Genomic DNA, 57,671 nt, shown 5'->3' on the forward strand with positions numbered 1-57,671 from the left:
TGCTCCAGCAGCAGATTTTCATGGGAATGGCGAGCGGCTTCGACATCCTTACAGCCAAGCTTTGTGGCGCGCGCTGCCGCAAAATGGCTTTGAGCCAATTGCCGGCACGCAGCCTGCAAAAAGCGCCTCCATCAAAGGCTGCCTTTTCGCGGAGCGATGCAGCTCGGCTGCTGACTCTTGCGGCTCTAGCAGGCCGGAGCCGCGTGACCTAAGAGGCGGAATGGTGAGGTGTATCCATGCGACTTGAAGGAAAAAATCTCAGCTGGCGCTACCCTGGCGGCGATTGGTTGTTTCAAGACTTCAGCATCGCGCTTGCCCCTGGTGAAGTGTTAGGACTGATCGGTCCTAGCGGAAGCGGCAAAACATCGCTTGGACGTATATTAGCTGGCTACACAGCTCCGATATCAGGCGAGGTTACCGTCGGAGGCCAAAGCAAGCGTGCGCAAAGCTATGATCCGGTGCAGATGATTTTTCAGCATCCCGAACGCGCGGTTAACCCAAGATGGCGAATGGCTAAGACGCTAACGGAGGGATGGGCTCCTGATGCCGAGCTTCTTGCTGCGCTTGGTTTCCAAGAGGAGTGGCTGGTTCGATATCCGAATGAACTCTCCGGAGGCGAGCTGCAGCGCTGCTGCATTGCAAGAGCGCTGGGTCCAAAGACGAAATTTCTGATCGCGGATGAAATGACGACGATGCTTGACGCGATTACGCAGGCGCAAATTTGGCATACGGTGCTGGATATCGTTCGCTCCCGTCAGATCGGTTTGCTCGTTGTCAGCCATGACCATGCCTTAGTAAGCAAAATTTGCAGCCGCACGGTCCAATTTGGCGAATAAATGGATACGAAATTCCCGTTAATCATGCTTCTCCATAAGTCTGCGCAGCTTCGCTTCCGTTGAAGATTCAGGCGCTGGCGTATACACGCTGCACCGAAGGTCGGTGCTTCCCTGCACTTGGAAGGAAGTGAGATGGAACAGCATTTTACCTACCTTCGCATGCCGAAATTCCAGCAATACATCCGGAGCAGAGCTGACCTGGCTTTGCTCCCACAAATATTGAAACTCCGGATGGCTCCCCTTCATTTCTTCAATAAATCGCTCATACCAATCATCCTGTACATATTGGCCGTAATAAGCGCGAAAGATAGCCAAATACCCGCCCACAAAATGCTCCCAATTGCCGGCAAGCCGCCGGAATTCTTTCCTTGTGAACAACAGCTCAATCATATTTCGCTGTTCAGCGGGAATTTGTTCAAAATCCATAAACACATGAGAAGCCGCTTGATTCCAGCCGACAATCTGGCAGCGGCGATCGGAGATAATCGTTGGACAGAAGCGCAGCTCCTGCAAAATTCGCTGCAAGGAAGGCGTAATCTCGGACTGCTCCTCATTCATTTGGATGGCGCCGTGGCCGGTCTCGAGCGCGAGGGCATATAAATATTTTCGCTCATCATCATTCATTTGCAGCGCGGCCGCGACACAATCGAGAACGGAGGAAGATACTTTTATATCACGTCCCTGCTCAAGCCATGTGTACCAGGTTGGGCTCACGCCGGCAAGCGAAGCGACCTCCTCGCGCCTTAGCCCGGGCGTTCTCCTCCGTGTTCCAGCCGGAAAACCAGCATCCTCCGGCCTGATTTTGGCGCGCTTCGACTTGAGGAAGGAGGACAGCGCTTGTAGTCTCGTTTCTCGGTTGATCATAGAATCCACCCTATTTCAGTATAGTAGTACTGATTATACTATAATAAACTACAACTTGTAATAGGATAACAACTATGACAAACTACACTTCATCAAGGTATTCGTGAAGGAGGATTAACGATGGAAAGAGTCGTTATTACAGGCATGGGCGTTATTTCGCCGCTAGGAAACGATGTGGAGCAATTTTGGAATCGGTTGGTTAAAGGGGAGTCGGGCATTTCAACGATTGACTCCTTTGATACGTCTAGGCATAAAGCTAAAATCGCCGGCCTCGTAAAAGATTTTGACGCGGATGAGCGATTTGGCCGCAAGGAAGCACGCCGGATGGATCGTTTCAGCCAGTTTGCGATAGCGGCTGCGGAACAAGCGCTGGAGGACGCGGCGCTTTCGCTTGATGAAACCGACCGTGAGCGCGTCGGCGTCTATGTTGGATCGGGGATCGGCGGCATTCAGACGCTGCTGGGCCAAGCTGAGGTGCTGCATGAGCGCGGTCCCGATCGGGTTAGCCCGACGCTGGTTCCGATGATGATCGCCAATATGGCTGCCGCGATGATCAGCATCAGGTTCGGCACGCAAGGACCGTCGATGGCACCGGTTACCGCTTGCTCGATAGGAAATACGGCAATTGGCGAAGCTTGGCGCCTTATTCGCTCGGGCAGCGCGGATGTCGTTATCGCTGGCGGCTCGGAGGCCGCTATTACGGATATATCGCTTGCGAGCTTTGGCAACGCGACCTCGATTTCTACGCGCAACGAGGCGCCGGAGCTTGCAAGCCGGCCGTTTGATGCGGGGCGTGACGGATTCGTCATGGCAGAGGGAGCAGGCATTCTCGTGCTTGAATCGTTGTCTCATGCCTTAGCCAGAGGAGCCCGCATTCATGCGGAGGTGATCGGCTACGGAGCTAGCTCCGACGCTTATCATATGGTGGCGACCCATCCGGATGGCATCGGCGCCTATCAAGCGATGAAGCATGCGCTGCGCGAGGCTGGCTTGCAGCCGGAGCAAATTGATCTGATCAGCGCGCATGCGACCAGCACGGAAATCGGCGACCGCTCGGAAACGGCTGCCATCAAAAAACTGTTCGGCGAGCTGGCCTACCGTATTCCAGTAACTGCGAACAAGTCGATGACCGGCCACATGCTGGGCGCTGCAGGCGGCGCGGAAGCGATTGCTCTGGTGAAAAGCATCCAAGAGGGCATCATTCCCCCGACGATTAACCAAGAGGAACCAGATTCGTATTGTGATCTTGATTATGTGCCGAACGAAGCGCGCGAGGCGAATATCGAAATTGGCATGTCCAATTCCTTTGGCTTCGGCGGCCATAATGCCGTTATTATTTTGAAGAAATATACAGCGTAAAATGATTGTAATCGTCCCGGATTTTCATTACAATTGATAATGGTTTTCATTTATTTCTGCCACTGGCAGCGATAAACTATCCGGGAGGGGCGCGGCTGGTATGAGCACGCTTGAGCATGGTCCATTATTACGCGACGTTATTTTTGAAATAGAGCAAGCAGGCAAGAGCATGGAGACACCAAGCTGGGCTGACGGAACGATTCCGCTCGCCCAGCATATTTTGCTATACATCGCAAAGGGCGACGGCAGCCTCAGCATCAACGGGCAATCGAGCCGAATCGAACGTGATTCGCTCCATGTTCTTACGCTCGGCACGACTTTGGATATGCAGCTGTTATCTGATTCCGGCACGGAGCTGTACTGGGTTGCGTTTGATTGGTTTCGTCTATCCGAGCGGTCGGATGCAGGAAGATCCTATGTGCGCGAGACTTCTTTTCCGCTGCAGGGCAAGCTAAAGGTCAGCGGCAAAGAGTTCAAGCGCTATTTTTATTTGCTGGCATCGGATGGGCAGCAGTTAAAAGAGCGGAATCGACTGCTCGGACAACAGTATTTATATGAGTTGCTGGAGGGGCTGCTTCGTCAAGCCGAGCCCGCTGCAAATCATGAAATAGAGGATCGTCTGCGATTAACGATCGATTATATGCAGAGCCATTACCGCGAGGAGATTCGAGTAAACAAGCTGGCTGAGCTGGCGCAGCTGCATCCTTCCTATTACGCGCAAGTATTCAAGCGGTCCATGGCTAAAACCCCCGTATCCTATTTAACTCATCTGCGAATGAACAAAGCAAAAGAGATGCTGCTTATGACCGATATGCCTGTCATTGATATTGCGGCTGATGTAGGTTATGAGGATGAATTTTATTTTAGCCGCCGATTCAAGGAAACGAGCGGTTATTCGCCTACTATTTATACGAAAAAACAAGATTTGAACATCATTTCGCTTTCTTCCCCCTATACGGATCATTTATATACGCTTGGGCTGCGGCCTTGCGCAGCGCAAATGCATCGATTTTTGCCTCTCGTGACGACGGAGCTCACTTTGCCGAAGCATGCAACCGATCCATGGGAGATCAGCAGGCAGGCGTTTAGCGACATGAAGCCCGATTTGATTGTCTGCAAGGACAATGTCCTGTCAAAGGCGAAAGCGCATATAAACGATATCGCCCCGATCGTGCCTATTCCTTGGGCTAGCAAGGATATTTATACGCATCTAAAGGAAATTGCGGAGCTTGTTGATAAAGAGCAGGCGGCAAATAATTGGATGGACAACCATGAGCGGCTGGCGGAACGCGTGCGAAGGAAGGCACAAAAAGCGATTGGGGGTGCAACGGTAACGATATGTGTAGTCCGCAAAAATGATCTTAGAGTGTATGGCACGCGGAACATTGGCCATATCTTTTATCGTTCGCTGCAATTAACGCTGCCGGAGAGAATTAGCAAGGCGCAGGGTGCTCATCCCATTGGCACAGGCTTCAACTGGCTGTCGATTAAGCCGGATGAGATTAAGGAGTTCGAATCGGATTATTTGTTTATTTCTTGCGAGACGGAGGCTGACCGCTTGCGGCTTATGAAGCTCATCCGCGCTAATCCTTATTGGATGAAGCATCCGGCCATTCAGAACAATAAACTGTTTTTTATCGATTGGGAGAAGTGGATCGTGTATGCGCCTCACGGAATAAACCAACAATTAGAAGAGATCGAGCGGCTGCTGAGCAGGATGTAGCAGCCGCCGCCGGCGATCTTGGAATAATCCATGAAACAATCTTGAATTATGTCATGTACGCAAAAAAAGGGTAAGGTATAATAAATTGGTGATAATGATTATCAATATTAAAAGAGTGAAGGGAGGCTTATTTCGTATAGAAGGATATGACAGGGAATAAAACATGGAAAACAACGATATGGTTTGCAGCGGCATTCGCAGCGCTGTTGATGTCTATATTTTGGGCAATATCGAGCGGCGCGAAGGAGCTGAGCCTTGCGACGGTGTGGTCTGCCGTCTTCCATTACGATCCGGCTTTGACGGCCCATCAAATCATGCATGAATATCGGATCCCGCGCGTGCTGGGCGCGGTCATAACCGGCATGGCTTTCGCTGTAGCCGGCGCGCTTATGCAAGGCGTGACGCGAAATCCGATGGCGGATGCCGGCATACTTGGCGTGAACGCGGGGGCGGCGCTTAGCACGCTGTTAATCGTTCTGCTCGGATCGGCAACGCAAGGCGGGCTTCATTCCATTAGGCTGACGATTGCTGGCGCTGTCGTAGCGGCAATCCTTCATTCCTTCAGCAGCGGGATCGCGATCTATTACGATTTGAGCCAAGATCTCGCATTCTGGTATGCTGGCGGCGTTGCAGGGGTGAAGTGGGAGCATTTGAAGGTGCTAGCGCCGCTTGTGTTCCTTGTTATTGCATGGGCAACAACGATGGGCCGCTCCATTAGTTTTTTGTCGCTAGGGGATGAAACGGCTGCAAGTCTTGGCATACATACCGGCACCATAAAAGTTCTTGGCATGGCTGCTGCTGTTATTTTAGCAGGCGCTTCCGTGTCCGCAGCGGGATCAATCGGTTTTGTAGGTTTGGTTGTACCGCATATTGCCCGTCGGTTTATGGGGGTTGATTATCGCAAAATTATTCCTTTCTCCGCCTTGCTGGGGGCGATATTGCTCGTATGGGCTGATTTTGCGTCGCGTATGGTCAATCCGCCGCGGGAGTTTGCGATAGGGGCTATGGTTGCCCTAGTCGGCGTGCCTTTCTTTCTGTATTTGGCCCGCAAAGAAAGGCGGGAGCTTTAAATATGGCTAGCTTGGAACAAAAAAGATCAGCCAGAGCGTTAGTTGCCGCAATTATTTTGCTGGCGCTCGCCATTGCCGTTGTCATCGTGAGCTTGAATACGGGAACGATTCGATTGTCCCCGGCTTCAATCTGGCGAACGCTGCTTGGCGGCGGAACATCCGATGAACAGCTTATTTTATTCGATTACCGCTTGCCTCGCATTGTCATTACGATACTGGCTGGCATCGGCCTTGGCATTTCGGGAGCTGTCATGCAGGGCGTGTCCCGCAACACGCTGGCGGACCCGGGCATTATCGGCATTCATGCCGGCGCGGCCTTTGGATTAATCCTCTTCGTTTCTTTTTTTCGGACGATGGAAGGGCCGGCTGCGCTGCTAATCCCGATGTTCACTTTTGCAGGCGGGGTCGTCATTTCGATTATCATTATTGCACTCGCCTACGATCGATATAAAGGAATCATTCCGATCCGCTTGATATTGGTTGGGATCGCGGTTGAAGCAGGCGTCAGCGCCTTCACGTTATTTCTCTCCTTAAGGCTTGACGAGGATACGTATTCCTTCACCTCCCGGTGGCTTGCCGGAAGCGTCTGGGGGAGAGATTGGATCAATGTATGGGCGCTGCTGCCTTGGATCGTTTTGATCGTGCCGATCATTTATTTCCGTTCACGGTCGCTTGATTTATTCGCCTTAGGCGATGAGACAGCTTCCGGCGTAGGCAGCCAGGTGACGCGGAATCGCTTGTTTTTGCTGGGGTTAGCGGTGGCATTATCCTGTGCAAGCGTGTCGATGGCGGGCGGCATCGGTTTTATCGGGCTCATAGCCCCTCATATTGCGAGGCGGCTCGCAGGGCCGCAGCATCGCCATTTTTTACCGATAGCCGCGCTTGTGGGGCTGCTTATACTAGTGAGCGCGGACACAATAGGCCGCTCTATCTTTCAGCCAAATGCGATTCCAGCTGGGGTCGTCGTTGCGGCGATTGGCGGTCCGTATTTTCTTTATTTGCTCTTACATTCAAAACCTAACACACGGAGGAATCATTAACATGAAAAGAATAGTCGCAACAGTTGTTTTGCTTATGCTAGTAGGGGTGCTAGCCGCTTGCGGACAGTCCTCGAATAATGGCGCTGCCGGCACGAACGCGCCGTCAAATGCCGCAACCGAAGCGCCCGAGTCTTCGGCAGACGTTAAGTCGCATGATCCAAATGCGAAAATTGCTTCGATGTCGATACATATTACGAATAACCTGCTCGCGCTCGGCATAACGCCTGTAGGCTCGGTCGTTGGCGGCGATGTAAAGGACTTTCTTCCGCATGTGGCAGATCGTTTGCAGGGCGCTGCGAAGTTTGGTGTCGTAACGGATCCGGATATGGAAGCGGTACTCGCGCAAAAGCCGGACGTCATCTACATCGATGAGGTTTACTCCGGCAAAGATTTGGCTAAGATCGAGAAGATTGCCCCTACGATCAGCATCGATATGGATCATGGAACATGGCGCGACCATTTGAACCGGATCGCTAAGCATGTGGGCAAGGAGAAGGAAGCGGAAGCTTTTATTAAGGGTTACGAGTCTAAGGCAGAGCGCGTGAAGGCGTTAATTCACGCAGAGCTTGGACAAGACGCAAAAGCAATGGCGATCCGCATGACAGCGAAGGAGCTTCGGGTCATGGGCATGCCGCGTCCGGTCGGACCGATTATGTTTGAGGATCTCGGACTCCAGCCAGCGGCAGGCGTCGAAAAAATCGTCGATGAGCCTTATGCGGTTATTTCACAAGAGGTGCTGCCAGACTTTGACGCGGATGCCATCTTCGTCATTATTAGCAAAGGCACCGAGGCGAAAGCGAAATTCGACGAGCTGGAGAAAAACATCGTTTGGCAAAATTTGAAGGCGGTCAAAAATAAGCATGTGTACGTGCTGGACGGCCAGAAATGGCTGGATTACTCCTCCATCGGCCATAGCATGGCGCTTGATGATGCAGAAAAGCTATTTTCCAAGTAAGCGAATAGGCAGGTTTAGAAGATCGCAGCGGGGGCGGAAGCGCCTTGCTGCGATCTTCTTTTTGTTTCAGCAGAAGTTGAAGCGGGTAAATGGGAAGTAACCTATTTTTGGGGGCGACCGACTGGCACAGTGCTTTCTGCCATCTGTGCCGCTTGGCTGAATATCTCATCTAAAAAGAGAAGAAGGTGAATGCATGGCCAAGCATAATCGTTTTATGAGATGGTGCTTTTCGATCATTTTGGTGCTGATCATCATTTATTTGGGATCGCTTGTTGATTTTATTTTCAAGCCCATTTTGTCGTTATTCAGTATGATCATCGTACCGCTCATGCTTGCAGCATTTTTTTATTATTTGGTTCGTCCGCTCGTGAATGTAATGGAGCGGCACAAGGTGAATCGGACCTTTGCCGTTTTGCTCATTTATTTGGCGTTCGCGGTCATTATGGCCGGTTTTAGCATCGTCGTATGGCCTTCGCTGCGAACACAATTGTTTAATCTGGTCGAAAATGCGCCTACGCTGTTCACCTCGTTAAGCGATCAAGTAGAGGAGCTTCAGCATAATCGCTTTTTATCGACTTTTTTGCCGCAGGATTCGAATCTACTCTCTAAGCTGACCGAGTATTTGAACAAAGGCTTTACGTTGCTCACGGATTATTTATCCGGGCTGTTTGCCTTTTTCTCCAATTTTGCGATCGTGTTAATCACGTTTCCGATTCTGCTGTTTTATATGCTGAAGGAAGGCGGGAAGTTTGGGGAACAAATCGTCAGCTTTATCCCCAAGCGGTTCCGTAAGGACGGGACGGAGGTTATGGCTGAGATCGATCATATGCTAAGCAGCTTTATCGTAGGCCGGGTGATCGTCAATTTGGCGCTTGGCGTATTGATGTACCTTGGTTTTCTAATTATTGATTTGCCATACGCGCTGCTGCTTACCGTCGTGGCGGTCATACTTAATTTTATCCCGTTTATCGGCTCATTCCTGTCCTCGGTGCCTATCGTCATCATCGGATTTATTGAAGCGCCGTCCATTGCGATCTGGTCGATTGTGATCATTACGATCGCTCAGCAAATCCAAGATAATTTGATTGCCCCATATGTGTTTGGCAAGCAGCTTGATATTCATCCGCTGACAACAATTATATTGGTGCTTGTAGGCGGGGATATCGCGGGGATACTTGGCATTTTGCTCATTATACCGGTGTATATGATTTTGAAAATCGTTTATTGCAGGGTGTATGAGCTATTCTTTAAGCAATTATGGGAAAACGCATGATATTTATTTGGCTGAATGGATGCGTGTTCTTCCTTTCTCTGGTATAATGACGTCGACTTAGGCAAATTAACCGAAAGTACGGTGGCAGAAACAATATGAGCATAATCGCTTTGAAAAATAAACGAATCGTCATTGCCGGATCGCGCAAAACAGATGAAATGAGCTTAATCGTAGAAAAACAAGGCGGAATTCCAATCATTCGCTCGCTTCAAGGTTTAACGATGTTTGACGAGGATTTGCTTGCGGAGCCGCTGCGGAATTTCGCAGAGCAGGGCACCGACTGGCTCATTTTGACGACGGGGATGGGATCGGACAGCTTGATTGCCGCAGCTGACAAGCTGGGCATTGGACAGGCTGTTCGGGACCGGATGTCACAAGCGAAAATTGCAACAAGAGGCTACAAAACGTCAGCGTTTCTCAAACGGGCGGGCCTCAAGGCCGTTGTCAGCGATGATGACGGGACGATGAAGGGGCTAATAGACAATTTGTCGGCATATGATTTTCAAGGGCAGCGCGTATGGATTCAGCTGCATGGCGAGCCGGCGCCTGAGCTGGTGCGTTTTCTTGAATCAAAAGGCGCGAAACAGGTAGAGACCGTGCTGCCGTACAAACATGTTCCGCCGAGTGCAGCCACATTGGATACGCTAATGGCGGAGTTGGCTGAAGGATCGGTAGACACCATATGCTTCACGACCGCGGTGCAGGTGCATTATTTGTTTAAGTATGCCGGTGAAACGGATCGCATAGCTTTTCTGTTGGATGTCTTTGAAGGGCGAATCGTTGCAGCAGCAGTCGGAAAAGTAACGCAGGAGGCGCTGAGGGAGTACGGGGTGAAACGGATAGTTGTCCCGGAGCTGGAGAGAATGGGCGCGCTAATTATTGAAATCGGCCGTTATTATGAAAGCGTTGAAGGCAGCAAATGATAGTCGAGTGTTTTAAAAAAAGTGATGATACGCCAAATGCGGCGGAATCATCACTTTTTTTAGTTGCTGCTGCATACGGATTAGAGCATGGCATCCAGATTTTGCAGCGGCCTGAGTAAATTATATTTCATTAAGCTCGCGGCAGCTTCGACATCACGTGCTTCCAACGCTTGAATGATCGCCTCATGATCTTTGCCGGCAGCCTGCGTCTCCCAATTCGGGCGTTTAATAAAAATGTACTTATATCTTCTAATATGCATTTGAAGGGAGGAGCTGAACGTCAATATATACGGGTTGTTTGCGATTTGCAAAATCCTATCATGAAACTTCTCGTCAAACTCCATCGCTTGATAAAACTCTTTTTGGTCAACGCATTCGTCGAAGGAAGCATTGATGGCGCGCAGCTCTTCGATATGCTCCGGCTGGATGTTGGCGGCGGCAAGCTCGGCAGCTAATGCATGAAGGGCAGTTAACGGCCCATATAGCTTGACGATATCCTCCTTCTCCAGCGTCGTCACTCTCGTTTCTTTTCCTGGAAACGTCTGAATGAGACCCTGAACCTCAAGCAGCTGAAAAGCTTCCCTAATCGGCGTGCGGCTCACGCCCAGCGCTTCGGCAAGATCAGTATCGATAAGCTTCTCTCCAGGCTGAAGCGTGCCGTCGATAATCCATTTTTGAAGCTGGGTCAAGGTGCGCTCTTTGGCGGATAGTCTAACCGGGGTGGAATAGTCGGTTGGAATAGGCAACACGAGCCCTCCTTTATTATTTTATTTCATTATTAATTAATTTGGATACAACCAATATATAATATATCGCATAATGAATGACCGACGCAAATGATTAAACGTGCAAAATGAATAGATTGCTTTTATCCGCTTAAGGAAATATAATATGCAATATATCGCATATCACAATACATTATTTTGAGTAAGGAGTAACCTGTATGTCCAGCAACCAAGCCTCTATCGCCACGTCGCCAACCGCTTTACAAACGCTGTTTCCTTTATTGTTTGCCATTAGCTTCGTACATTTGATTAATGATACGATTCAGTCTGTCGTACCGGCCTTATTTCCGATCTTAAAGGATTCGCTATCGCTCAGCTTCGCGCAAATCGGCTTGATCTCATTGATGATCAATGTAACGGCGGCGCTGCTTCAGCCGATCATTGGCATTTTCTCCGATACGCATCCGAAGCCGATGCTGCTGCCGATAGGCATGCTGTTTACGCTGGGCGGGGTTGCGGCACTATCCTACGCGTCACATTTCTGGATGGTCATGGCCGCTGTAATGCTTATTGGGGTCGGCTCGGCCGTCTTCCATCCGATCTCCGCGCGTGTAGCTTATTTAGCAGCAGGAACAAGGAAGGGCACAGGCCAGTCTATTTTTCAATTCGGCGGCAATATTGGACAATCGCTTGCTCCGATCATGACAGCTCTGTTATTCGTCCATACGGGTCAGCAGGGTGTCATCTGGTTTGCGCTATTTGCTACAATCGGAATCGTCATTCAATATAATGTGGCAAAATGGTATGGGTCGCAGCTTGCTCTGGTTCCTAGCAAGAGCACGAAACAGGCGGCCAAGCCAGTGTCTAAGCTAAATGTATCATCGGGTAAAGTCGTATTTGCGCTCACGATTTTAATGATTCTTGTTTTTTCCAAAAACGTGTATATCGCTGCGATCAGCAGCTACTATTCCTTCTATGCAATCGATCATTTTGGATTATCGGTCGGCCATGCGCAAATGGTGCTGTTCGTCTTTCTGGCCGCCAACGTAATTGGTTTGCTGCTCGGGGGCATTTTGGCGGATAAGTTCAGCCGCCGCAGCTTGATCTGGTTTTCCATATTGGGAACGGCTCCGTTTGCCCTGCTGCTCCCTTACGCGAATTTAACGTTTTCCGTCATTTTAATCTTTTTTGCCGGACTCATTTTAGCCTCGGCTTTCTCCGTAATACTGGTTTATGCGAATGAACTGCTGCCAGGCAGAGTAGGACTCGTATCAGGCGTGTTCTTCGGGATGGCGTTTGGACTCGGCGGCATCGGCTCGGCTATCCTTGGCAATCTGGCCGACTCCATGGGCATCGAGTTTGTCATTCGCTGCACTTCGTATTTGCCTCTGCTCGGCATGCTTACGATTTTGCTGCCATCGGATCGGAAGAGTAAGGCTAGCGAGTAGATTAGCACGGGTAAGGCTTGCAAGGCATTCGATACGAGCTGGGAAGCATAGGGTTATGAATATAGTGCTTAGCGCACCTTGTCTCGACCAGTTAGAGGGCGAATTTCTCACTTGGACAATTTCCGCGTTGTCCCCATCCACATACAATAATGGTGTATAGCCCAATCGGTGCTGGAAGGGGAGTAGCGCTGTGAGTAAGCGGACTTTAATGATCGTATCGCTTGTCATTTACGTTTTGCTAGCCATCTTATTCGTGGTTCTGTCTATTATCAACTAAACACATAACAGAGCAAGGGCTGCCCCATGAGTAGAATGTTCTACGTTGGGCAGCCCTTGCTCGTTTTATTTGAATGGCTATAGGCTATTAGCTGAGCTTTTCCTGATTGAGCTTTGTTTTTCGGTACTCCTTAGGCACGACGCCCTTGGTTTCGCGAAAAATGCGGGAAAATGTTTTGTAGGAGCCGTAGCCCACCTCAAGCGCGATTTCGGCGACGCTCATATCGGTTGAGACGAGCAGGCTGCACGCATGCCGCAAGCGCAGGTCATGCAGGAAGTGGACGAAGGTTTGTCCGGTCGTCTGTTTTATGACCTCGCTTATTCGAGATACGCTGAGGGAGAAGCGGCTGGCAAGATCAGAGAGCGCGATCTCATCCTGATAATGGCGATGAATATAATGAATGATCGGCCAAACCGATGCGTTGGATTTGGAGCCAAGCGTTGAAATGACTGCTGATGGAGCGGCTTTCCGGCGATAGCGGTCGAAGCAGGCCAATATTTCCTTTAACCTGACTTGGAGCATCGTCCGGCGCCAAGGCTCTTGACCTTGATATTCATGATACATATCCTCGATTAAATGCTTCATCCTTGCGTTTTCGGCGCCGCTTAGCTGAACGAATGGCGGCAGCATATTTTGGGCGATTAAGTCCATAAGGCCGTTTTCTTGACCCGGCTCTATCAATAAATCCATGCTGAACATGCAATTATAAAGCACTAATGTACTGCCTGGCTCCGTAAAAAGCTCATGCACCTGATAAGGCAGCACGAATGTAAAGGTGCCGGGCAGCATTTGATGCTTGGCATCATTGATCGATTCGGAGCCTCTTCCGTCTACGACATAAGAAAACTCCAAAAAGTCGTGGCGATGCGGGCGAAAGCCATGATAAAGCCGGTTCAAGCTAATATGGAGAGGAGAGGAAGTGTTCATATTTGGATACGTTTTCAAATAATCAGGTATATAAGTCATGAAATAATGGATTCCTCCGAAAATCTGAGACGTTTATCGAAAAACAAGCACGATTTCTGATCCCGTTTATTTTAACATAAATAACGAGATCAAGCGTTAGCGAAAGCAAATGCTTGCGAAGGAAGCTTTGTTATCCAACTCATTAGGAGGAATTTCAGTGGCCGTTGACAATAAAATTAGAATCGGCATTATCGGCGCAGGCAATATCGGTAATGTGCATGCAGGTGAATTTTCAAAGCTGGGCGAAGAGTGCGTCATTACGGCAATTACGGATGCTTATTTGCCGCTTGCTGTAGAGCGCGCGAAGCAATACGGCATCGCAAACGTAGCAAATTCGCCAGAGGAGCTGATTCAGCGCTCTGACATAGATGCGGTTATTATCGGCGTGCCTAACCAGTTCCACGCGCCGCTTGCGCTGCAAGCATTGGCGGCTGGCAAGCATGTCCTGCTCGAGAAGCCGATGGGAATCAACGGCGATGCGGCTCGTCAAATTTTGAAAGCAAGCCAAGCTTCCGATCGCGTTGTCATGGTCGGCCATCAAATGCGCTGGGAATCGGTGCCGATGCAAATTAAAGAGCAAATCGACCGCGGGGAGCTTGGCAAAATATATACGGCAAAAACCGGCTGGTTCCGCCGCAAAGGCATCCCAGGCTGGGGCACATGGTTTACGCAAATGGATCAATCTGGCGGCGGTCCGCTTATCGATATCGGCGTTCATATGCTTGATCTAGCGCTGTACTTGATGGGCAATCCAAAGCCGGTATCCGTTTACGGGGCAACCTATGCCGAGTTTGGTCCAAGCCGCAAAGGCATTGGCACTTGGGGAACGCCGAATTGGAACGGTACTTATGATGTCGAGGATTTGGCAACGGCCTTGATCAAAATGGAAGACGGAAGCACGCTTTCGCTGGAAGTCAGCTGGGCAGTTCATATGGATACGGACAATACGCCGTTCATTCATGTGATGGGTTCGGAAGGCGGCGCCAGCTACCGCGGTGCCGAAGGCAAGCTGCTTACGGAGAAGTTTGACCGTCCGATCGAAACGGTGCTTCGCAAAGCCGACAACGATGAAGGGGAACGCGCGCGTCTAAGCCGCCACTTCCTTGCTTGCATTCGGGAAGGCAAGCAGCCGATTACTTCCGCTTTAACTGGGTTTACGAACAACCTTGTGCTTGATGCGATTTATGAATCATCCCGCACAGGCAACGAAGTGAAGCTGGATTGGGATTTAAACTAAAATAATTGAAGGAACAAGGAGGAAACCGCATGTTAAGAGGACTAACCGGCGCAGGGCTTGGCCGCATAGAAAGTGACGAACGCCTCATTGAGCTTGCTGGGGCAAATGGTTTTCAGGCTGTGGATTTGGATGCGGGATCGCTGATCGAGCGTCATGGGGTAGAGCAGGCACGCGAGCTGCTTGCCAAGAACGGCGTGGTGATTGGCTCGATCGGGCTGCCGGTAGAATGGAGAACGACGGAAGAGGCGTTTCTGGAAGGTTTGGAGAAGCTTGCTGCTTCCGCCGCAGCCGCAGCTGCGCTTGGATGCACGAGCTGCTGCACGTATATTTTGCCTTCCACGGATTTGAAGGCCGCTCGCTTTATGGCATTGGCAACACGCAGATTGCGTACTTGCGCGCAAATTCTTGGCGCATATGGCATACGCCTCGGACTTGAGTTTGTTGGTCCGCATCACTTGCGTACACGCTGGGCGAACCCGTTCATTTGGACGCTTGAGGAGACGCTGGAATGGATCGACGCGATTGGCGAGAGCAACGTAGGGCTGTTGTTTGACGCATACCACTGGTATACGAACGAGTTGACTATTGCCGATATCGAAGCGCTTCGCGCCGATCAAATCGTGCATGTCCATATTAATGACGCGCCAGACGTGCCAGTAGCAGAAGCGCTCGACAATGGCCGGATCTATCCGGGCGAAGGCGTTATTGATCTTGTGGGCTTCCTTCAAGCGCTTGATCGTATCGGCTATAAGGGCGCGGTGTCGCAGGAGATTTTGACCGCTGAGGCTCCATCGCAATCGCCGGAAGAGCTCGTTCAGCGCTCCAAAGCCGGCTTCGATAAAGTATTTGGCGCAGCAGGCCTATAGAACGGAACTTAAAAATGGTTGAGCGCTTGGTAAAGGCAGCTCAGCCATTTTTTTAGTTTGCAGCAGAAATTGCCATAGACGTGTGCTTATCGTGCGACCATGGTGTAACGCATGCGCCATTTCTCCCATGCAACGATTCACAGACAACCTCCCTAAAAACCAACAAAAATAACCATTGCCGCAAGCAAGCGCTAATTTACATATGATTTTGTTTGAAATCTGATGGGTACTGTTCGAGAAGGGGAATCCGTTATGATGGATAATAACCGTTTTTTTAAACAGGAGACCGATAATATGGCAAATAAGGCAGAGCAGATACACCCGCTGCATCTTTGGTATAAGCAGCCGGCTACCAGATGGGAAGAAGCGCTGCCGATCGGCAACGGCCGATTAGGCGGCATGGTATTTGGCGGCGTGAATAAGGAACGGATTCAATTAAATGAAGATACGCTTTGGTCGGGCTTTCCCCGCGATACTAATAATTACGAAGCGCTCCGTTATTTGAAGCGTGCGCGGGAGCTGATTGCGGAGAAGCGGTTTGTAGAGGCTGAGCAGCTCATTGAGGCGAAAATGCTCGGAACTAATACCGAATCGTATCAGCCGATGGGCGATTGGCTTTTAGAGCACCATTTTGCACAACAAAACGATCAGCCTGAAAGTTATATTCGCAAGCTTGACATTGACGCGGGCATCACCATGACAAGCTTCAAGCTCGGACGAACCACGTATACACGCGAGACGTTTGTCAGCGCAGTCGATCAAGTGCTTTGCACAAGATTTGAAGCGGATGGAGACGAGCTTCTGGAGCTTACCGCATCGCTGCAAGCGTCCGTACCGTTCGAGCTTTCCTCACAAGACAACCATTCTATTGTGCTGCACGGACGCTGTCCAAGCCATGTCGCGGACAATTATTTGGGCGATCATCCGAGGGCAGTCCAGTATGAAAGGGACCTTGGCATTACGTTTCAAACGAAGCTTGCTGTGAAGGTGGATGGCGGCGAGGCCAGTGTTAACGGCGACAAGCAATTAATGATTCGCGGCGCTCGTTCCGCTACTTTTCTGCTCAGCGCGGCAACAAGCTTTGAAGGTTTTGATCGTCAGCCAGAAGCGAACGCGGACGTCATTAGCATGCAAAACAATCTCGTGCTGAAAGCGGCACTATCGCTTGGCTATGAAAAGTTGCGCGTGCGCCATGTTGACGATCATCGCCGTTTGTTCCAGCGCGTAGAGATCCAATTAGGGGAAACGCCTAATGCCCATCTGCCTACTGACGAGCGGCTTGAAGCCTATAAAAGAGGCGAGCAAGATCCGCAGCTGGAAGCGTTGTATTTCCAGTATGGCCGGTATTTGCTGATGGCAAGCTCGCGTCCTGGAACGCAGCCGGCTAACCTGCAAGGCATCTGGAATGACCGGGTGCAGCCGCCTTGGAACAGCGATTATACGACAAATATAAATACGCAGATGAACTACTGGCCCGCGGAGCTTGGCAATTTGAGCGAATGCCATGAACCGTTGTTCCAGCTTATTGAGGAGCTAAGCGAGTCAGGCGCGCGAACAGCTGCGATTCATTACAACAGCTCGGGCTGGGCAGCCCACCACAATGTTGATTTGTGGCGCACATCAACCCCAACAGCGGGACATCCAAGCTGGGCGTTTTGGCCGCTTGGCGGCGTATGGCTGACGCAGCATTTGTGGGAGCATTATTTGTATAATCCGAACGAACATTTTTTGCGGGAGAAAGCTTATCCCCTTATGAAAGGGGCAGCGCTCTTTTGCTTGGACTGGCTGCAGGAGAACGAGCAAGGGCTGCTTATGACCTCGCCTTCTACCTCGCCGGAAAATAAATTTCTAACCTCCGAAGGCGAACCGAGCAGCGTAGCGGAATCGTCTGCCATGGATATTACATTAATTGGCGAATTGTTTGTTCACTGCATTGCGGCTGCAAGCCTGCTGAAGCAGGATGAAGCTTTTGCGGAGCGGCTCGCCGCTGCGAGGCTCAAGCTGCCGCCGCTGCAGATTGCACCTAACGGATTATTACAGGAATGGCATGAGCATTTTGAGGAGCATGAGCCGGGTCATCGCCATGTCTCGCACCTATACGGCTTATATCCGGGTACGACGATTAATCAGGAAGAAACGCCGGAGCTCGTTGAAGCAGGGCGGCTATCGCTTGAGAGCCGCATTAAGAACGGCGGCGGACATACGGGGTGGAGCTGTGCTTGGCTCATTAATCTGTATGCGCGGCTGAAGGAGCCAGAGTCCTCCTACCGCTTCATTCATACGCTGCTTGCGCGCTCGACGCATCCGAATTTGTTTGATGATCATCCGCCGTTCCAAATTGACGGCAACTTTGGCGGAGCCGCAGGCATTGCCGAGCTGCTGCTGCAAAGCCATTTGAACAGCATTGAGCTTCTGCCGGCACTTCCGGCTGCGTGGCCGAGCGGCCATATTAAAGGGATTAAGGCAAGAGGCGGCTTTGTCGTTGATATCGAGTGGAAGGACGGAAAGCTGACGAGCGGCCGCATTCTCTCTACGCATGGTTTGCCGTGCAGCCTAAGTTCCAAAGAAGCGATTAACGTTCATACTTCCAAGGGCAAAACAATTGATGCAACTAGGCCATTCCCAACAATCAAAAATGAATGGTACAGCCTAACGACAACAACCAAAGAAGGGGAGTAACCATAATGACGACCAATACACGTTTTCCTTTTGAAAATATAGAGCTTCCGCTAGAAGAGCGGGTAACCGATCTTGTATCTCGCTTTACGCTGGATGAGAAAGTGGAATCGATGGTGCAATATCAGCCGGAAATCGAGAGATTAGGCATAAAACCATATAAGCATGGAACAGAAGCGGCTCATGGCATGGCGTGGCTGGGCGAAGCGACGACGTTCCCGCAGCCGATCGGGCTTGGCTGCACGTGGAATCCCGTGCTGCTGAAGGAAGTGGGCTCGGTCATTGGCGACGAGGCGCGCGTTTACTTTCAGCGCAATCCGGCCATTAACGGTTTGACGTTATGGGCGCCAACGGTCGATATGGAGCGCGATCCGCGCTGGGGCCGGACGGAGGAGGCTTACGGGGAAGATCCGAAGCTGACAGGCGAGCTGACGGCATCGCTCGTGCAGGGCATCCAAGGCGATCACCCGCTTTACTTCAAAGCGGTTGCGACCTTGAAGCATTTTATCGGCAATAACAATGAAATAAATCGCGGCAGCTGCTCGGCGAGCATCGACCCGCGCAACATGAAGGAGTATTATCAAGCTGCGTTTAAGCCGGCGTTCGTGAAGGGCGGCGCGCATTCCATGATGACCTCGTACAACTCGGTCAACGGTACGCCGACGATTTTGCATGAGGATGTAAATAAAGTGGTGAAAGAGGAATGGGGCATGAACGGCTTCATCGTAAGCGATGCAGGCGACTTGCTTGGAATCGTCAATGACCATCACTATTACGACTCCTACAAGGATGCGGTGGCGCATGCGATCAAAGCCGGCATTGACAGCATCACGGATGATAAAGAGAAATCATGCGCCGCGATCCGAGAAGCACTGGCAGAAGGGCTGCTGACGGAGCAGCATTTGGACAAAGCGCTCATCAACACATTCCGCGTGCGCTTCCGGTTGGGCGAGTTTGATCCATCGGGGCAAAATCCTTACGCCAACGTGCCGGAATCGAAGCTGTGCGCGCCTGAGCATGGCGAATTGTCGCTGCAAGCTGCGCGAGAGTCGATCGTGTTGCTGAAAAACGAAGGCAGTATTCTGCCTCTAAACAAAGAAAAGCTAAACAGCGTAGCCGTTATCGGGCCGCTTGCCGATGTCGTATACCGCGACTGGTATTCCGGTTCGCTTCCATACAAAGTGACGCCGCTTGAAGGCGTTAAGAGCAAGCTCGCCGGCAAATCCGTTTCGTACAGCAGCGGCAACGACCGCGTTGTATTGAAATCGGCTGCAAGCGGCAAAGCGCTGCAAGCTTCAACGAACGCTGAAAGCCGCCTGCAGGCCGGCGAATCGGAAGAAGCGGCTGGCGAGACGTTTGAAGTTACCGATTGGGGCTGGGGCAGCTTCACGCTAGAGAGCAAAACCTCCGGCAAGCTGCTTACAAGCGCTGATGATGTCAATATCGCAGCATCGGCAACCGAAGCATTTGGCTGGTATGTGAAGGAAGTTTTCAAGCTTGACGAGCAGCCAGGCAATCAATTTGCGATTCGGACGTGGAACGGCAAGCTGGTATCGGCTCCGAACGGCGGTGCGGATTCCTTGCAAATTACAGAAGCTTCTGAGATTGGGACTAACGAGCTGTTCACGAAGGATGTTATCACGGACGGCATCGCTGAGGCGGTTGCGGCAGCGAAAGCGGCCGAAACGGCAATCGTCTTCGTCGGCAACAATCCGCTCATTAACGGCAAGGAAGAGGTCGATCGCCCAAGCCTTGATTTGGCTGCATCGCAAAACGAGCTAATCAACGCTGTATTCGCGGCTAATCCTAATACGGCCGTAGTCGTCATCGGCAGCTATCCGTTTGCGCTGAACGCGGTTAATGAGAAAATACCGGCGATTGTTTACTTGTCGCATGCGGGGCAAGAGCTCGGCAACGCCATCGCAGACGTGCTCTTTGGCGACTATTCGCCCGCAGGACGCCTTAATATGACCTGGTACAAATCCGAGGAGCAGCTGACAGACCTGATGGACTATGACATTTTGAAGGGCAAAAGAACGTACCTGTACTTTGACGGCGAGCATTTGTACCCGTTCGGTTACGGCCTCAGCTACGGTTCATTCCGTTATGGCCCGCTTGAATTAACAAATAACGCGGCTAACATCGAAGGCAGCGTAACCGCTAAGCTGCAGGTAACGAACGAGTCTGCCGTTATCGCCGATGAGGTCGTGCAATTGTACGTCCGTACGGAAGGATCGCGGGTTGAGCGCCCGCTGAAGAAGCTTGTTGGCTTTACGCGGATCACGTTGCAGCCGGGAGAGACAAAGGATGTGCAAATCATTGTCCCTGCGGAAGAGCTTGCGATTTGGGATGTAACGCGTGGCCGGTTCTGCCTTGAAAGTGCTGCATATACGTTTGCGGCTGGCGGCTCCTCCGATGACGTTAAAGTGTCTGCCACCATCACGATAGTGGGAGAAACGATTCCGCAGCGCAATTTATCGCTGCAAACTCGCGCAGAGAACTATGATGATTATGCGCATGTTTATTTGGACGAGAGCAAAGAGGGGGGCACGGCTGTCCGGCTATCGCAATCCGAAGGCTGGATCGCGTTCAAGGATATCGATTGGTCAAACGGCTCTTCGGTTTTGGAAGCACGCGTCAGCGGCGGGGAACAGGGCGGCTCGTTATCGGTTACGATTGGCAGCCCGGTTCGTTCAGCAATCGGCGCTTGCACCGTCGCGGCGAGCGGCGAGCAGCAATGGCAAACCGTTCGGATTGACTTGTCCGCCATGAAGCCTGAGGGCGATCTGGTTATCGGCTTGACGGGAAGCGTTAAGCTATCCTATTTTCACATTCAATAAGGTTAGCTTTCATTCATACGAATGTACGGAGCTGTTCAAAGCTGCAATACGGGCCTTGGACAGCACCGTTTTTTTGCGCGGCTGCGGTTGCATTTTCCGAAAAACGGCTTTATTGTTTAAACTAGCATAGAACATTGGCAGAGGAGCTAGTTGCAGTGAAGAATGAAATCGAGATTAACTTGTATAAGGATTGGATCGATACCGTGAAGGAAGTATTTCGAGGCTCGGGGCATCCATTGCCGGATTCGATCAGCGACAGGGAGGCAGCGTTTGCCTACTTCTCTCAGACTGCCCAATCGGATGAAGAGGCTGAGCAGCGGCTTGAGGCGAATGAGGAGCGTCTTTCCTCGATGGAGCAAATTATTTTGGAACATTTCGAGACGGTTATTGCTCCGGATATACGCAGCAAGACGGGGTATACAGGCGACCGCTTTACCTTCCAATGGTTGTACAACCAAGGCGAGCATGTCGTCGAAAAACATTCATCGTACCGCATACCGCTCTGATCAGAGCGGTTTTTTGCGCTTGCATGCGGCTCAGCTACTCAAACGTGAAATACCAGAAGATTGCAATCTCATTGCTGCTCTCATCAAGACCTTTGTATAGAAAGGAATCAAAACCGCCGATAACAAATCCACAGCTTTCATAAAATTTGCACGCTCTGACGTTATTGTTTTGCGTTTCTAGCATGATGCCCGGCAAGCCAGCGGACTTCGCCCATTGCTTAGCCTGTTCGATTAATAGGCGGCCAGCGCCAGATCTTCGGGATTGCTTGTCCACCTTGATGTCTTCGATATAGGCGTAATGGTTCCAGTTTTTTTTCAAAATGATTTGGCCGACCGCTTTATTTTCCAGATACGCTAGATATACGATTTGATTCGGGTTAGCGATGTACGCCGAGTAGTCAGAGTCCGTTGTTTCTTCGTTTGGATCACTGGAGTAGCTTTTCTCATAACGGGGAATCTCTTTTACCGTATATCCGATTTTATTATGGTTTGCATGCAAAATGAGGATAGAATCAACGGTAAAGCTATCATCAAAGTCGATCCAATCGTCTTGATTGTCAGCTGTTAATTGTCTGATATGGATATCCATATAGGTCCTCCTAGTTTTAGGCGTTAGTAGCTGTTGACAGCCTTAGCAGCGTATATTCACTTTTAACACATGAAGCCAAGGAAGGGCAATGTCTAATTTCCATATGATAAAATAACGAATAAGTTATGTATGAATGCGCCCATGCCCGCTTTATAATATAGGATGCTTCAGAACTTTGCACAAAAAAGTAAACGCTTTCCCAATGAGGGGAGGGAGCAGATGATATGAAAACTAGGATCAGTTCGATCGCCAACAAGATGAACAATATACGCATAAAAAACAAGCTGATCTTTTCATTTATTCTTGTTGTATTTGTTCCCGTGCTTATCGTTGGCATATTTTTAACGGTCGCTTTTCGCCAAAACGTACTCGACCAGGCAACCCAGCAAATTACGAACAACGTAGAGCGAATCAAGAAACAGACCTTGGACATTATACGGATGCCGATTGAGATTTCGGATAAGCTGCTCGTCGACAGCCGGTTGACCAATGTCGTGAACACACAGTACGATTCGACCTTCGAGGTTGTCAAAGCGTTCTGGGATTACCGCGATTTTCGCGACTATATCCACCTATATAGCGAAGTGTACAACATCCGTTTCTACACGACGAATATGACCATCCTAGATAACTGGGAATTTCTTAAATTGACCGACCCTATTGCACGGGAGCCTTGGTATAAGTCAGCGATAGGGGAGGACGGCATTCATTGGGGTTATATTCGCGACGAAACGAAGAACAACCGGAAATATTTGAGCCTCATTCGAAAAATTACGTTTCCAACCTACCGGACAAGCGGCGTGCTGGTAATCGGGGTTAACCAAGACGAGCTGAACGCGATGATCAGCCAGGAGCCGTTCGATACGATGATCATTGATGATAGCGGCAATATGATTGCCGCCAAAAACCCTGAATGGGTGGGCAAAAACATATCTGAATTAGACTTTGCCAGTAAACTAACGAATAAAGCGAAGGGCACCTACGAGCTTAAATATGACGGCAAGCCATCCAAAATCGTAATCGAGGATCTGCTTCCTGATTCAAGCCGCAATGGGCTCAAAATCGTCTCCGTATTTACGATTGACAGCATCGTAAGCGGGGCCAATCGCATAAGCTTGCTCGGATTCGGCATCATTATGCTAAGTCTGCTTATCGCGTTTGTGTTAATTTATATTTTCTCGGCGATTTTAGCAAAGCGGATGCTCGTCTTGAATAAAGATTTGAACAAGGTCGCAATGGGCGACTTGAATGTCATTTCGAATGTGACAGGCAGTGACGAGATCGGCATATTATCCAAACAATTTAACAATATGGTCGTCAGCATACGCGGCTTAATGGATGAGGTAGCGGAATCGCACAAACAGCAGGCGCAGCTGCAGCTCAGGCAAAAAGAGATTAAGCTCAAGATGATGGCAAGCCAGATCAATCCGCATTTTCTGTTCAATGCGCTGGAGTCGATCCGTATGAAGGCGCATATCAAGGGCGAGACGGAAATCTCTTCAATCGTCCGTATGCTGGGCAAAATGATTCGCCGCAATTTAGAGGTTGGAACGCGTAAAATCGCCCTGAAGGACGAGCTGGAGATGGTACGCTGCTATTTGGAAATCCAAAAGTTCAGATACGGGAATGATCGCTTGGCCTTCCGCCTTGATATCGACGAAGCCGGACAGGAAATTGAAGTTCCGCCGCTCATTATTCAGCCGCTTATCGAGAATGCGGTCGTTCATGGGCTGGAAAATGTGGCAGAGGGCGGCTTCGTTTCGTTAACGACGCAGGTGATTGAACGTGTGCTCCGCATAGAGGTTGTCGATAATGGCGTAGGCATTGGCGAGGACAAAATCGATCAAATTAATGAAGCTCTTCATGATATGGAAGAAGAGGAGGAGTACCGGATCGGGCTGCGCAATGTTCATCAACGGCTAGTCATGATCTATGGCGACAGCTACGGCTTAACGATTAAGAGCGAGCTGGGCCTTGGTACCCAAATTACTTTTGAAATTCCGATAGGGGGTCATCCATTTGCATAAAGTGCTTATTGTCGACGACGAGCCGATGATTCGAGAAGGGCTGCAGACGTTAGTGGATTGGGGCAAATACGGCTTTGCCGTCGTTGGAGCAGCATCGAACGGCCGAGAGGCGGTGGAGAAACATGCGGCGCTTGGTCCTGATTTGATTCTCATCGACATTCGGATGCCTGGCATGGATGGGCTGCAAGCGATAGAGGAAATAAGGAAGACGGACGCAGTTTGCCACTTCTTGATTTTGAGCGGATATGCCGAGTTTGATTATGCGAAGCAAGCGATAGCGCATAATGTAGACGGTTATATCTTAAAGCCTATCGATGAGGATGAGCTGGAGAGCTATGTCGAGCGCATCAGCACCCGTCTCCAAAAACAGTCAGAGCAGCAGCTGAATGCGGAACAATCGACGATGCTTCTGCGCGAGGAGATGCTTCAGCAGCTTGCTGCGGGCAAGCTTGACCCGAATCTATCTAGCACCCAAGAATTGAAAACGCTATTAGGAGCGCCGGCAAAATATTATCAGCTGCTTTTAATCGAGCTTTACAGCAGAGAGCATTCCCTTACGATGAATGCAACGCTTAAGAAGAAGCTTGCGGAAATTGTCGAGCAGAAGCAGCTGGGCTTTGTTTTCTCGGCTGAGCCCTATGTTGGGGTGCTGCTAAAAGATTTTTTGCTGCAAAATGGCTCGCGAGAGCAAATGAAGCAATGGATCGAGGAATGCTGCGGCGCGAGGGTGCGCTTCGCGGCAGCAGCAAGCGATTCGGTTCGCGATCCCGGTGAGCTGCAGAATTGGACGCCTGCCGTACGGGGGTTGCTGAAGCAGCGCTTTATGCTGCAGGGGCAGCAAATTCACTTGGCATCATTGTTTCTTCATGGTAAGCAATCGGAGCAGCCTATCCAAAGCGAAGCGCCTTCGATTGACAGCCTTGCGCAGAAGCTTTATTACATGCTCGATATCGGCAGCAAGGATGGGGTAGACAAGGCGCTGCAAGAGGCTTCCGAGCACATTTGCGCGTATGACATATCGGAGCAATTCGTCAAATCAAGCTGGGCTCAGCTGCTTACAATCGTATTGAACAAAGCGACCGCGTCCAATCCGGGAGTTTCCGTGCAGGAGGATTTGTCGATGGTTACCGCTCTGTATCTTGCGCATCATTATGATGAAATGATCGATCAGCTTCGGAAGCGGCTTTCGGATTTGGCAGCGAAAATAGGCAAGTCGGACAGCTTGTCCGTTATGAAGCAAATGACGGACTTCATTGAACGTCACTACAGCGAGAACATTAAACTGGAGACGCTGGCTGATCTGTTTAATTACAATAGCGGCTACCTCGGCAAAATGTTCAAAAACTATACGGGGGAGCATTTTAATACTTACTTGGATCAGGTGCGCATCCAGCACGCGATCGAGCTTCTGCAAGAGGGGCTGAAGGTGCATCAGGTATCGGAGCGGGTCGGCTATGCGAATGTCGATTACTTCCACAGCAAATTCAAAAAGTATAAGGGTGTTTCTCCTTCCTCTTTCAAGAGCGTGTCTGGCAAGCCGGCCTCTGAATAGAAGAGTAGAAGCGATAAAAAGGATAAAGCTGCATGGAAAAAGGTCGCCCATTTCTTCTGGCTGTTAGAGCCGGCTGATAAATAGGCGTCTTTTTTATGGCAAAATTATTTGTAACCATCGGTTATGAAAGCGCTTGAAAGTGCGTATTTTGATATGATTTTAAGTCTAATTTGTTGGGTGCAAGGTAGTGGCATGCATCGTTTATGATAAGTACAGATAAGAGAGGGTAAGCTACGAGAGACAAACTAGTAGCTTGCAAAGCCGTTTTTGCCGGAAGCAAAAACACGAGGAGGAGCAGCGATGAAACCGCTAACAGAAGGTGCCCTTAAAGCAGGGACCGCAAACAAAAAGAACCGGTTTTGGTTCAAAGTTTTTCAGCAGCGTTACTTGTATATGATGTCATTGCCATTCGTTATCTGGATATTCATATTCAGCTATGTACCTGTATGGGGCTGGTTAACCGCCTTTCAAAACTACAAGCCAAAAAATTCGATTTTGGACCAGAAGTGGGTAGGGCTCGATAATTTCATAGAGTTGTTCCAGGACGAGCGATTTTATATCGTTTTGCGCAACACGCTTGCCATGAGTACGATGGGACTGATCGTCGGCTTCACGGTTCCTGTCATTTTCGCGCTATTATTAAATGAAATGAGAGGGCAGTTCTTCAAACGTTCCGTTCAAACCATTTCGTATTTGCCTCACTTTGTATCTTGGGTAGTCGTTGCCGGATTGGTGACGAAGATGCTTTCGACAGACGGCGGCGCAGTCAACCAATTGCTTATGTACTTAAATATTATCGATTCGCCAATTCAGTTTATGGCTAAGGGCGAATGGTTCTGGGGCATCGTAACCTTATCGGATCTGTGGAAGGAAATGGGCTGGAACTCCATTATCTTCTTAGCGGCTATGGCTGGTATCGATCCCGAGTTATATGAAGCTTCGACGGTAGATGGCGCAGGCCGTTTCCGCAAAATGTGGCACATCACGCTGCCGGGCATACGGACAACCTTTATGGTCCTGTTCATTTTATCCATTGGTCATTTAGTAAGCATTGGCTTTGAAAAACAATTTTTGCTGGGCAATCCTCTCGTATCCGATTTTTCAGAGGTTCTCGATCTGTATGCGCTGAAGTACGGAATTCAAATGAGCCGGTATTCGTATGGTACGGCAATCGGTATATTCAACTCCGTCGTCAGCATCCTGCTCGTGTTTACCGCGAACGGAATCTACAAACGAGTCACCAAAGAATCAATCATATAGGAGGCAGGGCATATGCAAGGTACGGCTAGAAGAGCTACTGGCGATAAAGTATTCGACACATTCATTTATTTATTCATGGCAATCATTGCTATTGTAACGTTATATCCATTCCTTAACGTACTTGCGATTTCGTTTAACGATTCAGTGGACACCGTCAGAGGCGGGTTGACCATATATCCTAGGGAATTTACCTTGAAAAACTACGAGACGATTTTTGGCTTCGACGGCTTGCTGGTCGGCTTTAAAAACTCCGTCATTCGTACGGTAGTAGGTACTGCAATCGGTGTTCTATCGGCTTCCATGATGGCTTACACGTTAAGCCGTCCCGACTTTCAGGCAAGAAGATGGATGTCAGTCGTATTCGCACTGACGATGTATTTCACTGGCGGCCTGATTCCTGGCTTCCTGCTTATGAAAAATCTTGGAATGATCGGAACATTCTCGGTTTACATCATTCCGGCTATTTTGAGCGTTTGGAACGTGTTCGTAGTCCGCTCCTACATTGACGGACTGCCGTACGCGCTTCAAGAATCAGCAAAAATCGACGGAGCGAATGATTGGACGATATTTTGGAAGGTTATCCTTCCCCTCTGCCAGCCCGTGCTTGCGACAATCGCTTTGTTCATTGCGGTAGGCCACTGGAATTCCTGGTTTGACACTTACCTGTTCAACAACAGGAGTCCCGAAAATACGACATTGCAGTACGAGCTGATGAAGGTGCTGCTGTCTACGCAAACGGGAAGCAATTACCGTGACCCGAATGCGCAGCAAGCGATCGCATCGGTTTCACCTGAATCCATTAAGATGGCGATTACGATTGTTGTTACCGTACCTATCCTATTGGTGTATCCTTTCCTTCAGAAGTATTTCGTAAAGGGTATGACGCTTGGAGCAGTAAAAAGCTAATTTTGGTAGTAGCAGGTTTCCTGTTATATACATGATCATCAACGTGCACAAGAAAAAAGGGAGGCTTTCCAGCGATGAAAAGAAAGATGCAAACGGCATTAAGCTTGATGTTAGCACTTGTATTCGTATTCGTAACAGCTTGCGGCAATTCGAATAATGAAAGCGGCACGGGCAGCGGAACGACGAATGAAGCAACGAATTCGACGAACGAAGGCGCAGCGGCTGAACCGATCACCATTCGCGTAGCATCAGGAGACAATAACGCGAACTGGGATGACATGCAATCCGACGTAGGTAAAGCGATTCAAGAAAAAACAGGTATTACGATTAAACAGGAATTTCCTGTTGGCGGCACCGATTCCGATATGTTCGCCCTAATGGTAGCAAGCGACGACTATCCGGACCTTGTTATGCCTAAAGGCAGCGCAGGCAAATTGGTTGATGCTGGCGCAATGATCGACCTTCGTCCTTTGATCGAAGAGCACGCTCCGAACTTGAAGAAGATTTATGGCGAATATTTCAACCGCCTTCGCTGGAGCGAGGATGACGATGCGATTTATATGCTTCCACAAGACGGCGTAGGACAAACGTACTTTGAAGCGGGCGGCGGCTTCCAACTGCAGCATCAAGTGCTTGAAGCAGCCGGTTATCCTGAAATCAAAACCGTACAAGATTACGAAGCGGCAATCAAAGCTTATATCGAGAAAAACCCTAAAACGGCAGACGGCCAGCCGACAATCGGCATGTCGCTTAACGGCGGCGAATGGCAAATCTTGATTTCCGTGACGAATCCTGCTTTCTACGCAACAGGGGCGCCGGATGACGGCGAGTTCTACGTTAACCAAGAAACGCATGAAGCGATCATGCACTATCAACGCCCGGAAGAAAGAGAATATTTCCGCTGGTTGAACCACATGAACGATATCGGCTTGCTTGACAAAGAAAGCTTCGTTCAAAAGTACGACCAATACAAAGCTAAAGTGGCATCTGGTCGGGTTCTGGGCTTAATCGACCAAAACTGGGATTACGCCGATGCGGAAAACGCATTGAAAGCAGAAGGCAAATTCAATGCGACTTACGCTCGTTTCCCTGTTACGTTGAATGACACGTTCCAAGATCACTCATTTCAAGGCACGGGATACCTTTCCGGCTACGGAATAGGGATCACGAAGAATGCCAAAGATCCTGTTCGTCTAATCAAATTCCTTGATTACCTGGCTTCCGATGAAGGCCAAGTACTTGTTAACTGGGGGATTGAAGGCAAGCACTACAACATTGAAGGCGGCAAACGCGTTATTCCTGCCGACGTCCAAGCTCAGAAGTCGAACGACAACAATACATTTAAGAAAACGACAGGTATCGGCAACTACTTGCTGTCGGCTCGTTATGGCGACGGCGTGAAGGATCCATCCGGCAACTATTACACGACGACGTTCCCTGAGCAAATTCAAACGGCGTACTCGGAGCAAGACAAGAAGACGCTTGCAAAATACAACGCAAAAACTTACAGAGATTTGTGGCCTGCTGACGATGCATTCCCAGAGCGCAAATACGGCGCAGCTTGGACGCTTCCGTTCGAAACAGGCTCGCAAGCGAACGTTATTTTCCAAAAAACGCAAGACATTATGAAAAAACGCATTCCTGAAGCGATTCTTGCTAAACCGGCTGACTTTGATAAAATCTATGATGCTTTCCTTAAGGATCTTGAGGATGCAGGCGTAGCTAAATTGAATGCTGAATTTACAAAAATGGTACAAGATCGCGTGGCGCTTTGGTCGAAATAAGTTTAAAATAGGCAGCAATGAAGAGGGCTCATACCATGAGCTCTCTTCCCTCGTTGTCATCAGGTGAAAAACGAAGGGAGAACATTAAAAATTATGATCAATTCTAAACTTCCAAAAATTTGGTACGGCGGCGACTATAACCCAGAGCAGTGGGACGATGAGACAATGAAAGAAGATATTCGCATGTTCAAGCTTGCGGACATTGATGTTGCGACGGTAAATGTGTTTTCATGGGCCCGCATACAGCCAAACGAAGATACGTATGACTTTGAAGAGTTGGACAACATAATAAATAAATTGCATCATGACAAAATTTCGGTTTGCTTAGCTACAAGTACAGGCGCCCATCCGGCATGGATGGCCAAAAGATATCCGGATGTAACCCGCGTCGATTATGAGGGCCGCAAGCGTAAATTTGGCGGTCGCCACAATTCTTGCCCAAGCAGTCCGGCATACCGCAAATATTCGAAGCTGATCGCCGGCAAATTGGCTGAGCGTTATAAGGATCACCCAGCGCTTGTTGCTTGGCATATTTCCAATGAATATGGCGGCTACTGTTATTGCGACAACTGTGCAGACGCCTTTCAGGCGTGGCTGCAACAACGCTACGGTACGATTGAGCAACTAAATAAAGCATGGTATACGAGCTTCTGGGGCCATACGTTTTATGACTGGGATGAAATTGTCCCTCCGAATGCGCTTAGCGAGGAATGGGGCGGCAATCGTACCAACTTCCAAAGCATTTCGCTTGATTACCGCAGATTTCAATCGGATGCGTTGCTGGATTGCTATTTGATTGAACATGATGAAATCCGCAAGCATTCGCCTAACATACAAATTACGACTAACCTAATGGGGACATACCCGGAGCTTGATTATTTTAAATGGGCCAAGCATATGGACGTGGTGTCATGGGACAACTATCCTTCGATTGATACTCCGGTCAGCTATACCGCGATGACACATGCCTTGATGCGCGGCTTGAAGAGCGGCCAGCCCTTCATGCTAATGGAGCAAACGCCAAGCCAGCAAAACTGGCAAGCCTATAACGCGCTGAAGCGTCCAGGCGTCATGCGGCTGTGGAGCTATCAAGCGGTGGCGCACGGCGCCGATACGGTTATGTTCTTCCAGCTGCGCCGCTCGATCGGAGCATGCGAGAAGTACCATGGCGCGGTCATTGAGCATGTAGGCCACGAGCATACGCGCGTTTTCCGCGAATGCGCGGAGCTTGGTCATGAGCTTACCAAGCTGTCGGATAAGCTGCTTGATTCGCGTATTGATGCGCGTGCTGCAATTGTATTTGATTGGGAAAACCGCTGGGCAGTAGAACTGTCGAGCGGCCCAAGCATAGCGCTCAAATATGTGGACGAGGTTCATAAATATTACGACGCGCTGTTTGAACTGAACGTTCAAACCGATATGATCAGCGTGGAAGAAAGTCTTGAGAAGTATGATCTCGTTATAGCTCCGGTTATGTACATGATCAAACCGGGCTTTGCCGAGAAGGTTGAAGCCTTTGTCGCGCGCGGCGGAACGTTCATCACCACCTTCTTCAGCGGCATCGTAAACGAAAGTGATCTTGTCACGACTGGCGGTTACCCAGGCAAGCTTCGCAAAGTGCTCGGCATTTGGGCAGAGGAGATCGATGCCTTGCTGCCTGGCCAGCAAAATCAAATGGTGATGAGAAAAGCAGACGGCGCGTTAAGCGGAACCTATACGTGCAGCCTGCTTTGCGATCTCATTCATTCAGAAGGCGCTGAGGTTGTCGCGGAGTACGGCTCTGATTTCTACAAAGGGATGCCTGCTGTAACGGTCAATAAATTCGGCGAAGGAGAAGCATGGTATATCGCTTCCAGCCCTGACCAGCATTTCCTTCAATCGCTTCTAACGAACATTTGCAAGGAAAATGGGATCGAGCCGCTGTTGGATGCTCCTGCAGGAGTCGAGGTAACCCGCCGGAACAAGGACGGCCAATCGTTTACCTTTATTTTGAACCATAATTCAGAAGCTGCCGAACTGCAGCTTGGCGCACGGCCTCGCAATGAGCTCTTGACCGGCGAGCTTGTAAGCGGGACTTACAACTTGGCAGCGAAAGGCGTCATGATAGTTGAAGAGTAAATGCAAAGCGTTTGCCCACCTTAATCGCACGGGATAGGCTCCTTCACTAGGTGTTTGGCATATACTGTAGATAAATGCCCGGTATGAGGGGAGCAGCGCTTGTGTCCACGAAGCGGCAGCAACGCTATTTAATGAGCATACTTGTGCTTATATTGTACGTTTTACTTGTCCTTTTATTGTTTGCGATATGTTTTTGAATGAAGGATTGCCCGCGACTAGATCATTAGTCCGGGCAATCCTTTTTTTTGCTGGAATATTGCTTCCTGCTATTACAAATAATGAACGAGAAGAAAGCATAACGGTTACGGAGCTTCGAGTACGCGCATAGGGAGAAGCCGTAGCGGAATAGGAGGATGCTGCAGTGGCTGTAAAAAGCAAAAGCAAAAACAATTATAAAAAAATGTCGATGTCGCCAAAGGAATATCAATCCTTCGCCAAAACGATGGAGCCTCCACGGTCGATTCTCGGGAATTGCTTGAAGGCGTTTGTTTTTGGCGGTGCGATATGCGTGGTGGGACAATGTATTCAAGAGCTTTTTGTACACGGAATGGGAATGACCGAGGAAGCGGCAAGCAACCCGACGGTTGCAACGCTTATTCTGATCTCTGTTATTTTAACGAGCTTAGGCGTGTATGACAAAATCGCGCAATGGGCCGGTGCCGGCTCCGCCGTTCCTGTAACAGGATTTGCGAATTCCATGTGCTCGGCTGCCCTAGAGCATCGCAGCGAAGGCCTTGTGCTTGGCGTTGGCGGCAATATGTTCAAGCTGGCAGGCTCCGTTATTGTTTACGGTACGGTGGCGGCTTTCTTCGTCGGTATTGCCCATCTCATACTTGGCACTGGGGGTCAATAATATGCTGCGCGGGAAACAGACATGGTGGTTTGAGAAACGCCCGGTAATTATTGGCGAAGCGACAGTAGTCGGTCCTGACGAGGGTGAAGGGCCGCTGGCAGCTGACTTTGATCTTGTCCATCCCGAGCTTGATATGCAGCAGAAGAGCTGGGAGAAGGCGGAGCGGCTCCTGCTTGAGCAAGCATCTGAATTCGCCATACAAAATGCCGGCATCGAGCGTGACCAGCTTCAATTTTATTTTGGCGGCGACTTAATGAATCAGATTATTAGCAGCAGCTTTGCCGCCCGGTCGCTCGGCGTTCCTTATATCGGTTTGTTCGGTGCATGCTCCACTTCCATGGAGTCGCTGGCGCTCGCTTCGTTTGTGGTCAATTCAGGCGGAGGAAGCCATGTGCTAGCCGGAACATGCAGCCACAACTGTACGGCTGAGAAGCAGTTCCGCTATCCGACGGAATATGGCTCTCAGAAGCCGCCGACTGCGCAATATACGGTAACAGGCGCGGGCGCAGCGATCATAGCCGATAAAGGCGATGGGCCGGTCGTGGAGTGCGCTACGATCGGGAAGGTCATCGATTTGGGCATCACCGATCCCTTTAATATGGGAGCGGCAATGGCGCCGGCAGCGGTCGATACGATCCAAGCCCATTTTAACGATACGGGACGGCAGCCAAAAGATTATGACTTAATCGTAACGGGCGATTTAGCCGGTGTGGGGCATCCGATCGCGAAGAAGCTGCTGATCCAAAATGGCGTGCCGATGGACGATACGGTATTCGGCGATTGTGGCCTCATGGTATATGACGTTGAGAAGCAGAAGGTTCAAGCGGGCGGCAGCGGCTGCGGTTGTTCCGCGGTTGTCACATACGGTCATTTGCTTAAGCGGATCAAGAAAGGCGAATTGAAACGAATATTGGTCGTTGCTACCGGCGCATTGTTATCTCCGCTCTCCTTCCAGCAAGGCGAGAGTATTCCATGCATTGCGCATGCGGTGGCAATAAGTGCAAAAGGGGGGTAAGACGGCATGATTTTTTTGTGGGCGTTTCTGGTTGGCGGAGGAATCTGCGTAATCGGTCAGCTGATGTTTGATGTTCTCAAGCTGACGCCGGCGCATACGATGTCGACGTTAGTCGTCATTGGGGCTATCGTAGACGGCTTCGATTTATATGAGCCATTGGTCAAGTTCGCTGGAGCGGGAGCTACCGTACCGATTACAAGCTTCGGTAATGCGCTCGTTCACGGAGCCTTAACCGAACTGCACGATCAAGGCTGGATCGGGGTAATATCCGGTATTTTCAAAGTAACAAGCGCCGGCATATCGGCGGCCATCATTTTCTCCTTTCTGGCTGCCCTCGTGGTCAGGCCTAAAGGATAGCCATTGCTATATTTTCAAATTGGAGGATCCTGTAGGATCTTCCAATTTTTTTTGTAGCGAAAAAGTTTGTGCACACCAAAGGAAGTACTGTAAAATAGTAGTATTGAGTATGAACTTAGGCGTTATTTTGGGAGGTTATGAAATGGATATTCGTCCTGCAGACATGCAATTATGCGCTACTATTCTTCGAAACTTAGAATCTTGTATCCTTGGCAAACAGGAAGAGATCCAAAGATTGCTCATCGCCGTTATTGCAGGCGGACACGTGTTATTAGAGGATGTGCCGGGCACAGGCAAGACACAATTAGTGAAAGCGCTGGCAAAATCAATCGGCGGCCAATTCCGCCGCATTCAATGCAATCCGGACTTGCTTCCTACCGATATTACTGGCGTTTCCATCTATCATCCCAAGCAAGAAACCTTTTTATTTCGTCCAGGTCCAGTAATGGCTAATATATTGCTCGCCGATGAGATCAACCGTGCGACTACGAAGACGCAGTCCGCTTTGCTTGAGGCGATGGAGGAAGGGCATGTGACGGTTGACGGAGATACGTACGAGCTGCCGCGCCCGTTCGTTCTGCTTGCTACACAAAACCCGATTGAGTTCGAAGGCACGTATACGCTTCCTGAGGCGCAGCTTGACCGATTCATGATGAAGCTGTCACTCGGTTATCCGAGCGAATCCGACGAGCAGCGAATGGTGTTATCTAATGAAGGAATACATCCGTCCGATCGAATTGAGGCGATGATCAACATCAATGATATGATCCATATACAGGATCAAGTGCAGCAGGTTCATATCGATGAGGCTGTCGGAAAATATTTGGTAGGCCTAATAAGAGGAACTAGAGAGCATGGCAGCGTCATGCTTGGTGCTAGCCCCCGAGCGGCACTGGCGCTGGCGCGTGCCGCTAAAGCGAGCGCATACATCCAGCAGCGTCAATTCGTGACGCCTGACGATGTAAAGGAGCTTGCTCCATACGTATTGTCGCATAGACTGCTACTACGAACGGAAGCTAGAATGAACGGGCTGAAAGCGGAGGATATCATCTCGCAGGTGATTCAGTCCACGAAAGTGCCGGTTCGGCTAGAGCGTTAGTCCGATGACAGCGGCTAAATCTACGAAGCTGCGGTGGCAGCTTGTCGCTATTATTTATTTGACCAGTCTTTTTTATTTTTTATTCCAAGGCGGCAAAACCGCGATCATGCTCTTTATGATTTTAAATTTACTGCTCATCTACTTGGTGCTTGGCAGATGGAGCGGCATTAATAAAGTATCGGGCAGCAGAAGCTATACAGCACCGGGCTCGTCCGCCCTTGACCAATCATTATCTGCCGGGAGCTCGCTTGATGTGAATCTGCATGTGAAGATTCCAGGCTTTTATCCGCTTCCTTATGTCATCGTAAGAGATCAGCTGCAGCGTCATAACGGGCAGCGGCTTGCGTTCGAGACCTCCTTTGTTCCGAATTGGAAGCGCGCAGGCCAGGTTGCCTATCAGACGCCGCCCTTGCAGCGCGGGGAGTACCGGTTCACGCATACGCAATGCTTGTCTTATGATGTATTCGGTTTGTTTGAGCATTCGGGCCGGTTTGGAACCGAAACGGTATTTAACGTGTTGCCGCAGACCGTTCCGCTTAGGCAGTGGAATGGGATCCAACGAGGCATACGCGGTCCTTATTCCCATGCCATCGCCTCTCGTTCCGCGAAGGAGACGACGCAAATTAACGGTGTCCGCGAATATTTGTACGGCGACCGCTTATCGCGCGTTCATTGGAATGCGACGGCAAAGACCGGCGAGTGGAAGTCAAAAGCATTTGAGCGCGAATCGCTCCCGCGTACGGTTGTCATTCTCGATCGCCATCCTGACGCCTATGGCGGCGAGCTCGCGACGCGTTTTGAGCTTGCCGTGTCTGCGGCAGCCTCGCTGCTCGAAAATGGCTTGAAGGACGATACCGCGATGGGCTTGCTATCGATAGGCGAGACGATGACGATGATTCCGCCCAAAGCAGGCCTCGATCAACGGAATTTGCTTATGAAGCACTTAACCTTCGTTGATGCGGATGCAGCTCGGCCGCTTTATGCGTCGCTTGCGCGTGCGGATTCCATCCTTGAGTCCGGAAGCTTTGCCGTCGTCGTTACACCTGACGTTGGCGCCGATATCATTCGGAGCATGGAATGGCTTTCCCGGAAAGGCATTACGCCTTGCATGCTTCATATCTCCTCCTCGGTTGATCGGTTAAGCCATAATACTTCTTGGAAGCTTATGATGCGTGAACGCGGATGGCCGGTATTTGAAATTCGTCAGCTGCAGGAGCTCCCAGCCGCTCTGGAAGGGAGTGGAATTGCATGAGGCAAGTATTAAAATCGATCGGCAGCTATATTACGGCTGACTGGTATGAGAAGCTGAGATTTATTTTTATCGCTATTATCCTGACGAATACGATTTCTATATTTGAGGGCTATTGGTGGGACGAGACATACGAAATCGCATATTATACGTTATTTGCAGCTGCCGCCATCGATGTGCTGCTGCCGCTTCGTTTCCGATATTTGAACCTAGTTCTTAAAATATGCACAGCCATTTTTATTACAACCCAATTAGCCAGAATGGATTGGCTTGTTGCGAGCCCGCAGCGCTGGGATGAATGGATCTGGTGGCTGCAAGCGCATGTCGTACAGCTGAACCCTTATATTTGGATAAGCGCCGCGCTGCTTTTGCTGCATATTTTGTTTGGCATTTGGACGACCACACGGATTCGGATGTTCGGGTTTGTTGGGGTAAGCATACTGGTTCTGACCATAGCGGATTCCTTTACGCCAATCTGGCTATGGGATGAGGTAGGGATGGTCGTATTCATTGGGCTGCTATGGCTTGTGGCAAGCCATATGTCGAGGCTGAAGCGGGAGCATCCGAACAGCTGGAAGGAGCTTATTGAATATCCGCTTCAATTAATATTGCCAATTGCGCTCGTACTATCAGTGCTTATGATTGTCGGACTGAACATGCCGTCATTATCTCCGATTTTGCAGGATCCATATACGATCTGGAAGGAATCGAAGGGCGAGAAGGTAGAAGTATTTCTTGGCGATAAAGGGGCAGATTCGGTCACTCCCGGAAGTACGGCAAGCGCGAGTTCCGGCTACAGCAGAAATGATCAAAAACTCGGCGGAGGATTCGAGTACGATTATTCACCGATGATGACGGTTACCACATCGCATCGCAGCTACTGGCGCGGGGAGTCGAAAAACTTCTATACAGGGGAAGGCTGGGTAAACGCGGAAGTTGGGCAATCAGAAAGAGGCGTTACCGGCGTGCAGAAGGGGCAAGTGCTTTCCTCGTTAGACGAGCCGCCCGTGGCGGGAACGTTAGAAATCAATCAAATCGTTACGATGATTCGCAAGGATACGTATCCGGTGTTGTTCGCTGCCGCACCGCTTACGAAGGTGAACTGGATCAACGATGACCAGAAGGAAATTCCGACTGGCTATATTTGGGTGCCTGATACCAATGAGCTGAGGCTGCTGAATTGGTCAATGAAAAACCGTATCTATCCGAAAACCTACTCGGTCACCTCCTCCGTGCCTGTTCTGGACGAGGAGCTGCTCAAAAAAGCTAAAGCTGGATGGACGAATAAAGCTGAAGCGGCAAGCAATCGTTATTATTTGCAAGTGCCGGATACGCTGCCAGATCGCGTAAAGCAGTTAGCGATGGACGTAACTGCTGAGGCAACCAATGATTACGATAAGGCCAAGTTGCTGGAAACTTATTTAAGGCTCAATTATAACTACAACAATAAGCCGGATGAAACGAAACTTACAGGCTCCACATCAGACTTTGTTGACCAGTTCTTGTTTGAGCTAAAGGAAGGTTATTGCGATTATTTCTCCACTTCGATGGCGGTAATGGCGCGAAGCCTTGGTCTCCCTACTAGATGGGTTAAAGGTTTCGCTCCCGGCGCGCTTCCGGCAAGCGACTTCGGTCCACCTACCGAATTCAGGGAGGATGTTAATCCTAGCGGAGCCGGCACCTATACGGTACGCAATTCCGACGCCCATTCTTGGGTAGAAATCTACTTTGAAGGCTTCGGTTGGATTCCCTTTGAAGCGACGGCTGGCTTCTCATTCCCTTATTCGTTCGCAGAAGAAGAGAAGGAAGTTTTGCCTGAGATTGATACGGATACGGAAGCTTCGACTGAATCGGTCCAATCGGCAAGCAAATCGAATGCGCGAATTTGGACATGGAGCGCAGTAGCGCTGCTTGCTGTAGTTGCAGCGGTTTGGCTGTTCGTCAGGCGCACCAAAGTTATTGTTTTCTTCCGCAAGCTCCGTCATGGCAGTTACACCTCCAATGACCGAATTGTACTGGAGACGCAGAAGCTGCTTCGCGTTTGCAAGAAACGCGGCATGGAGCGCGAGGATCATGAAACGCTGCGGGAGGCCGTTATGCGTTGGTCCCAAAGCCAGAAGCGGCTGCGCGATGACTTTAAAACGGTGCTAGACCGTTTTGAACAAGCTAAGTATAGCCCGATCATGGCAACGAACGAGGAAGCTGATCGTTTTGTACTGAAGGTGAAATCATTAATTGATCAGCTCAGGTAACATTATTCGCCATAATTTGAACAAATACCGCGCGCCAGTGAAATTGGCAGCGGTATTTTTTTGCAACAAATTTGGTTTGTATGGTATAGTTTCGTAAGATAGCAGGCAGAAAGCAGAGGGATCTCCAATATGTTTGAACGGCTGTTGCCGCATATGCGCGTTAATACAGTGTATGAAATTAACTTAGATGAGCTGCATGCAAGAGGCGTTCGCGGCATCATTACGGATCTGGATAATACGCTCGTCGGTGCGAAGGAGGCGCTAGCAACGCCTGAGCTTGTGCAGTGGCTTGATTACGTGCGCTCACGGGGCTTTCAGGTCGTTATCGTCTCTAATAATAATGAAACACGTGTCGGTAAATTTGCTTCGCCGCTGAATATTCCATATATTCATGCCGCGCGCAAGCCAGCAGGGAAATCGTTCCGGAGAGCGCTTGGCGTACTTGGGCTGGCTGCTGAGCATGCGGTCGTTATCGGCGACCAAATGCTGACGGACGTGCTTGGCGGCAATCGAATGGGACTGTACACCATTCTTGTAACGCCGATTGCTCCCTTAGACGAAGGGATCATGACACGAGTGAATCGCCGGATTGAACGGTTTGCATTAGTGCGTTTGAGGAAAAAAGGGTTATGGTATGAGGGGGAAACAAAGTAATGGAACAACAACTAAGTCAGACATCTGGCTCATGTGCGGGCTGCGGCGTGGCGCTGCAGACAAAAAGTGTTGAATTGCCAGGATACTTGCCGGAAGCGGCTAATGGACGCGATCCGGTTATTTGCCAGAGATGCTTCCGTATTCGAAATTATAATGAAGCGTCATCCGTTGCGGTTGATCAGGATGACTTCTTAAAATTGCTTGGCAGCATTGGAAATACGGACAGCCTTGTCGTGCATATTGTCGATTTGTACGATTTTGAAGGAAGCTTGATCTCAGGCTTGCAGCGCTTTGTCGGCAACAATCCGGTGCTGCTTGTCGTGAACAAAATTGATCTGCTGCCGAAAGCGATGAATGTGAATCGGCTTCGGAACTGGGTACAGAAGCAAGCGAAGGAAGAAGGGCTGCGGACGGTCGATGTCGTCCTTTGCAGTGCGAAGCGCAATATGGGCTTTGAGCGTGTCATTGAAGCGCTTGAGCAATATCGGAACGGCCGCGATGTTTATGTGGTCGGCGCAACGAATGTCGGCAAGTCCACGTTAATTAACCGACTCATTCGCGATTACAGCGATATGGAACGTGAACTTACGACGTCCCGCTACCCGGGAACGACGCTGGATGCTGTTCATATTCCGCTGGAGGATGGCAAAGCCATTATCGATACGCCGGGCATCGTCTATTCATCGCGTATGACGGAAGTTGTGCCGCGCAGCTTTCTTGGCTCTCTATTGCCGGACAAGCCGATTAAGCCGCTTGTCTATCAATTAAACTCGGGCCAGACGCTGTTCATTGGCAGCCTAGTGCGTTTCGATTTCGTCGAAGGCGACCGCCAATCGTTTACGTTCTACGTATCGAATGCGCTTAACATGCACCGTACGAAGCTGGAGCGCGCCGATGAGCTTTATTCGGATCACCGAGGCCAATTGCTTGGCGGACCTAGCCTCGAGGAGCTCGAGACGATTCCGGCATGGACAAGGCATTCGCTTCGCGTGAAGCGCGGCTTGAACAAGGATGTATTTATTTCCGGTCTTGGCTGGATTCAAGTGAACGGTACCGGCGGAGCGGTTATTGATATTTATGCGCCGAAGGGCGTTAAAGTTATGCTTCGCGACTCGATGATCTAAAGACATGGCCTTGGAAGGGGAATTCACTGTGACGAATATGAGCGCAGGAAACCGGATTGATAGCAATACCGTTTTGTATGGGGTAATCGGCGATCCGATTCGGCATTCAAAATCACCGATCATGATGAACCGTGCCTTTCGGGAAACGGGAATTAATGGCGTTTATAACGCTTTTCACGTGACGAGCGATCGTATACAGGATTTTGCAGCAGGCGTGAGGGCGATGGGCATTCGCGGCGTTAATGTCACGATCCCTCACAAGCTGGACATCATGTCCGTATTGGATGAGATTGACGCTGGAGCACGGGCGATAGGCGCAGTCAATACGATCGTAAATGAAGCAGGACGGCTTATCGGTTATAATACGGATGGAATCGGGTACGTGCGCTCTCTTAAGGAAGAAGCGGAGAGCGACCTTGCCGGCAAGCGTATCGTCGTAATTGGAGCAGGCGGAGCAGCACGCGGAATTGTGTATGCCTTGACGGGCGAGCAGCCTTCTCGAATCACGATCGCTAATCGTTCTGTAGATCGCGCGCGCGAGCTGGCAGCGTTGTTTCAAGACCAATCGGAAATCGAGGCGATCTCGAATGAGGAGCTGCAAGCCGCTTGCGGGCAAGCGGATATCGTCATAAACACGACATCCGTAGGGATGTTCCCGAAAACGGATGAGTCTCCGATTGATGCAAGCTGGCTGAAGCCGGGTGCGGTTGCAAGCGATTTAATATACAATCCTTTAAAAACAACCTTTTTACAGCAAGCTGAGCTGCGGGGCTGCCGTATTCACGGCGGTTTAGGGATGTTCATTTATCAAGGCGCATATGCCTTCGAATATTGGACGGGCCAGCCTGCCCCGGTCGCAGCGATGCGGGAAACCGTACTGGCTGCATTGCAAAGCTCATAAGACATTCATAATGGCAACAAGCAGACGAATTATTGAGATGAAAGAAGGAACATATACATGCTTACAGGTAAACAAAAACGTTATTTAAGATCACTCGCTCACCATTTGACGCCTATTTTCCAGGTTGGCAAAGGCGGCACCAACGATCACCTCGTTCGTCACATCGAAGAGGCTATCGAATCACGGGAGCTCATTAAAGTGTCCGTGCTTAACAATTGCCTAGACGATCCAAGGGAAATCGGCGCAGAGGTTGCAGCAGCAGCCGGCGCGGAGCTGGTTCAAGTGATCGGCAAGACGATTGTCCTTTACAAGGAATCGAAGGACAACAAACAAATCGAGCTTCCTAGCGCCGCCCGCAAATAATGATAACCATCAAAAGCTGGGAAAATGGGCATACTATATTGCGCAGGAGCTGCTAGTTAGCCTTATTGTGCTTGATGTCAGGAGGAGTTCGATAAGTGAGTAAGATTGGTATTATGGGCGGAACCTTCGATCCCATCCATATCGGTCATTTGATCGCAGCAGAAATGGCGCGCGAGCAATGTGATCTGCATGAGGTATGGTTCATTCCGTCTTACGGTCCTCCGCTCAAAGCGAATGAACCGGGCGTTAGCGGACAGCGGCGTTACGAGATGGTTTGCGGGGCAATTGAAAGCAATGCTTCCTTCCGCGCGTTTGATATTGAATTGCAACGCGGCGGAGTAAGCTATTCCTACGATACGGTGATGGAGCTTCAGAAGCTCTATCCTAACGATTCATTTTCCTACATTATCGGGTCGGACCGGATTAATGATCTCCCGCAATGGTATCGGATTGAGCAGCTCGCTGCACAAATCACCTTTATCGGATTAGAGCGTCCGGACGAGCCCGTTGATATTGCGGCGCTGCCGCTTTTTTTGCAGGAGCGGATACAGCTGATTCATATGCCGGGCATCGATATTTCGTCCACCGCGATTAGAAGCAGGGCGAATGCCGGGCAATCCGTCCAGTATTTAGTGCCGGATTCGGTGAATAGCTACATGAGGAGGTACAATTTGTATGAATCGTGAGCAAATGATCGACAAGGTGAAAGCTGAAATGCCGGAGCGGAGATGGCTTCACACGCAGGGAGTCATGGAAACGTCGGTTATCCTGGCTAGCAGATTTGGGGAGGACCCGGTACGCGCTGAGCTGGCTGCCATTTTGCATGATGTGGCTAAGTATTGGAAGGTAGAGCGCATGGAGCAGGTCATTCGTGACCAAGCCCTGCCATCCATCCTGCTGCAATATGATAAAGAGTTGTGGCACGCGCCTGTTGGAGCTTGGGTTGCCGAGCATGAATATGGCGTCACCGATGCCGAGGTGCTTGATGCGATCCGGTACCATACGTCTGGTCGGCGCGGAATGTCGAAGCTCGAAAAAATCGTATGTCTGGCTGATTATATGGAGCCTGGGCGGGATTTTCCGGGCGTGTCGAACATTCGAGAGTTAAGCGAGCAGGATTTGAATCAAGCTTTGGTAGCAGGCTTTAATTCTACTATTTCCTTCTTATTAGAAAAAGGAAAACGTATATTTCCGCTAACGATAGAAGCGCGAAACGGTTTATTGGAATAATATAGAAAATAACAGGAGGCTGAGCTATGGCGGTACATTCGGATGAGTTGCTACAAATCACGGTCGCGGCAGCAGAAGACAAAAAAGCGGTACGGGTAGTTGCTTTGAACTTGAAGGAAATTTCATTGGTGGCGGATTATTTCGTAATCTGCAGCGGTAACTCGGATACACAGGTGCAAGCCATTGCAACCGAGATCCGCAAGCAAGCTGAGAAAAACGGCACTCGCATTCGCGGCATTGAAGGTATGGATTCGGCAAGATGGGTACTAATCGATCTAGGCGATGTTATCGTACACGTCTTCCATCGCGATGAGCGTGAATACTATAACATTGAGCGTCTATGGTCGGATGCGAAGGTTGTGGAGTTCGCATGAGTTTTGTAGCGGGCACTACACAAACCTTAAGGGTGGCACGTGAAGTGTCGCCCTACGGTTATTTCCTCAGCGACGGAGAATCGGATGTGCTGATGCACTATACCGAGCTCGTCGGCTCCAAGCCAAAAATCGGCGACCAAGTGGAAGCCTTTTTGTTCTATGATTCGGAGGACCGTTTGGCGGCAACGATGAAGAAGCCGCTCCTTCAATTAGGCGAGCTTGCTCGGCTGCAGGTAGCGGACGTTCATCCGAGATTGGGATGTTTTCTGGAAATGGGCTTAGGCAGACAATTGCTGCTGCCGCTTTCGGAGCTTCCTGAGAGCATTGAATACAGGCCGCTTCCGGGCGACGAAGTGTTTGTTGTGATGAAACATGACAAAATCGGGCGGCTGGTCGCTAAGATCGCTTTTGAAGAAGAGCTTTCGGAGCTTGTATTCCCTGCACCGGAGAGCTGGAACAACCAATGGGTCGAAGGCTGGGTAACGAAGACGCTGCAGCTAGGCTCATTCGTCATCATCGACGGCGGCGTTGTTGGGTTTGGCGTATATGGGCTTATTCCAAGCGCTGAGCGGATTAGACCGCTGCGGTTGGGAGAGCGCGTAAGCGCACGCGTAACGTTCATACGGGAAGATGGAAGAGCTAATCTCTCGATGGCGCAGCGCAAGGAAGTTGGAAGAATAGAGGACGCCGATCGTATTCTAGCCTTTATTAAGGAAAGACCAGGCGGCGGGATGCCATACTCTGATCAAACAGATGCCGACATTATTAAACAAAAATTCGGGATTAGCAAAGGTGCGTTCAAGCGCGCGTTAGGCAAGCTGATGCGAGAAAGGCTAGTCACTCAGAAAGGCAGCTGGACGTATTTGGCTGTTGAACCGACTGCGGAAGCAGCTGGCCAAACGGCTGAGACACAGTCCTCCAGTTCCGGTTCTGAAGGAGCTGATGAGCAATGACACGCTCTTACGGGCAGTTCGCGACAGTCTACGACCAGCTAATGGAGGACATGCCCTACGCGGAATGGTTGGGCTTTGCAAGAGCGGCTTGGTCGCGTTACGGCATGCCTTCCACGGTTGTAGACCTAGGCTGCGGTACTGGGAGCATATCTATACCGCTAGCCCGTTCAGGCTTTCAAGTATACGGCATTGACCTGTCTTCAGACATGCTTACCGTTGCCCGCAGCAAGTGGGATGAGACGCCTCAGCAGGTCACAAGACCGCGTCCAGGCTCTATCCGGTGGCTTAATCAGGACATGCGCGAATGGGAGCTCCAGGAGCCAATGGATACGGTCATTTCGTTTTGCGATTGCTTGAACTACTTGACGGAGGAAGCGGATATCGAGGCTGCCTTCCGTGCTACATTCGCTGGCTTGCGCAGCGGCGGAACCTTCCTCTTCGACATGCATCCGCCAAAGCAGCTCATTCGTTATGCGGAGGAGCAGCCCTTTGTGCTTGATGAACGCGATGTCGCATATATATGGACATGCGATTTTGAGGAGGAGCGCTGCGAGATCGAGCATCATTTAACGATTTTCTCGCGTGATCGCGACTCAAAGTTCAATCGTTTTGAGGAATCGCATGTGCAGCGTGCATACGATCCGGACTGGATCGAGTCCGCTTTGCGCCGCGCAGGCTTTCAAACGGTCGATCGCTACGCCGATTTCGAGCTGCTTCCGGCAACGAGCGAGTCAGAGCGTCTGTTCTTCGCAGCTGTCAAATAGCTACAGGAATAGCGAAGGGTGTCACATAAGGTCTGTTACGACTTTATGGGACAACCCTTTTTTGATTTGGGTGGCTTGAGTTGCAGGCATGGATGATGGACTTATTGGGTGGAATCGTGGTGTGAGTAAGGTTGATAGCGACCTTTGCTCATGTTTATGCTGCTCGGGGGACTACATCTTGTGGTCGCATGGATTGCGAATGCGGGCTTGGCGGAGCATGGCCGCCAGCTTCTATATGTTGTATTCGGGTCGAATGCTGTCGAAAAATGAGTTGATTGCATTTTTTTATCAGCGGAGCTTAGGTGAACGAGAAGTGCTATTGGTTATCTAGGGATAGATGGTTGCATATCGCTAGATCTTGTGTTTCGCTACCTTATCTATTCGCGAAGGGCATCCTTTAACCGGCTGTTCATTCCTGCTTCAGCAGACGCTTTGCGGATGGAATCAAGCCTCATGTTTTTGATGGTTTGAGCCATTTGCTCCTGTTCATTTTCTAACTTTTCGATGTAAATTAGCAGCTCCGGCACCGAATATCCGGCATCTTTGAACAGTTTTTCGATCGATTCTCGCATTTGTTCTGCGGTTGTTTTAACGTTCATCTGGGCCTCCAAAATATCAATAAAATGTCACTATCCCATCATATCCTCATCTGGTAAAATAGTCGAGTGCGTCAAAAAAATAGATTAATATTTTCTCCATAATTTTCATTGACTACTCCTATATATTGATGTAGAATCAAAAACACAAACTACATATTGATGTAGATGAGTGCCTTTAATGATTAGCCCTTGGTAAATCATGAACAAGCGCAGCTGACGAAAATGCTAGTCAGAAGCGCTTTTTAATTGCTTATTTTCAGTAGGGGAGCGAACGTGTTATGCTAGTCGTCTATGATTCCAAAACAGGCAATGTCAAGCGTTTCATCAAAAAATTGAATATGCGGGCAGTGCCGATCGATGAGAAGGAAGAAGTGGACGAGCCGTTCGTGCTGGTCACGTACACAACTGGGTTCGGACAAGTTCCGGAGAAGGTCACTTCGTTTCTGGAAACCAACTCCGAAATGCTCCGCGGCGTTTCTGCCAGCGGCAACCGCAACTGGGGTGCCGGGTTCGCAAAGAGCGCGGATACGATCTCACAAAAGTACGATGTTCCCGTGATTTTGAAGTTTGAGCTATCAGGTACGAATCAAGATACGCAACATTTTGTCGAAAGGGTGCGAACCATTGAAGCATATTGAACTGAATAACGAGTTGATGCAGCGCGGTGCAGACGGATTTTACCAGCTGGATAAAGATAAAGAGGCTGTTGCCGCATTTATGGAAGAAGTAGAAGAGAAGAGCGTGAAGTTCGACTCCCTTCGTCACAAGCTAGACTATTTAATCGAGAACGACTATTACGATAATGTATTTGAAAAATATACGTATGAGCAGGTTGAGGCTGTATTTACGCTAACGGCGAACAGCGGCTTCGAATTCCAATCGTATATGGCAGCATCAAAGTTCTACAAAGACTATGCAATGAAAACAAACAACAAAGCGCAGTACTTGGAGCAATACTCCGATCGTGTATCTATCGTTGCTTTGCACCTAGGCGAAGGAGATGCAGCTAGAGCGCTCCGTATAGCCGAAGCGATGATCGACCAACGCTTGCAGCCTGCTACACCAACCTTCCTGAACGCGGGCAAGAGCCGCCGCGGCGAAATGGTTTCTTGCTTCCTGCTCGAAATGGACGACTCTCTTAACTCCATTAACTACGTGCTGGGCACATGTATGCAGCTTTCCAAAATCGGCGGAGGCGTTGCGGTCAACCTGTCGAAGCTTCGTGGACGCGGCGAGCCTATCAAAGGCGTTGAAGGCGCAGCGAAGGGCATTATGCCTGTACTGAAGCTGATGGAGGATGCTTTCTCCTATGCGGATCAAATGGGTCAACGCAAAGGTTCGGGCGCTGGCTATTACAATATTTTCGGCTGGGATATTATTGAATTCCTTGATTGCAAAAAAATTAATGCTGACGAGAAGGCGCGTATTAAAACGTTGTCCATCGGCCTTATTATTCCTAATAAATTTTATGAGCTTGCTGCACAAAACAAGCCGCTTTTCGTATTTGGCCCACATTCCGTACAAAAAGCTTACGGCAAACATCTCGACGACATGGATATGGACGAAATGTACGAGGAATTGCTTGCTAACGAGCTAGTAACGAAGAAAAAAGTAATGAACGCACGCGACATGCTGACAAAAATCGCCTCGATTCAGCTAGAATCCGGCTACCCATATATTATGAACAAATCCAATGCCAACAGCATTCATGCTTTGAAGGATATTGGCTCTATTAAAATGTCCAACCTGTGCACGGAAATATTCCAGCTGCAGGAGACTTCGGAAATTAAAGATTACGGCTTCGACGATGTTATTCAACGCGATATTAGCTGCAACCTTGCCTCACTTAACATTGTTAACGTGATGGAGCACAAGAAAGTGAAGGAATCGGTTCACGTTGGAATCGAAGCCTTGACGACGGTCAGCGATTTGTCCAATATCGACAATGCTCCAGGCGTTCGCAAAGCGAATGAAGAGCTTCACTCTGTCGGTCTTGGCGCGATGAACCTGAACGGCTACCTAGCTAAAAACAAAATCGCTTACGAAAGCGAAGAAGCGAAAGATTTTGCCGGCGTATTCTTTATGATGATGAACTACTACTCCATCGAGCAAAGCATGGAGATCGCCAAAGAGCGCGGCATTACATTTAAAGATTTTGAACGCTCCGAATATGCAAAAGGCACTTATTTCACTCGTTATGTAGAGAACGATTTCCGTCCAAAAACTGCAAGAGTGAAAGAATTGTTCGAAGGCATGGAAATTCCATCGCCTGAGGATTGGGCAGAGCTGCAAGCGAAAGTGCAAAAGCACGGCCTATACCATGCATACCGTCTGGCTATTGCGCCAACACAAAGCATTTCGTACATTCAAAATGCAACGTCAAGCGTTATGCCGATCGTAGAGCACATCGAAACGCGTACTTACGCGAACTCGACAACGTATTACCCAATGCCGTACTTGTCGCAAGACAACTACTTCTATTACAAATCGGCATACAACATCGATCAGTTCAAGCTGATTGATCTAATTGCAGAAATTCAGCAGCACGTTGACCAAGGCATTTCATCCGTACTGCACGTAAACAGTAATGTAACCACTCGCGAGCTGGCGCGTTTCTACGTCTATGCTGCGCAAAAAGGGCTTAAATCGCTCTATTACACAAGAACGAAGCGGCTTTCTGTTGAGGAATGCACGAGCTGCGCAGTTTAAGATCAATTTTAATCGATGCTTACGTAGCAAAGAAGGAGCTCACCAAATGAAAGCAGTAAACTGGAACCGCCCGGATGACGATTTCACACTAACATTCTGGCAGCAAAACGTCATGCAATTTTGGACGGATGAAGAGATTCCGTTATCGGATGACAAAATGGATTGGATGGAAATGACCGACGCGGAGCGCACGCTATACAAAAACGTGCTCGGCGGTCTGACCTTGCTTGATACGATTCAAGGCGGCATCGGCATGCCGAAGATTTTGGAGCATGTTGATGGCTTGCAGCGTAAAGCAGTTCTGTCGTTTATGTCCATGATGGAGCAAATTCATGCCAAATCGTACAGCAGTATTTTCACAACGCTCGCATCTGGGGAAGAGATCGACGAAATTTTCCAATGGGTAGAGCAAAATGAGCAGCTGCAAAAGAAAGCAAATCTCATTTCTTCATGGTATTCGAACATTACGGGACCAAAAGAGCTGTACAAAGCGATGGCAGCTTCCGTATTTCTAGAAAGCTACTTGTTCTACAGCGGCTTCTTCTACCCGCTTTACTTGGCAGGCCAAGGCAAAATGACAAGCAGCGGCGAAATTATCGATTTGATTTTGCGCGACGAAAGCATCCATGGTCTATACGTTGGCGTGCTGGCGCAAGAGCTGTTCCAAACATTTAGCCCCGAGGAGCAAGCACAGCTTCAAATCGAGTTGTATGCTTTGCTGAACGAGCTTTACGAGAACGAGATCGTGTATACAGAGCACCTGTATGCTCCGCTTGGATTAGCTGAGGAAGTGAATGTGTACGTCCGCTACAATGCGAACAAAGCGCTTATGAACCTTGGCATGGAGCCTCATTTCCCTGAGGAGCCGGTTAACCCGATCGTGTTCAACGGTATAAGCACACATACGAAGCAGCATGATTTCTTCTCCAAAAAAGGGAATGGCTACGTACGTACGATTCACGTTGAGCCTTTGAACGACGATGATTTTGTCTTCAACTTTTAATAAAACTTAATCGTTTTTCCATATATGAATCGCTCTTTATTCGGCCTTATGGCTGATGGAGAGCGATTTTAATTTTTTTTATATGAAAACGATTGACACTATATATATTCAATGTTAATATTTCCCTCTCAAATCTTGCACGGAGGTAACAAAAGTGATAACAGTTCATGGGTTAAGCAAATCGTATCAAGTAGCCAAGCGCTCGTCTGGCGTCAAGCAGGCAGTAAAGGCATTGTTTAAAAGGGATTATAAAGTTGTGGAAGCGCTTAACGATATTTCTTTCTCGATTGAGCCCGGCGAGATTGTAGGTTACATCGGGCCTAACGGCGCCGGCAAATCTACGACTATTAAAGTCATGAGCGGCATTCTCGTTCCAGACAGCGGCCTCTGCACGGTAATGGGATACACGCCGTGGAAGGACCGGGTTGCGTATGTGAAAAACATCGGCGTTGTTTTTGGCCAGCGATCGCAGCTATGGTGGGATGTGCCCGTTATCGATTCGTTTGATCTGCTTCGGGATATTTACAAGGTGCCAGAACAGGAATACAGAGAGACGCTAGCTTTGCTCACGGAAACGCTGGAGCTGCAGGAAATTATCCAAATGCCCGTCAGGCAGCTTAGTCTAGGGCAGCGGATGCGCTGCGAAATTGCGGCCTCGCTGCTGCACAGCCCAAGCGTCCTGTTTCTGGATGAGCCAACGATTGGCCTCGATGCGGTATCCAAAATCGCGGTACGCCGATTTATTCGCACCATTAATGAGGAGAAGGGCGTTACCATTATTTTGACCACGCATGATATGAATGACATTGAGGCGCTGGCGAATCGGATCATTCTGATCGGCAAAGGGAAGCTGCTTTATGACGGAAGCTTGAGCGCAATTCGCAATCAATTCGGCACAAAGAAGACGATTACCGTCTTGTACAACCATCAATCGGTTCCGCTTCAGGTACCGGGCGCGGTTATTGAATCATGGTCCCCCGAGCGGGCCGTGCTAAGCGTCGACACGGCTGAGGTCGTGATTTCGGAACTGTTGATTGGCCTATCCGCACAAGTGGATCTCCTTGATGTTACGATTGATACGCTGCCTATCGAAGATATGATCGTACAATTGTACAAGGAGCACCAAATATAATGAAGGCGTATGTATCAGTTTTTAAGCTGCGGCTCACAAACGGATTGCAATACCGCACGGCCGCGCTTGCGGGGATCGCTACTCAGTTTTTTTGGGGTTTTATTATCATAATGGTGTTCGAAGCGTTTTATAGCGGAGCGACTACACAGCCGCCCATTACATTAAGCCAGCTCATTACCTACGTGTGGCTGCAGCAAGCTTTCCTGGCTTTTATTATGCTGTGGTTTCGCGACAATGAGCTGTTCCAGCTTATTACAACGGGCAATATCGCGTATGAGCTTTGCAGGCCAAGCGGCATTTATGGGTTATGGTATGCCAAGCTGCTCGCGCAAAGGCTGGCGAGCGCGCTTTTGAGAAGCATGCCTATTTTAGTCGTTGCCTTTTGTTTGCCGCAGCCTTACAAAATGCCGGCACCTTCAGACCCGCTTGCTTTATTGTTGTTTATAATTGCACTCGTTCTCGGACTATTAATGATCGTCTCGCTCTCCATGCTGATGTACATCTCGGTCTTTGTGACGTTATCCCCAGCAGGCTCGCTGCTTATGTTCGGCGTCATCGGCGAATTTTTGGCCGGCATGGTCATACCTGTCCCGCTTATGCCCTCATGGCTGCAAAATATCGTCTACGTGCTTCCGTTCCGCTGGACCGCTGATTTTCCGTTTCGCGTCTATTCCGGGCACATACCGAAGGATGAAGCGCTGATCGGCATCGCCATTCAGCTGATTTGGTTCATCGTACTGGTAGGGCTAGGCAGACTGGCGATGGCAAAAGCATTACGCAGAGTCGTCATAAATGGAGGGTAACGGAAATGAAATTGTACGGAAAATATATGTTGATTTTATTTAAGTCGCAGATGCAGTATCGCACTTCGTTTTGGCTGCTCTCGATCGGACAATTTCTTGTGCCGTTTTCGATATTTGCGGGCTTGTACTTCATGTTCGAGCGGTTCGGGCAAATCAAGGGCTGGGATTTCCAAGAGGTAGCGCTCTGCTTCTCTATCATTCATATGGCTTTTGCGATTAGCGAATGCTTTGCGCGGGGCTTTGATTCGTTCTCCAGCTTGGTGGCAGGCGGCGACTTTGACCGCGTGCTGGTGCGCCCGCGCAGTACCGTATTGCAAGTGCTAGGCTCGAAATTCGAGTTTACCCGCGTCGGCAGGCTGCTGCAAAGCGCGGTGGTGCTCACTTGGGCGATTAGCCAGCTTGCAGTGGATTGGTCGCTGCTTAAGATCATCACTCTCTTTTTTATGATCGCGAGCGGCGTATTTATTTTTACCGGCATCTTTATGCTGGCTGCGACGATGTGCTTCTGGACGATTCAAGGGCTTGAAATCGCTAATATTTTTACAGACGGCGGCAGGGAAATGGCCCAGTATCCGCTTAACATTTATCAAAAATGGGTGACGCGCTTTTTTACGTTCATTATCCCGTTTGGATGCGTCAACTACTTGCCTTTGCTTTATTTGCTCGATAAAACGACAGGCAATGATTTGCCGTACATTTTGGCGCCTATGGCGGGCATCGTATTTATTTTGCCGTGCCTGCTCGTATGGCGCATCGGCGTTCGTCATTACCGCTCTACGGGGTCCTAGCGCCACAGAAATGAATAAGCAACTCCAGCAGGGATAAGAAAGGCGTTGTTGAATATGATCATAGATGACAGCAAAGGGGGAAAGTCGCTTTGAAATCGATAGCGATACGAGAGCTTGCAGAGAAATTTTCATTAGAAGTGCTGGCGGGAGAGGATCAGCTGGATCGGCAAATTGCAAAAGCGAGGGCATATCGCCCAGGGCTTGAGTTTGTCGGGTATTTTGAATTTTTTCCGCAGGAGCATGTCCAAATATTAGGCAGAAAAGAAATTACTTATTTGCATACGTTAAGTGAAGAGGAACGAAATCATCATATTGGAAATATCGTCAAATATCATCCGCCATGTTTTGTCGTTACCGCAGGTCAAGACGGACTGAAATATTTGAAAAAATATTGCGACCAAGAGGGCATTCCTTTGCTTCGCACAAAGATACCAACAGCTCAGTTTCTAGGGATGCTGGATGCGTATCTGCTCAACTCGCTTGCACCGGAAATTTCGATCCACGGCATCTGCCTGAACGTGTCGGGCATTGGCATTTTGCTGCGCGGCAAATCAGGCATCGGCAAAAGCGAAACCGCGCATACGTTAATTGGGCGCGGCTCTAGACTGGTAGCGGATGATATCGTCGTATTAAAAAAGCTGAGCTCGCAAACGCTGCTAGGAACGCACAACGGGAAAACAAAGGAGTTTCTAGCGCTGCGGAGCATTGGGCTTATTAACGTCGTCAGGCTTTATGGCAGGCAAGCCTTTCAAGACGAGACGCGTATCGTGCTGGATATCGAGCTGACCAGATGGCGGGACAATGAGCTAAACAATGATTTGGAGCTTGTGCCAAAAACGACTGAATATATGGGCGTACAAATTCCGCACATTGAGATTCAGGTGCAGCCGGGAAGAGATATTGCGGGTTTGATCGAGGCGGCGGCAAACAACTGGTACCTTAGACAGCAGGGCTACAGCGCAGTGGAAGAGTTTATGAAGCGTTTGGAAATGGAGTAGCCTTCGTTTTGCAGCCTGTTTATTCCTTACTTGAATGGAATAAAGGCGAAACGACATTCCATTTGCTAGTAAAGCATGATACACTAAGGGCAGAGAAAGCTCATCCTAGCGCACAAGTCCTGACAGATTCGAAGGAGGAAACCGCGTGGAAAACTGCTCAATCGTCACCAAACCTGCGCTCCATTTGGCAGGCATTAGCTATTGCGGCCCCTATTCATCCTTTCCGGATGAAGCCATCCGGCTGCAAACCGAGTTTTTGACACGCAAACATGAGTTAAATGACGCTGCCAAATCTACGGTGCTGTATAGTCCCTATTTTGGAAATGAAGTATTTGCGACGTACTTTGCTTGTTATGAGGTGCAGCATCTGGAGGAGGTTCCTCCCGGCATGGTGCAGTTCACGATTCCCGAACATCGTTACGCGATGGTAGCCTGCTCGAACAAAAGAATCGGCGAAGGGTATGAGCAGCTTCATACTTGGATAAACGAGATGCGGTTAGAGAAGCAGGAAAACGCCGTATCGCTGGAACTATTTTATATTGATGAGCATCATTTGGAGGAAGAGCCGGTAGAACTGCTTATTCCGCTCAAAGGATAACCTATATGAAGTGCTTGCGCGCAAACGAGAGGAGCATCGAATGAAAGTCATTCGCTCCGGCTCGTTTTGCGAGGGCAGGCTCTTTTTTGTTTGAACAGGTGAATGAGAAGAGGAAACGTATTGGCGGTTAAAGGGGAAAGAGGATCTTCAAGGAGCAGCTTGCCGAAGCTGGCAGCCGCTGGACTGCTGGCAGGTGCGCTCAGCGGCGTTGTACTCGGCCTTACGATGAAGCTGCTGGAGCGGCTAACGGGATCAGCTGTCTACGTCCTGCTGCTCAATATCGATTTTATTTCGTGGCTGCCGGGCCCAATGAACGAGTGGATGGAGTTTACGCTGCATATGCTCGTCTCGATTCCGTTAGGCATCCTATATTTATCGCTCTTGTCGCTTTGGCGCTCGCCTGCCGGGCTGAGCCTCGGCATGAGCCTTGCAGCAGCGTGCTGCACTTGGATACCGCTCACACAGCTCTCGGAGCGCACCCCAGCCATTGATGATCTTCAAGCGCTCTTATGGTGGCTGATCGGCCATCTTGTATATGGCGCAGTATTAGCCGCCTTTGGCACATGGTGGGTAAAGAGAGGAAGGATAGAGAAATGAGTTATGAGTTGCATATTGTAGATGCATTTACAAATGAGCGGTTCAAAGGCAATCCGGCAGCTGTCTGCCTATTGGAGCAGCCGCAGCCTGAAAGCTGGTTGCAGCAGGTAGCCTCGGAAATGAATCTTTCGGAAACGGCATTTATTGTGCCTAGACCAGATGGCTACGACCTGCGGTGGTTTACACCTGTAGGCGAGGTTGATTTGTGTGGGCATGCAACGCTGGCTACCGCACATGTATTATGGGAGTCTGGCAAGCTGCCGCCGGATCAAATGGCAAGCTTTATGACGAAAAGCGGACGATTAACGGCAAGGCGCGACGGAGCTTGGATCGTGATGGATTTCCCGGCCGAGCCGCCGGAAGCGGCCATTGCGCCAGAGGAGCTTGTTCAGGGCTTGGGGCTTATTCCGAGATATGCCGGCCGCAATCGGATGGATTATTTTGTAGAGGTGGACAGCGAGGAGACGCTTCGCACGCTGCGTCCGGACTTTGCGATGCTTGCCAGGGTGGAAGCTCGCGGCGTTATTGTAACAAGCCGATCGACTGGCTCTCCTTATGACTTCGTCTCACGCGCATTTTACCCAGCGACGGGAATCGATGAGGACCCCGTTACAGGATCGGCCCATTGCGCGCTAGCGCCATACTGGGCAAAGCGGCTGCGCAAGGACGAGCTGGTCGGTTATCAAGCCTCTCAGCGCGGCGGTATCGTGAAGGTGAAGCCGGATGGCGATAGAGTTTATTTGTCGGGACAAGCGGTAACGGTGTTGAAAGGACAATTGGAGGGATAATACGATGTTAATGATGAAACTGCCGAAGGAACAGAAGGAGCAGCTGACCGGCCGGATTCAGCAGTATTTTGAGCTGGAGCGTTCGGAGACGCTTGGATCGATTGCAGCGGAGCAGCTGCTTGATTTTATGATTCAAGAAATAGGTCCACATTTGTATAACCATGCCATTAATGATGCGCGCAAAGCGGTGCTCGAGCGAATGCAGACGCTTGAGGATGAGCTTTATGCGCTTGAGAAGCCGATTGCAGCAAGACGGTGATACGGGTCCGATAGATGCAGCGGCGTGCGGCTTTAATAGTGCGCTCCGCATCATCGATCGTCCAAAAATACGATTGGAAGCTATCAACACTCCTTGCCCAACTCCCCATGGATACGGTATGGTGCGACGATTTGTATATGAGCACGCCGTTTTTTGCGAAATATTACGAAATGACGGGACAATCGAGCTATTTGGACGATGCGGATCGTTATGTCCGGTCTGTTCATAGAGGCTGGGAGGGGCTGAAAAACGAGTGTATCGATAAATTCGGCAACGTTTACGGCGTTTGCAGAGGGTCGGGATATTCATACTCGGCTTTGTACTATAAAAATGAGCTGACCTGGCAGCTGAATGATACGCATGGCATCGGCATCGTGCTGCTTGCCGGCATCGAAGCGCTGCGGCTGCGCGAATTTTTTTCATCGCAAACCACGCAATAGCTTCGGATAACCGCGCCATATTACAAAGAAAAAAACACCGCAGCCGCCGGTGTTTTTTTCTTTCTTGTGGGGTTTCATATTAGACAGAGATATGCTATTATAAATGCGAACATAAGTTCTGTTTTCTAGGGTAAAGAACAGGAACATGGCAGGAAAGTAGGGATAGCGTTGGTGACGGATCGATATTCGGAAATAGATGAGGTAATCGCCTTTATTCATGAAAATATTTATGAGCCGCTTCCGCTTGCCAGATTAGCTCAATTTGCAGGCTATAGCAGCTTTCATTTCACGCGTATTTTTAAAGAGAGGATCGGTCTATCGCCTTTATATTATGCATCCTCCCACCGCTTGCAAAAAGCAAAGCATCTTCTGCTGCATACGAATTTGAGCATTCGCGATGTCGGATTAGAGATTGGACAGCAAAGCCTCGGCACCTTTACCTCTAGATTTACCGAGCGCGTAGGCGTCACCCCGTCTGAATTTCGCAGCTCCGCATTGCAAGTGGAAAGCCAAATGCGTTCCCTGCGGGAGCTAAACGATTGGAGAAAGCTTGAAATTCCTTCTACCAAGCACGACCGGATTGAAGGGACCGTTCACGCTGAAATCCCTTTTGAGGGAGTCATTCTGCTCGGCTTGTTCGCCAAACCGATTCCAGAAGGATTGCCTTTGTACGGAACGCTGCTTTCTTCGATCGGCCATTTTTGTTTGACAGGCGTCAAACCGGGCACCTATTATTTGATGGCAACATCGGTTTCATGGGGAATGCAAGCAAAGGATGTCCTGCTGCCGCAAAATACGCTGCGTACTAGATCCAAAGAGCCAATCACCGTCACGAGCTGCCTTTCCGTTCCGCATCAACAGGTTATGCTCTATACGCCACGTCCCGACGACCCGCCCATTTTAATTTCTCTGCCCCTGTTGATGAATAACTTTCTTAAGCGGGGTATCCCATAATTGTAGCCGTTAAACCGATAGCCATTGAACTACAAATTAAAAACGCTTGTTCATCTCGCTAAATGCTAGATGGACAAGCGCAGGGAAAGCTTTAGGCACGTGATTTTTTGTAAGCTGGCGTTAATTTGAACGGTGTTACCTTGTTTTTTCCAGTCGTCTTTGAATGGTACATAGCTTCGTCAGCTTGCTTAATCATCTCTTGAACGGCCTTGCTTTCTTTGGTTGTGCTGAAGCCGACGCTTATCGTAACCATCGTCTCCTGCTCGACTCTGTTCCTAATGGATTCCGCAACAATTTCAGGCTTCACGCGTTCAGTACTGATGCAGCTCAGCAGTTCTTCTCCGCCGTATCGTCCAGCCGAGCCAATGCCGCTAGATTCTTCCTTGATAATTTCAGCGACCTGCTTAAGCACGCCGTCAGCTTTATGATGGCCATGTGTATCGTTTAATTTTTTAAAGTTGTCAATATCGCAAAACAGAATCGCCATCTGCTTGTTGTTTTGGAGCAGTTGCTCCGCTTTAGAATAAAAATGACGCCGATTATATAAGCCGGTCAGACCATCCATAATAGACGACTGATAGGTATACATAAGCCGCTCGATCACCCATTCAAAGAGCAGGATGAACAGCAGCGTGTAATAGATGATCGGCAGCAGCTGGCTAATCGAAATGAGCCAAATAAGCGAGCCATGGAATACATAAGCGTTGGCGAGCCTAGCAATCTCGCTAGCGAAAAACACGATCAAGCTGGCATAATATTTGGAGCTCATATCCGCGCTTCTGGTATCGAGCATGATCATAAAAATAACGATTAAACCATAGAAGTCGAGTGCGGGAAAAGTAAAGGCTTGCGCCTCGACAGCCGTATCCGTCGTAAAGGGCGTAATGGCAAATTGTATGCCTGCAATAACGAAAGCCATCATACTCATTATAATAAAGGGAATGACTTTGAGCTGAGCGGAACGATGAGTATATAATTTCATGAAAACAAAGTTT

Annotated in this window: 55 protein-coding genes and 2 pseudogenes (2 of these 57 running past the window's edge); 51 read left to right on the top strand and 6 right to left on the bottom strand. The window is 49.6% G+C overall.

Features of this window, described 5'->3' with window-relative positions; translation table 11 throughout:
* A protein-coding gene (locus tag A7975_RS01040; RefSeq protein WP_065383885.1) for an oligopeptide/dipeptide ABC transporter ATP-binding protein crosses the window boundary here: on the top strand, positions 1–247 show its 3' portion. 677 nt of this gene lie to the left of the window's left edge; the window shows 247 of its 924 coding nt (coding positions 678–924); its start codon lies beyond the left edge, outside the window; it ends in the stop codon at positions 245–247.
* Positions 237–836, top strand: coding sequence for an ABC transporter ATP-binding protein (locus A7975_RS01045; protein ID WP_065383886.1), 600 nt, complete (start codon positions 237–239; stop codon positions 834–836). Before A7975_RS01040 ends, A7975_RS01045 begins: the two co-directional genes overlap by 11 nt.
* Before the next feature lie 18 nt (positions 837–854).
* Here the strand turns inward: A7975_RS01045 and A7975_RS01050 are convergent, their stop codons facing one another.
* Positions 855–1,697 carry a helix-turn-helix transcriptional regulator gene (locus tag A7975_RS01050; RefSeq protein WP_053377739.1) on the bottom strand — a complete coding sequence of 281 codons (843 nt, stop codon included), beginning with the start codon at positions 1,695–1,697 and terminating at the stop codon, positions 855–857.
* Positions 1,698–1,820: 123 nt separating this feature from the next.
* On the opposite strand from A7975_RS01050, the gene fabF reads away from it, so the two are divergent.
* The 7 genes from fabF (at position 1,821) to A7975_RS01085 (ending at position 10,043) form a co-directional block, all read left to right on the top strand.
* The gene (fabF, locus tag A7975_RS01055; protein ID WP_065383887.1) at positions 1,821–3,059 is read left to right on the top strand and encodes a beta-ketoacyl-ACP synthase II; all 1,239 of its coding nucleotides are present in this window, start codon (positions 1,821–1,823) and stop codon (positions 3,057–3,059) included.
* Between the two features lie 100 nt (positions 3,060–3,159).
* Positions 3,160–4,782, top strand: coding sequence for a helix-turn-helix domain-containing protein (locus A7975_RS01060; RefSeq protein WP_065383888.1), 1,623 nt, complete (start codon positions 3,160–3,162; stop codon positions 4,780–4,782).
* 146 nt (positions 4,783–4,928) lie between these two features.
* The gene (locus tag A7975_RS01065) at positions 4,929–5,852 is read left to right on the top strand and encodes a FecCD family ABC transporter permease (protein WP_065383889.1); all 924 of its coding nucleotides are present in this window, start codon (positions 4,929–4,931) and stop codon (positions 5,850–5,852) included.
* Between the two features lie 2 nt (positions 5,853–5,854).
* A complete protein-coding gene (locus A7975_RS01070; RefSeq protein WP_065383890.1) occupies positions 5,855–6,892 on the top strand; it encodes a FecCD family ABC transporter permease in 1,038 nt (345 codons plus the stop codon).
* Position 6,893: 1 nt separating this feature from the next.
* A complete protein-coding gene (locus A7975_RS01075) occupies positions 6,894–7,847 on the top strand; it encodes an ABC transporter substrate-binding protein (RefSeq protein WP_065383891.1) in 954 nt (317 codons plus the stop codon).
* A gap of 193 nt (positions 7,848–8,040) precedes the next feature.
* A complete protein-coding gene (locus tag A7975_RS01080; protein WP_065383892.1) occupies positions 8,041–9,120 on the top strand; it encodes an AI-2E family transporter in 1,080 nt (359 codons plus the stop codon).
* Positions 9,121–9,215: 95 nt separating this feature from the next.
* A complete protein-coding gene (locus A7975_RS01085) occupies positions 9,216–10,043 on the top strand; it encodes a uroporphyrinogen-III synthase (protein ID WP_065383893.1) in 828 nt (275 codons plus the stop codon).
* A gap of 80 nt (positions 10,044–10,123) precedes the next feature.
* Here A7975_RS01085 and A7975_RS01090 read toward each other — a convergent pair whose 3' ends face one another.
* Complete coding sequence (locus A7975_RS01090) at positions 10,124–10,789, bottom strand: GntR family transcriptional regulator (protein ID WP_053375362.1); 666 nt, start codon at positions 10,787–10,789, stop codon at positions 10,124–10,126.
* 197 nt (positions 10,790–10,986) lie between these two features.
* Between A7975_RS01090 and A7975_RS01095 the strand changes: the two genes are divergently transcribed.
* Entirely contained in the window at positions 10,987–12,216 is a 1,230-nt protein-coding gene (locus A7975_RS01095; RefSeq protein WP_053375363.1) for an MFS transporter, read from the top strand.
* 364 nt (positions 12,217–12,580) lie between these two features.
* Here A7975_RS01095 and A7975_RS01100 read toward each other — a convergent pair whose 3' ends face one another.
* Positions 12,581–13,459: an AraC family transcriptional regulator gene (locus A7975_RS01100; RefSeq protein WP_053375364.1), complete on the bottom strand. Its 879-nt coding sequence runs from the start codon at positions 13,457–13,459 to the stop codon at positions 12,581–12,583.
* Between the two features lie 157 nt (positions 13,460–13,616).
* On the opposite strand from A7975_RS01100, the gene A7975_RS01105 reads away from it, so the two are divergent.
* From A7975_RS01105 to A7975_RS01125, 7 genes and pseudogenes are all read left to right on the top strand, one after another.
* The gene (locus A7975_RS01105) at positions 13,617–14,696 is read left to right on the top strand and encodes a Gfo/Idh/MocA family protein (RefSeq protein WP_065383894.1); all 1,080 of its coding nucleotides are present in this window, start codon (positions 13,617–13,619) and stop codon (positions 14,694–14,696) included.
* Between the two features lie 29 nt (positions 14,697–14,725).
* Complete coding sequence (locus tag A7975_RS01110) at positions 14,726–15,562, top strand: sugar phosphate isomerase/epimerase family protein (protein WP_065383895.1); 837 nt, start codon at positions 14,726–14,728, stop codon at positions 15,560–15,562.
* Positions 15,563–15,856: 294 nt separating this feature from the next.
* A pseudogene (locus A7975_RS35585) lies at positions 15,857–16,636 on the top strand (glycoside hydrolase family 95 protein); the annotation flags it as partial.
* Positions 16,637–16,741: 105 nt separating this feature from the next.
* A pseudogene (locus A7975_RS35590) lies at positions 16,742–17,932 on the top strand (glycosyl hydrolase family 95 catalytic domain-containing protein); the annotation flags it as partial.
* Between the two features lie 24 nt (positions 17,933–17,956).
* Complete coding sequence (locus A7975_RS35595) at positions 17,957–18,241, top strand: glycoside hydrolase family 95-like protein (RefSeq protein ID WP_483295897.1); 285 nt, start codon at positions 17,957–17,959, stop codon at positions 18,239–18,241.
* A 5-nt stretch (positions 18,242–18,246) separates the two neighbouring features.
* The gene (locus tag A7975_RS01120) at positions 18,247–21,078 is read left to right on the top strand and encodes a glycoside hydrolase family 3 C-terminal domain-containing protein (protein ID WP_065383897.1); all 2,832 of its coding nucleotides are present in this window, start codon (positions 18,247–18,249) and stop codon (positions 21,076–21,078) included.
* A 155-nt stretch (positions 21,079–21,233) separates the two neighbouring features.
* Entirely contained in the window at positions 21,234–21,584 is a 351-nt protein-coding gene (locus tag A7975_RS01125) for a hypothetical protein (RefSeq protein WP_053375369.1), read from the top strand.
* Between the two features lie 34 nt (positions 21,585–21,618).
* Here A7975_RS01125 and A7975_RS01130 read toward each other — a convergent pair whose 3' ends face one another.
* On the bottom strand, positions 21,619–22,173 hold the full coding sequence (locus A7975_RS01130) for a GNAT family N-acetyltransferase (RefSeq protein WP_065383898.1): 555 nt from the start codon (positions 22,171–22,173) through the stop codon (positions 21,619–21,621).
* A 224-nt stretch (positions 22,174–22,397) separates the two neighbouring features.
* On the opposite strand from A7975_RS01130, the gene A7975_RS01135 reads away from it, so the two are divergent.
* The 21 genes from A7975_RS01135 (at position 22,398) to A7975_RS01235 (ending at position 45,008) form a co-directional block, all read left to right on the top strand.
* Positions 22,398–24,200: a sensor histidine kinase gene (locus tag A7975_RS01135; RefSeq protein ID WP_053375371.1), complete on the top strand. Its 1,803-nt coding sequence runs from the start codon at positions 22,398–22,400 to the stop codon at positions 24,198–24,200.
* Between the two features lie 25 nt (positions 24,201–24,225).
* Positions 24,226–25,752 (top strand): response regulator transcription factor, encoded by a 1,527-nt coding sequence (locus A7975_RS01140; RefSeq protein WP_483295898.1) that lies wholly within the window; start codon positions 24,226–24,228, stop codon positions 25,750–25,752.
* Between the two features lie 300 nt (positions 25,753–26,052).
* The gene (locus tag A7975_RS01145) at positions 26,053–27,012 is read left to right on the top strand and encodes an ABC transporter permease (protein WP_065383900.1); all 960 of its coding nucleotides are present in this window, start codon (positions 26,053–26,055) and stop codon (positions 27,010–27,012) included.
* Between the two features lie 12 nt (positions 27,013–27,024).
* Positions 27,025–27,918 carry a carbohydrate ABC transporter permease gene (locus tag A7975_RS01150; RefSeq protein WP_065383901.1) on the top strand — a complete coding sequence of 298 codons (894 nt, stop codon included), beginning with the start codon at positions 27,025–27,027 and terminating at the stop codon, positions 27,916–27,918.
* A 74-nt stretch (positions 27,919–27,992) separates the two neighbouring features.
* The gene (locus A7975_RS01155; RefSeq protein WP_053375375.1) at positions 27,993–29,702 is read left to right on the top strand and encodes an ABC transporter substrate-binding protein; all 1,710 of its coding nucleotides are present in this window, start codon (positions 27,993–27,995) and stop codon (positions 29,700–29,702) included.
* Positions 29,703–29,795: 93 nt separating this feature from the next.
* Positions 29,796–31,820, top strand: a complete 2,025-nt coding sequence (locus A7975_RS01160) for a beta-galactosidase (protein WP_065383902.1) — start codon at positions 29,796–29,798, stop codon at positions 31,818–31,820.
* 400 nt (positions 31,821–32,220) lie between these two features.
* A complete protein-coding gene (gene spoVAC, locus A7975_RS01165) occupies positions 32,221–32,673 on the top strand; it encodes a stage V sporulation protein AC (RefSeq protein WP_053377740.1) in 453 nt (150 codons plus the stop codon).
* Position 32,674: 1 nt separating this feature from the next.
* The gene (gene spoVAD / locus A7975_RS01170) at positions 32,675–33,688 is read left to right on the top strand and encodes a stage V sporulation protein AD (protein WP_053375377.1); all 1,014 of its coding nucleotides are present in this window, start codon (positions 32,675–32,677) and stop codon (positions 33,686–33,688) included.
* Positions 33,689–33,694: 6 nt separating this feature from the next.
* On the top strand, positions 33,695–34,045 hold the full coding sequence (gene spoVAE, locus A7975_RS01175) for a stage V sporulation protein AE (RefSeq protein WP_053375378.1): 351 nt from the start codon (positions 33,695–33,697) through the stop codon (positions 34,043–34,045).
* Between the two features lie 142 nt (positions 34,046–34,187).
* Positions 34,188–35,144 carry an AAA family ATPase gene (locus tag A7975_RS01180; RefSeq protein WP_065383903.1) on the top strand — a complete coding sequence of 319 codons (957 nt, stop codon included), beginning with the start codon at positions 34,188–34,190 and terminating at the stop codon, positions 35,142–35,144.
* Positions 35,145–35,148: 4 nt separating this feature from the next.
* A complete protein-coding gene (locus tag A7975_RS01185; RefSeq protein ID WP_065383904.1) occupies positions 35,149–36,396 on the top strand; it encodes a DUF58 domain-containing protein in 1,248 nt (415 codons plus the stop codon).
* A complete protein-coding gene (locus A7975_RS01190) occupies positions 36,393–38,645 on the top strand; it encodes a transglutaminase TgpA family protein (protein WP_065383905.1) in 2,253 nt (750 codons plus the stop codon). The genes A7975_RS01185 and A7975_RS01190 overlap by 4 nt, the downstream gene beginning before the upstream one ends.
* Before the next feature lie 129 nt (positions 38,646–38,774).
* Positions 38,775–39,299 (top strand): YqeG family HAD IIIA-type phosphatase, encoded by a 525-nt coding sequence (locus A7975_RS01195; RefSeq protein WP_053375382.1) that lies wholly within the window; start codon positions 38,775–38,777, stop codon positions 39,297–39,299.
* Entirely contained in the window at positions 39,299–40,423 is a 1,125-nt protein-coding gene (gene yqeH / locus A7975_RS01200) for a ribosome biogenesis GTPase YqeH (protein WP_053375383.1), read from the top strand. The genes A7975_RS01195 and yqeH overlap by 1 nt, the downstream gene beginning before the upstream one ends.
* Positions 40,424–40,460: 37 nt before the next feature.
* Positions 40,461–41,324: a shikimate dehydrogenase gene (gene aroE, locus A7975_RS01205; protein ID WP_065384779.1), complete on the top strand. Its 864-nt coding sequence runs from the start codon at positions 40,461–40,463 to the stop codon at positions 41,322–41,324.
* A 57-nt stretch (positions 41,325–41,381) separates the two neighbouring features.
* Positions 41,382–41,687, top strand: coding sequence for a ribosome assembly RNA-binding protein YhbY (gene yhbY, locus A7975_RS01210; protein ID WP_053375384.1), 306 nt, complete (start codon positions 41,382–41,384; stop codon positions 41,685–41,687).
* Between the two features lie 95 nt (positions 41,688–41,782).
* Complete coding sequence (gene nadD, locus A7975_RS01215) at positions 41,783–42,373, top strand: nicotinate-nucleotide adenylyltransferase (protein WP_231637499.1); 591 nt, start codon at positions 41,783–41,785, stop codon at positions 42,371–42,373.
* Positions 42,363–42,917 (top strand): bis(5'-nucleosyl)-tetraphosphatase (symmetrical) YqeK, encoded by a 555-nt coding sequence (yqeK, locus tag A7975_RS01220; protein ID WP_065383906.1) that lies wholly within the window; start codon positions 42,363–42,365, stop codon positions 42,915–42,917. Before nadD ends, yqeK begins: the two co-directional genes overlap by 11 nt.
* A gap of 26 nt (positions 42,918–42,943) precedes the next feature.
* The gene (rsfS, locus tag A7975_RS01225) at positions 42,944–43,291 is read left to right on the top strand and encodes a ribosome silencing factor (RefSeq protein ID WP_053375386.1); all 348 of its coding nucleotides are present in this window, start codon (positions 42,944–42,946) and stop codon (positions 43,289–43,291) included.
* On the top strand, positions 43,288–44,244 hold the full coding sequence (locus A7975_RS01230) for a CvfB family protein (protein ID WP_053375387.1): 957 nt from the start codon (positions 43,288–43,290) through the stop codon (positions 44,242–44,244). The genes rsfS and A7975_RS01230 overlap by 4 nt, the downstream gene beginning before the upstream one ends.
* On the top strand, positions 44,241–45,008 hold the full coding sequence (locus A7975_RS01235; protein WP_065383907.1) for a class I SAM-dependent DNA methyltransferase: 768 nt from the start codon (positions 44,241–44,243) through the stop codon (positions 45,006–45,008). Before A7975_RS01230 ends, A7975_RS01235 begins: the two co-directional genes overlap by 4 nt.
* Positions 45,009–45,385: 377 nt before the next feature.
* Here A7975_RS01235 and A7975_RS01240 read toward each other — a convergent pair whose 3' ends face one another.
* On the bottom strand, positions 45,386–45,607 hold the full coding sequence (locus A7975_RS01240; RefSeq protein WP_065383908.1) for a hypothetical protein: 222 nt from the start codon (positions 45,605–45,607) through the stop codon (positions 45,386–45,388).
* Positions 45,608–45,885: 278 nt separating this feature from the next.
* On the opposite strand from A7975_RS01240, the gene nrdI reads away from it, so the two are divergent.
* The 13 genes from nrdI (at position 45,886) to A7975_RS01305 (ending at position 56,676) form a co-directional block, all read left to right on the top strand.
* A complete protein-coding gene (nrdI, locus tag A7975_RS01245) occupies positions 45,886–46,245 on the top strand; it encodes a class Ib ribonucleoside-diphosphate reductase assembly flavoprotein NrdI (protein WP_053375390.1) in 360 nt (119 codons plus the stop codon).
* Positions 46,232–48,316 carry a class 1b ribonucleoside-diphosphate reductase subunit alpha gene (gene nrdE / locus A7975_RS01250; RefSeq protein WP_053375391.1) on the top strand — a complete coding sequence of 695 codons (2,085 nt, stop codon included), beginning with the start codon at positions 46,232–46,234 and terminating at the stop codon, positions 48,314–48,316. The genes nrdI and nrdE overlap by 14 nt, the downstream gene beginning before the upstream one ends.
* Before the next feature lie 46 nt (positions 48,317–48,362).
* Positions 48,363–49,319 (top strand): class 1b ribonucleoside-diphosphate reductase subunit beta, encoded by a 957-nt coding sequence (nrdF, locus tag A7975_RS01255; RefSeq protein ID WP_065383909.1) that lies wholly within the window; start codon positions 48,363–48,365, stop codon positions 49,317–49,319.
* Positions 49,320–49,473: 154 nt separating this feature from the next.
* A complete protein-coding gene (locus tag A7975_RS01260; protein ID WP_065383910.1) occupies positions 49,474–50,451 on the top strand; it encodes an ABC transporter ATP-binding protein in 978 nt (325 codons plus the stop codon).
* Positions 50,451–51,254, top strand: a complete 804-nt coding sequence (locus tag A7975_RS01265; protein ID WP_065383911.1) for an ABC transporter permease — start codon at positions 50,451–50,453, stop codon at positions 51,252–51,254. Before A7975_RS01260 ends, A7975_RS01265 begins: the two co-directional genes overlap by 1 nt.
* A gap of 5 nt (positions 51,255–51,259) precedes the next feature.
* The gene (locus A7975_RS01270; protein ID WP_065383912.1) at positions 51,260–52,042 is read left to right on the top strand and encodes an ABC transporter permease; all 783 of its coding nucleotides are present in this window, start codon (positions 51,260–51,262) and stop codon (positions 52,040–52,042) included.
* Positions 52,043–52,131: 89 nt separating this feature from the next.
* Positions 52,132–53,040: an HPr(Ser) kinase/phosphatase gene (gene hprK, locus A7975_RS01275; RefSeq protein WP_053375396.1), complete on the top strand. Its 909-nt coding sequence runs from the start codon at positions 52,132–52,134 to the stop codon at positions 53,038–53,040.
* A gap of 145 nt (positions 53,041–53,185) precedes the next feature.
* Positions 53,186–53,638 carry a GyrI-like domain-containing protein gene (locus A7975_RS01280; RefSeq protein ID WP_053375397.1) on the top strand — a complete coding sequence of 151 codons (453 nt, stop codon included), beginning with the start codon at positions 53,186–53,188 and terminating at the stop codon, positions 53,636–53,638.
* A gap of 120 nt (positions 53,639–53,758) precedes the next feature.
* Positions 53,759–54,235, top strand: a complete 477-nt coding sequence (locus A7975_RS01285; RefSeq protein ID WP_082197919.1) for a hypothetical protein — start codon at positions 53,759–53,761, stop codon at positions 54,233–54,235.
* A complete protein-coding gene (locus tag A7975_RS01290) occupies positions 54,232–55,023 on the top strand; it encodes a PhzF family phenazine biosynthesis protein (protein WP_065383913.1) in 792 nt (263 codons plus the stop codon). Before A7975_RS01285 ends, A7975_RS01290 begins: the two co-directional genes overlap by 4 nt.
* 4 nt (positions 55,024–55,027) lie before the next feature.
* Positions 55,028–55,282, top strand: a complete 255-nt coding sequence (locus A7975_RS01295; protein ID WP_053375400.1) for a DUF2164 domain-containing protein — start codon at positions 55,028–55,030, stop codon at positions 55,280–55,282.
* A 14-nt stretch (positions 55,283–55,296) separates the two neighbouring features.
* Positions 55,297–55,722, top strand: a complete 426-nt coding sequence (locus A7975_RS01300) for a glycoside hydrolase family 88 protein (RefSeq protein ID WP_065383914.1) — start codon at positions 55,297–55,299, stop codon at positions 55,720–55,722.
* A 168-nt stretch (positions 55,723–55,890) separates the two neighbouring features.
* Positions 55,891–56,676, top strand: a complete 786-nt coding sequence (locus A7975_RS01305) for a helix-turn-helix domain-containing protein (protein ID WP_176707650.1) — start codon at positions 55,891–55,893, stop codon at positions 56,674–56,676.
* A gap of 91 nt (positions 56,677–56,767) precedes the next feature.
* Here A7975_RS01305 and A7975_RS01310 read toward each other — a convergent pair whose 3' ends face one another.
* Positions 56,768–57,671, bottom strand: partial view of a GGDEF domain-containing protein gene (locus A7975_RS01310; protein WP_053375403.1) — the 3' portion only. The gene runs 269 nt beyond the window's last position; the window shows 904 of its 1,173 coding nt (coding positions 270–1,173); the start codon falls outside the window, past its right edge — the gene reads right to left on this strand; its stop codon occupies positions 56,768–56,770.

Source organism: Bacillus sp. FJAT-26390 (assembly GCF_001682865.1).
Lineage (GTDB): Bacteria > Bacillota > Bacilli > Paenibacillales > Paenibacillaceae > Pristimantibacillus.

What these genes read in the sequence shown, in the direction of transcription:
- A7975_RS01045 (WP_065383886.1), top strand. Translation starts at nt 237, where the DNA reads ATGCGACTTGAAGGAAAAAATCTCAGCTGGCGCTACCCTGGCGGCGAT.
- fabF (WP_065383887.1), top strand. Translation starts at nt 1,821, where the DNA reads ATGGAAAGAGTCGTTATTACAGGCATGGGCGTTATTTCGCCGCTAGGA.
- A7975_RS01060 (WP_065383888.1), top strand. Translation starts at nt 3,160, where the DNA reads ATGAGCACGCTTGAGCATGGTCCATTATTACGCGACGTTATTTTTGAA.
- A7975_RS01065 (WP_065383889.1), top strand. Translation starts at nt 4,929, where the DNA reads ATGACAGGGAATAAAACATGGAAAACAACGATATGGTTTGCAGCGGCA.
- A7975_RS01070 (WP_065383890.1), top strand. Translation starts at nt 5,855, where the DNA reads ATGGCTAGCTTGGAACAAAAAAGATCAGCCAGAGCGTTAGTTGCCGCA.
- A7975_RS01075 (WP_065383891.1), top strand. Translation starts at nt 6,894, where the DNA reads ATGAAAAGAATAGTCGCAACAGTTGTTTTGCTTATGCTAGTAGGGGTG.
- A7975_RS01080 (WP_065383892.1), top strand. Translation starts at nt 8,041, where the DNA reads ATGGCCAAGCATAATCGTTTTATGAGATGGTGCTTTTCGATCATTTTG.
- A7975_RS01085 (WP_065383893.1), top strand. Translation starts at nt 9,216, where the DNA reads ATGAGCATAATCGCTTTGAAAAATAAACGAATCGTCATTGCCGGATCG.
- A7975_RS01095 (WP_053375363.1), top strand. Translation starts at nt 10,987, where the DNA reads ATGTCCAGCAACCAAGCCTCTATCGCCACGTCGCCAACCGCTTTACAA.
- A7975_RS01100 (WP_053375364.1), bottom strand. Translation starts at nt 13,459, where the DNA reads ATGACTTATATACCTGATTATTTGAAAACGTATCCAAATATGAACACT.
- A7975_RS01110 (WP_065383895.1), top strand. Translation starts at nt 14,726, where the DNA reads ATGTTAAGAGGACTAACCGGCGCAGGGCTTGGCCGCATAGAAAGTGAC.
- A7975_RS01120 (WP_065383897.1), top strand. Translation starts at nt 18,247, where the DNA reads ATGACGACCAATACACGTTTTCCTTTTGAAAATATAGAGCTTCCGCTA.
- A7975_RS01130 (WP_065383898.1), bottom strand. Translation starts at nt 22,173, where the DNA reads ATGGATATCCATATCAGACAATTAACAGCTGACAATCAAGACGATTGG.
- A7975_RS01135 (WP_053375371.1), top strand. Translation starts at nt 22,398, where the DNA reads ATGAAAACTAGGATCAGTTCGATCGCCAACAAGATGAACAATATACGC.
- A7975_RS01140 (WP_483295898.1), top strand. Translation starts at nt 24,226, where the DNA reads ATGATTCGAGAAGGGCTGCAGACGTTAGTGGATTGGGGCAAATACGGC.
- A7975_RS01145 (WP_065383900.1), top strand. Translation starts at nt 26,053, where the DNA reads ATGAAACCGCTAACAGAAGGTGCCCTTAAAGCAGGGACCGCAAACAAA.
- A7975_RS01150 (WP_065383901.1), top strand. Translation starts at nt 27,025, where the DNA reads ATGCAAGGTACGGCTAGAAGAGCTACTGGCGATAAAGTATTCGACACA.
- A7975_RS01155 (WP_053375375.1), top strand. Translation starts at nt 27,993, where the DNA reads ATGAAAAGAAAGATGCAAACGGCATTAAGCTTGATGTTAGCACTTGTA.
- A7975_RS01160 (WP_065383902.1), top strand. Translation starts at nt 29,796, where the DNA reads ATGATCAATTCTAAACTTCCAAAAATTTGGTACGGCGGCGACTATAAC.
- spoVAC (WP_053377740.1), top strand. Translation starts at nt 32,221, where the DNA reads ATGTCGATGTCGCCAAAGGAATATCAATCCTTCGCCAAAACGATGGAG.
- spoVAD (WP_053375377.1), top strand. Translation starts at nt 32,675, where the DNA reads ATGCTGCGCGGGAAACAGACATGGTGGTTTGAGAAACGCCCGGTAATT.
- spoVAE (WP_053375378.1), top strand. Translation starts at nt 33,695, where the DNA reads ATGATTTTTTTGTGGGCGTTTCTGGTTGGCGGAGGAATCTGCGTAATC.
- A7975_RS01180 (WP_065383903.1), top strand. Translation starts at nt 34,188, where the DNA reads ATGGATATTCGTCCTGCAGACATGCAATTATGCGCTACTATTCTTCGA.
- A7975_RS01185 (WP_065383904.1), top strand. Translation starts at nt 35,149, where the DNA reads ATGACAGCGGCTAAATCTACGAAGCTGCGGTGGCAGCTTGTCGCTATT.
- A7975_RS01190 (WP_065383905.1), top strand. Translation starts at nt 36,393, where the DNA reads ATGAGGCAAGTATTAAAATCGATCGGCAGCTATATTACGGCTGACTGG.
- A7975_RS01195 (WP_053375382.1), top strand. Translation starts at nt 38,775, where the DNA reads ATGTTTGAACGGCTGTTGCCGCATATGCGCGTTAATACAGTGTATGAA.
- yqeH (WP_053375383.1), top strand. Translation starts at nt 39,299, where the DNA reads ATGGAACAACAACTAAGTCAGACATCTGGCTCATGTGCGGGCTGCGGC.
- aroE (WP_065384779.1), top strand. Translation starts at nt 40,461, where the DNA reads ATGAGCGCAGGAAACCGGATTGATAGCAATACCGTTTTGTATGGGGTA.
- yhbY (WP_053375384.1), top strand. Translation starts at nt 41,382, where the DNA reads ATGCTTACAGGTAAACAAAAACGTTATTTAAGATCACTCGCTCACCAT.
- yqeK (WP_065383906.1), top strand. Translation starts at nt 42,363, where the DNA reads ATGAATCGTGAGCAAATGATCGACAAGGTGAAAGCTGAAATGCCGGAG.
- rsfS (WP_053375386.1), top strand. Translation starts at nt 42,944, where the DNA reads ATGGCGGTACATTCGGATGAGTTGCTACAAATCACGGTCGCGGCAGCA.
- A7975_RS01230 (WP_053375387.1), top strand. Translation starts at nt 43,288, where the DNA reads ATGAGTTTTGTAGCGGGCACTACACAAACCTTAAGGGTGGCACGTGAA.
- A7975_RS01235 (WP_065383907.1), top strand. Translation starts at nt 44,241, where the DNA reads ATGACACGCTCTTACGGGCAGTTCGCGACAGTCTACGACCAGCTAATG.
- A7975_RS01240 (WP_065383908.1), bottom strand. Translation starts at nt 45,607, where the DNA reads ATGAACGTTAAAACAACCGCAGAACAAATGCGAGAATCGATCGAAAAA.
- nrdI (WP_053375390.1), top strand. Translation starts at nt 45,886, where the DNA reads ATGCTAGTCGTCTATGATTCCAAAACAGGCAATGTCAAGCGTTTCATC.
- nrdF (WP_065383909.1), top strand. Translation starts at nt 48,363, where the DNA reads ATGAAAGCAGTAAACTGGAACCGCCCGGATGACGATTTCACACTAACA.
- A7975_RS01265 (WP_065383911.1), top strand. Translation starts at nt 50,451, where the DNA reads ATGAAGGCGTATGTATCAGTTTTTAAGCTGCGGCTCACAAACGGATTG.
- A7975_RS01270 (WP_065383912.1), top strand. Translation starts at nt 51,260, where the DNA reads ATGAAATTGTACGGAAAATATATGTTGATTTTATTTAAGTCGCAGATG.
- A7975_RS01290 (WP_065383913.1), top strand. Translation starts at nt 54,232, where the DNA reads ATGAGTTATGAGTTGCATATTGTAGATGCATTTACAAATGAGCGGTTC.
- A7975_RS01295 (WP_053375400.1), top strand. Translation starts at nt 55,028, where the DNA reads ATGTTAATGATGAAACTGCCGAAGGAACAGAAGGAGCAGCTGACCGGC.
- A7975_RS01300 (WP_065383914.1), top strand. Translation starts at nt 55,297, where the DNA reads ATGCAGCGGCGTGCGGCTTTAATAGTGCGCTCCGCATCATCGATCGTC.